The sequence below is a fragment of the Bartonella acomydis genome (genome assembly GCF_039543025.1).
GTDB classification, from domain to species: Bacteria; Pseudomonadota; Alphaproteobacteria; order Rhizobiales; family Rhizobiaceae; genus Bartonella; species Bartonella acomydis.
Map to the genome: position 1 here is coordinate 1 of NZ_BAABIY010000097.1, position 57,671 is coordinate 57,671.

The following is a 57,671-nucleotide window of genomic DNA, read 5'->3' on the forward strand; positions in this document are numbered from 1 at the left end:
TGGATGTCTCTCTGATAGTTCCGATTGCTATGGAAGAAAAGCTACGCTTTGCTATTCGTGAAGGTGGTCGTACTGTTGGTGCCGGTATCGTTTCTAAGATCATTGAGTAAATAATGCTTATTGAAGGAGCGCCTTTGTTGTGGAAGGCGCTTTGCATGACAGGGAAAATAAAAGAGCATGAACAGTCAAAATATCCGCATTCGCTTGAAAGCGTTTGACCACAGAATTCTTGATGCATCGACGCGTGAGATCGTGTCGACTGCTAAGCGTACTGGTGCAAATGTCCGTGGTCCTATTCCGCTTCCAACGCGGATTGAGAAATTTACGGTCAATCGTGGACCGCACATCGATAAGAAGAGCCGTGAGCAGTTTGAAATGCGTACACATAAGCGTCTTCTTGATATTGTTGATCCAACACCGCAAACAGTTGATGCTCTTATGAAGCTTGATCTTTCTGCTGGTGTGGATGTAGAGATTAAGCTCTGAGGTTTGAGGACAGAAGGAACAGACCCGATGCGTTCAGGTGTAATAGCACAGAAGCTGGGCATGACCCGTATTTATAATGAAGATGGTGAACATGTGCCGGTAACAGTACTTCGTTTGGAGAATTGTCAGGTTGTGGCTCAGCGTACAGTTGAAAAGAATGGTTATACTGCTGTTCAATTAGGTGTAGGCTTTGCAAAGGTTAAAAATACTTCAAAAGCTCTTCGTGGGCATTTTGCTAAGGCTTCTGTTGAGCCAAAAGCTAAAATAGCAGAATTTCGTGTGAGTCCAGATAATCTTCTTGATGTTGGTACTGAGATTACAGTGGAACATTTTGTTCCAGGACAAAGAGTTGATGTAACGGGGACGAGTATTGGTAAAGGTTTTGCTGGTGTTATGAAGCGTCATAATTTTGGCGGACATCGTGCGTCACATGGTAACTCTATCACACATCGTGCACATGGTTCGACAGGGCAGTGTCAAGACCCAGGTAAAGTGTTTAAAGGTAAGAAAATGGCTGGTCATATGGGGCAGGTCCGTGTAACAACACAGAATATTGAGGTTATTTCTACAGATATTGAGCGTGGTTTGATTTTGGTGCGTGGAGCTGTTTCTGGTTGTAGAGGCGCTTGGATTTTGGTGCGAGATGCTGTAAAGAAGCCTCTTCCCGATAATGCGCCGAAGCCTGCTGGTATTCGTCGTCTTGCGAAGGAGAAAACGGAAATGGTTGCTCCAATGGTGGAAACCTCTGAAGTTGAGGGAGCCGAGTAATGGATCTTGTAATTAAAACCCTTGATGGGGATGAGGCTGGTAAGCTAGAGATTTCTGAGGCTATCTTTGGTCTTGTCCCACGTGAAGATATTTTACAACGTGTTGTTCGTTGGCAGCTGGCGCGTCGTCAACAGGGAACCCATCAATCACAAGGGCGCTCTGATGTATCACGAACAGGTGCAAAGATGTTTAAACAGAAAGGTACAGGGCGTGCTCGGCATTCATCTGCTCGTGCTCCGCAGTTTCGAGGAGGAGGTAAGGCGCATGGTCCGGTGGTTCGTAGTCATGCCCATGATCTTCCTAAAAAAATTCGTGCACTCGGATTGCGCCTTGCTTTGTCGGCTAAGTTAAAAGCAAAAGATATAATTATTGTTGATGAGATGCGTGTTCAGGATGTTAAAACCAAAGTGCTTGTTTCTTATTTTTCTAAGCTTGGGTTTGATAATGCTCTCTTAATCGATGGCAAAGAAATCGATATTCATTTTTCTCGGGCAGCATCTAATATTCCTAATATTGATATTTTACCAATTCAAGGGATTAATGTTTATGATATTTTGCGTCGCAGCAAACTTGTTTTATCAAAGGCAGCTGTCGAGGCTCTTGAGGAGCGTTTTAAATGACAGATCTTCGCCATTATGATATAATTATTAGTCCAGTTATTACTGAAAAGTCGACTATGATTTCTGAATATAATCAAGTTGCTTTTAATGTCGCGCCGAAAGCGACGAAGCCTGAAATTAAAGCTGCTGTTGAAGCGCTTTTTAGCGTTAAAGTACAAGCAGTTAACACGATAGTCCGTAAGGGTAAAGTGAAGCGTTTTAAAGGCATTGTTGGTCGGCAGAGTGATGTCAAGAAAGCGATCGTGACACTGGCTAGTGGTCAGTCTATCGACGTTTCTACAGGTCTTTAAAGAGGCTCGGAGATAAGGATAATGGCACTTAAGCAGTTTAATCCAACTACGCCAGGGCAGCGTCAGCTTGTTATTGTAGATCGTTCTTGTCTTTATAAGGGTAAGGCTGTAAAAACGCTGACTGAAGGTTTATCATCAAAAGGTGGGCGTAATAATCGTGGCCGTGTTACTGCTCGTTTTCAAGGTGGTGGTCATAAGCGTAGTTATAGATTTGTCGATTTTAAGCGTCTTAAGCGCGATGTTTCTGCAAAAGTTGAACGTTTGGAATATGATCCAAATCGTACTGCTTTCATTGCACTCATTCGCTATGAAGATGGGCAATTAAGTTATATTCTTGCTCCACAGCGTCTTGGTATTGGTGATTATATTATAGCTGGTTCGAATGTCGATGTTAAACCGGGTAATGCTATGCCGCTTGGTAATATGCCGGTTGGTACAATTATTCACAATGTTGAAATGAAACCTGGAAAAGGCGGTCAGATTGCACGTTCAGCTGGTACTTATGCGCAGTTGGTTGGACGTGATCAAGGAATGGCTATTCTTCGCCTTAATTCTGGAGAACAGCGTTTGGTGTCTAGTAGTTGTTTTGCAACTGTTGGTGCTGTTTCAAATCCTGATCATGGGAATATTAATGATGGTAAGGCTGGTCGGTCACGTTGGCGTGGTAAACGTCCACATGTTCGTGGTGTTGCTATGAACCCAGTTGATCATCCACATGGCGGTGGTGAAGGTCGTACATCAGGGGGGCGTCATCCAGTGTCTCCTTGGGGTAAGCCTACAAAGGGTAAGCGTACGCGCTCCAATAAAGCCACCGATAAGTTTATTATGCGTACGCGTCATCAGCGCAAGAAATGAGAAAGGTAGTCTGAAGTGGTTCGTTCAGTTTGGAAAGGTCCGTTTGTTGACGGCTATCTTCTTGGGAAAGCAGAAAAGGTCCGTGCGAGTGGGCGCAATGAAGTTATTAAAATATGGAGTCGTCGCTCTACTATTTTACCACAGTTTGTTGGTCTAACTTTTGGTGTTTACAACGGCAATAAGCATATTCCTGTTTCTGTTTCTGAAGAGATGGTTGGGCATAAGTTTGGTGAGTTTGCTCCCACTCGGACTTATTATGGGCATGGTGCAGATAAAAAAGCGAAGAGGAAATAGGTAATGGGAAAAGCTAAGGTTCCGCGCCAGCTTAAAGAAAATGAGGCAAAAGCGGTTGCTCGGACAATCCGTGTTAGTCCACAAAAGCTTAATTTAGTTGCTGCAATGATTCGCGGTAAGAGAGTTAATGTGGCGCTTGCTGATTTGACATTTTCACGTAAACGTATTGCTGGGACTGTGAAAAAAACTCTTGAATCAGCGATCGCAAATGCAGAGAATAACCACGATCTTGATATTGATTCGCTGGTTGTTGCAGAAGCCTATGTTGGTAAATCGGTGGTGATGAAGCGTTTTCATGTTCGCGGTCGTGGACGTGCTAGTCGAATTGAACGTCCGTTTTCGCATCTTACTATTATTGTTCGTGAAGTTACCGAAAAAGTGGAGGCCGCATAATGGGTCAAAAGATCAATCCAATAGGACTTCGTCTTGGAGTCAATCGGACTTGGGATTCCCGTTGGTATGCTGATAGTGGCGAATATGGGCGTCTTCTTCATGAAGATTTGAAGATTCGTCTGTATGTCTTGGAAGAATTGAAGCAGGCGGCTATTTCTAAAGTTGTCATTGAGCGTCCTCATAAAAAATGTCGTGTAACGATTCATTCTGCACGTCCTGGTTTGATTATTGGAAAAAAGGGTGCTGATATCGAAAAGCTTCGTCGTAAGCTCTCAGAAATGACCAATGCCGAGACTTCGCTGAATATTGTGGAGATTCGTAAGCCAGAAATTGATGCAACAATTATTGCGCAGTCAATTGCACAGCAGTTAGAGCGTCGTGTTGCTTTTCGTCGTGCCATGAAGCGTGCAGTTCAGTCAGCTATGCGTCTTGGGGCAGAAGGGATTCGTATTAACTGTTCTGGTCGTCTTGGTGGTGCTGAAATTGCGCGTATGGAATGGTATCGCGAAGGTCGTGTTCCACTTCATACCTTGCGTTCTGATGTTGATTACGGTACAGCAGAAGCTAAGACTGCTTATGGTATTTGTGGTGTTAAGGTTTGGGTCTTTAAAGGTGAGATTCTTGAGCATGATCCTATGGCTTCAGAACGTCGTGCTACAGAAGCTGATCATTCTGGTTCTTCATCGAATCGTCGCCGCGAAAATGCTTAGTTTTTGTGATTGAATAAAAGTTTGGAGTAGAGGACAATGTTGCAGCCAAAGCGCACAAAGTTCCGTAAACAGTTTAAGGGTCGTATTCACGGTGCTTCGAAGGGGGGTACAGATCTGAATTTCGGTACTTACGGTCTGAAAGCTGTTGAGCCGGAAAGAGTTACTGCACGCCAAATTGAAGCGGCGCGTCGTGCGATTACACGTTATATGAAACGTTCTGGTCGTGTATGGATTCGTATTTTTCCAGATCTTCCAGTAACATCTAAACCGACGGAAGTTCGTATGGGTAAGGGTAAAGGAAGTGTTGATTATTGGGCTGCACGTGTTGCGCCTGGGCGTGTCATGTTCGAACTTGATGGAGTTCCTGAGGATGTAGCGCGTGAAGCATTGAGACTCGGTGCTGCAAAGTTGCCTATTAAAACACGTTTCATCCAGCGGATTGCTGAATAAAGAGGTTAAGCGATGAGAGCCACAGAATTACGGGCGCAAACGCTCGACCAAATGAAAGATGAGTTGGCTAAGCTAAAGAAAGAGCAGTTTAATTTGCGCTTTCAAAAGGCTACAGGTCAATTGGAAAGGACTGCACGTGTTAAGCAAGTTCGTCGTGATATTGCGCGTGTTAAAACTGTTCTTCGTCAGAAGATAAACGAAAGTAAGGTTTAAGGAAATTAGAGATGCCTAAACGCATTTTGCAGGGTGTTGTCGTTAGTGACAAGAGTGATAAGACTGTGGTGGTGAAAGTGGAGCGTCGTTATTCTCATCCACTTCTCAAAAAGACCGTTCGGCAGTCTAAAAAATATAAGGCGCATGACGAAAACAACCAATTTAAGATTGGGGATCAAATTTCTATTCAGGAATCTAGACCAATTTCAAAAGATAAGCGTTGGATTGTTGTTAACGGCAGTACAGCGTAGTTCGTCAAGTTTATTGTTGTAAAGTTTAGCAGTGGTTTTATTCCCGTTGGTGGATTTGAAAGCAATAGCTTTATCGTTATTTGGCAGGCAAATCCGGATGTGTTAAGGGCACGACCGGGTGAAATGTTAAGAGAAGGTGGCCAGTCATGATTCAGATGCAAACAAACCTCTACGTTGCCGATAATTCTGGTGCTCGTCGTGTCATGTGCATCAAAGTGTTAGGCGGTTCAAAGCGAAAATATGCTTCGGTCGGTGACATTATTGTTGTTTCGGTCAAGGATGCTATTCCTCGTGGCCGTGTTAAAAAGGGTGATGTGATGAAAGCTGTGGTGGTTCGGACTGCTAAAGATATTCGTCGCGCAGACGGTAGTGTCATTCGTTTTGATAGCAATGCTGCCGTTTTGGTGGATAATAAAAAAGAGCCGATCGGTACACGTATCTTTGGACCAGTTCCCCGCGAACTTCGTGGTAGGAATCATATGAAGATTATCTCGCTCGCTCCTGAAGTGTTATAAGGAGTGAATGTTATGCAGAAGATCCGAAAAGGTGATAAAGTTGTTGTTTTATCCGGTAAGGATAAAGGATGTAGTGGTGAAGTCATTAAGGTGAGTCCAAAGGAGAATAAGGCTTTTGTTCGTGGTGTTAATATGATTAAACGTCATCAGCGCCAGACACAAAAGCAAGAAGCAGGAATTGTTTCTACAGAAGCTCCGATTCATTTATCTAATTTGGCGATTGCTGATCCTAAAGATGGTAAGCCTACGCGTGTGGGTTTTCGTATGAATGCAGATGGTAATAAGGTTCGTTTTGCCAAGCGTTCGGGAGAGTTGATTAATGGCTGAAGAAAAACAAACACCGCGTATGAAGGCGCATTATTTTGAGGTGGTTCGTAAAGTACTTCAAGATAAGTTTTCTTATAAAAATGCAATGCAAATTCCACGGGTTGACAAGATTGTAGTTAATATGGGTATTGGTGAGGCAACTGCTGATTCCAAAAAACCATCTTTTGCTGCTGAGGATTTGGCGCTGATAACAGGTCAGAAGGCTGTTGTTACGCGTGCGCGCAATTCTATTGCAACTTTTAAAGTTCGTGAAGGAATGCCTCTTGGGGCTAAAGTTACATTGCGTAAAGACCGTATGTTTGAGTTTTTAGATCGTCTTGTTACGATTGCGCTTCCGCGGGTTCGTGACTTTCGTGGTTTGAACCCAAAAAGCTTTGATGGTCGTGGCAATTTTGCTATGGGTATTAAAGAGCACATTGTGTTTCCAGAAATCAACTATGACAAAGTTGATCAAATTTGGGGCATGGATATTATCGTTTGTACGACAGCGAAAACGGATGATGAGGCACGTGAATTATTGCGCGCTTTTAATTTCCCGTTTCGTTCGTAACGGCAAACGTAGCGAGGTAAGATTATGGCCAAAGTAAGTGCCGTTGAAAAAAATAAGTATCGTGAGGTGATGGTAAAGCGTTATGCTGCACGTCGTGCGCGTTTGAAAGCCATTGTTATGGATCAGAAGATTTCTCTTGAAGAGCGTTTTAAAGCTTCTGTTCAGTTGGCAGAGCTACCACGTAATTCTGCTAAGGTTCGTGTTCGTAATCGTTGTGAAGTTTCAGGGCGTCCGCGGGCTTATTACCGTAAATTAAAAATGTCGCGGATTGCATTGCGTGAACTTGGTTCTATCGGACATATTCCGGGTATTGTTAAGTCTAGCTGGTGAGAGGAGAATTTCAATGTCTATGTCAGATCCTCTTGGTGATATGTTAACGCGTATTCGTAATGCACTCGGTCGTAAGAAAGGCAAAGTGGTTACGCCTGCTTCTAAACTTCGGGCACGCGTTCTTGATGTTCTTCAGTCTGAAGGTTATATTCGTGGATATAATCAAGTCGATTTAGGTGATGGAAAATCTGAAATTGAAATCGAGTTGAAATATTTTGAAGGGTTAGCTGCTATTCGTGATATTTCACGTGTTTCAAAACCTGGTCGTCGTGTATATGTTTCTGCTAAATCGCTTCCTCAAGTGGCAAATGGTCTCGGTATTTCTATTTTATCAACTCCTAAGGGAGTTATGGCAGACCATCAGGCACGTGAACAGAATGTTGGTGGAGAGCTCCTTTGTCGTGTTTTCTAAGTATGTTCAAGAAAACAGAAGAAAAGTAGGTTAGAACAATGTCTCGTATTGGAAAAAAGCCCATTTTAATTCCTTCTGGGGTTACTGCAACTGTTGAAGGTCAGCTGGTTAAAGCAAAAGGTCCAAAAGGTGAACTCAGTTACATTGTGAATGATGAAGTTTTGGTGAAATTGGAGAATAATTCTATATCAGTTTCTCCACGGGATCAATCAAAGGATGCTCGCTCTAAATGGGGGTTGTCGCGTTCAATGATTGAAAATATTTTTTGTGGTGTAAAAGATGGCTTTGAAAAGAGGTTAGAAATTAATGGGGTTGGTTATCGTGCTGCTTTGCAGGGTAAGGATGTGCAATTATCATTAGGTTTTTCCCATGATGTGGTTTATAAAGTACCATCGGGTGTTACTGTAACGGTTCCTAAGTCGACAGAGATTGTTATTTCCGGAATTGATAAGCAGCAAGTTGGGCAAGTCGCAGCAGAAATTCGCGAATATCGTAGACCTGAACCTTATAAGGGTAAAGGTGTTAAGCATGCAGATGAGCACATCTTCCGTAAAGAAGGTAAGAAGAAATAAGGATTTTGTATTATGGCTTCATCTAAGGACATTCTCCAGCGTCGTGCACGGCGCGTTCGTCGTAGAATTAAGGCGGTTTCTAGTGATCGTCCGCGGCTTAGCGTTTACCGTTCAAATCAGAATATTTATGCTCAAATTATTGATGATTTGCGGGGGAGTACGCTTGTTTCAGCATCTACCCTTGAGAGTGATTTAAGAAAATCATTAAAAAGTGGTGCTGATAAAGAAGCAGCTTTAGCTGTTGGTAAGTTAATTGCTGAACGTGCAAAAAGAGCTGGTGTTAATGAGGTGGTTTTTGATCGTGGGGCATATGTTTACCATGGTAGAGTAAAGGCTTTGGCCGAAGCTGCTCGTGAGGGTGGTTTGAACTTCTAAAGTGCCCTGTTTAGGAATTTGAATAAGGGAACTTTAGATCTTTTCGTGTAAGTTTCTCTAGTTTTATGGTGAAACTTTATTGGCGTGCTTCCGGAAAAGAAAAAGGAATGAGGAATGGCACAAAAAGAACGTAGTGAACGAGATGAACGTGATAGTGAGTTTGTCGATAGGCTTGTTCATATCAATCGTGTTGCTAAAGTTGTTAAGGGTGGTCGGCGTTTTGGTTTTGCTGCTCTTGTTGTTGTTGGAGATCAAAAAGGTCGTGTGGGCTTTGGTCATGGTAAAGCACGTGAAGTGCCAGAGGCTGTTCGTAAGGCTACAGAAGCTGCAAAGCGTGCAATGATTTATGTTCCACTTCGGTCTGGACGTACATTGCATCATGATCTTGAAGGTCGTCATGGGGCTGGTCGAGTTTTATTGCGTTCAGCTTCTGCTGGTACAGGTATTATTGCCGGTGGACCAATGCGTGCAATTTTTGAAACTCTCGGAATGCAGGATGTTGTTGCAAAATCATTAGGGTCTTCCAATCCTTATAACATGGTGCGTGCAACGTTTGATGCGTTAAAACGTCAAATGCATCCTAGGGATATTGCTGCTCAGCGTGGTATAAAATACTCAACTTTGCAGGCGCGTCGTCGGCATTTAGTTGATGCAGAAGGATAGTTTCTGAGATTGTCAGAAAAGGAATTTAAAAATGGTTCAGAAAAAATCTCAGAGTGGTAAAACTGTGACGGTAGAGCAAATTGGAAGTCCGATTCGGAACTCACAGATTCAGCGTGCAACTTTGATAGGACTTGGATTAAATAAAATGCGTAGGCGGCGTGTTTTAGAAGATACACTTTGTGTGCGCGGTATGATTGCGAAGGTTCGCCATCTTGTTCGCGTTATAGATGAAGATTAAAGGTTGCGGGAGTATAAAATATGAAACTCAATGAACTACGTGATCGCGAAGGCGCAACAAGAAATTATAAACGTGTTGGGCGTGGTATAGGTTCTGGTATTGGTAAAACTGGTGGTCGTGGTGTCAAAGGACAAAGATCGCGTTCGGGTGTTTCGCTTAATGGTTTTGAAGGTGGGCAAATGCCTATCTATCGTCGTTTGCCAAAACGTGGATTTAGGAACGTTTTTTCCAAGACTTATAATGAAGTTTCGCTGGCACGTATTCAGTTAGCAGTTGATGCCGGTAAGTTGAATATTGAAAAGCCTGTTGATATTATTGCTCTGAAAGAAGCTGCTATTATTCGCCGTGCGAGAGATGGAGTGCGTCTTCTTTCTGATGGTGAATTAAAAGCTAAGATTATAGTTCATGTTTCAGGCGCTTCAAAAGCTGCTCGTATGAAGATTGAAAAAGCAGGAGGACAGGTTATTTTTTCTGAAGCTGTTCGATAAGTTTTTTTGATATAAATGATATTTTAAGGGAGATCATTTAAAGATATCTTTTATAGAGGGTTATTTGCGTTTTTTATCTCTTTATGTATAACGGTATGAGTTTTTAAAGTTGTATTTCTTGTAATTTTTAGAACTGGAGTGTGAACTGGAGACGTTTTATGGCATCAGCGGCAGAGCAATTTGCTTCTAATATAAATTTTGGTACTTTTTCACGTGCGACCGAATTAAAAAAACGCATTTGGTTTACTCTAGCTGCGCTTCTTGTCTATCGTTTTGGTACTTATATCTCTCTTCCTGGTATTAATATTGATTCTCTGCGGCAAACATTTGAACATCATGCATCTGGTGTTTTGGGATTATTTAATATGTTTGCTGGAGGTGCTGTGGGGCGTATGGCAATTTTTGCATTGGGAATTATGCCTTATATATCGGCATCAATTATTGTGCAATTGCTCACTTCCGTTATTCCTTCGTTGGAAACTCTTAAAAAAGAGGGTGAGCTAGGTCGTAAGGTTATTAATCAGTATACCCGATATGTAACAGTCGTGTTGGCTATTCTTCAAGCCTTTGGTATTGCGGTTGCGCTTGAAACTGGTATAGGAACAGGGCTTCAGATTGTTATAGAACCAGGGCTTATGTTCCGTATTTCTTCTGTGATTACACTTGTCGGTGGAACGATGTTTCTCATGTGGCTTGGAGAGCAAATTACTTCGCGTGGTGTTGGTAATGGTGTCTCTCTTATTATTTTTACAGGAATTGTAGCTAATCTTCCTTCCACTTTTGCTCAGCTTTTAACTGCTCATAGTCAAGCCGATTTATCGACCTTTTTATTGATAACTATTGTTTTTATTGCGGTTTTTGTTATAGCTGTTATTGTTTTTGTAGAACGTGCGCAGCGAAGAATTCTTATTCAGTACCCAAAACGTCAAGTAGGAAATCAGATGTTTCAGGGTGATATGTCACATCTTCCTTTAAAGTTGAATACGGCTGGTGTTATTCCGCCGATTTTTGCTTCATCTTTATTGTTATTGCCTGCAACTATTAATAATTTTTCTGACAAAATGCCCCACTGGATGCAATCCATTTCTTATTCCCTTAGTCATGGGCAGCCACTTTATATGATTGTTTATGCGTTTTTAATGGCGTTTTTTTGCTTTTTTTATACGGCTATTGTTTTTAACCCAAGTGATACGGCAGATCAGTTAAAAAAGCATTCTGGTTTTATTCCGGGTATTCGTCCTGGTGAACGTACTGCTGAATATATTGATTATGTTTTAACACGCATTACTGTCGTGGGAGCAATTTATATTGTTTTGGTTTGTTTGCTTCCTGAATTTATGGTATCCGCTTTGCAGGTTCCTTTCTATCTTGGGGGGACGTCTTTGTTGATTGTTGTTACGGTTACACTTGATACAGTTGCTCAAATTCAAGGACATCTTATTGCACACCAATATGAAGGATTGATTAAAAAGTCAAAACTTCGTGGAGGTAAAAGGAATCGATGAGAATTATTCTTTTAGGAGCTCCTGGAGCTGGGAAAGGTACACAAGCTAAAATGTTAACTGAGATATATAATATTCCTCAGTTATCAACAGGTGATATGTTACGTGAAGTTATCTCCAGAGAGACAGAAATTGGGAAACAAGCTAAAGCTATTATGAGCTCTGGTGCTTTGGTGTCTGATAGTATTGTTAATCAAATCGTATCGGATCGTATTGACGAAAATGATTGTGTCAACGGTTTTATTTTGGATGGCTATCCACGGACTGTGGGGCAGGCAGAAGTGTTACAACAGATTCTACAGTCGAAAAATATGCAGCTTGATGCTGTTATTGAGCTGAGTGTTGATGAAAATGCCTTGATTGAGCGTATGAACAGACGCGTTGAGGAAACGATAGCTACAGGAGGACAGGTTCGTGCAGACGATAATCCGACTGCTTTTGTGAAACGATTGATAGAATATCGTGAGAAAACAATTCCTTTATCGAAATTTTATTCAGAAAGAGGGTTATTGAAGGTGGTTGATGGAATGATGGATATTGTTGAAGTTTCACGTGTGATCAAGGATTTTTTTCAATAAGAAAATTTTTTAGAAATAAATGAAAACTCTTGACTTTGTGAGTAAAATCTATCAAAAGCAAATTTAATTTATTTCAGTAAAATAATTAAATTCGGGGTATTTCTATGCCGGATTATTTTTTTCTGTAAGATATACCGGGTATTTTATGATTAATTGTCAACAGAATTAAGGAGAGTATGCGTGGCTCGTATTGCTGGCGTCAATATCCCGACAAATAAGCGTGTAATTGTTGCGCTTCAATATATTCACGGGATTGGACCAAAATTTGCTCAAGAAATTACTAAAAAGGTTGGCATTCCTTTAGGGCGTCGTGTGCATGAGCTTTCGGATGCGGAAGTATTGCAAATTCGTGAAGCGATAGATCAAGGCTATCAAGTTGAGGGAGATCTTCGCCGTGAGGTTGCCATGAATGTTAAGCGCTTGATGGATCTTGGTTGTTACCGTGGTTTGCGTCATCGTCGTTCTTTGCCTGTTCGTGGGCAACGTACGCATACAAATGCACGTACCCGTAAGGGACCAGCTAAAGCAATTGCTGGTAAGAAAAAATAAAATTTTTTATTTAGAATAAAGAATTTTGTTTTTTATGTTGTGTTTTTTGTTAATTTTTTTAACAAGAGCAAAGAGGGTGGAGCTGCTGGTATTACGGCAGTGAAGAGATCGTTGAAAGGAAGATCATGGCCAAGGAAGCCACGCGTGTTCGCCGTCGCGAGCGTAAAAATATTTCATCAGGTGTTGTGCATATCAATTCAACATTTAACAATACAATGATTACAATCACGGATGCTCAAGGAAATACAATCGCTTGGTCATCTGCTGGGGCTCAAGGATTTAAAGGATCTCGGAAGTCTACGCCTTTTGCTGCTCAGGTTGCTGCAGAGGATTGTGCTAGAAAAGCGCAAGAACATGGTATGCGTTCGTTAGAAGTTGAGGTTTGTGGTCCTGGATCAGGTCGTGAATCTGCTTTGCGTGCATTGCAATCTGTTGGTTTTGTCATTACTTCTATCCGTGATGTAACACCAATTCCTCATAATGGATGTCGTCCGCGAAAAAGGCGGCGTGTTTGATTGGGTATTGTTTTATTATTGTCAGAGGCTTCTCTGATGTTCACATTAGCCGTTACGATTGAATGGTAGCGGAAGTAAAGAACGGGAATAAAAATATGATCCAGAAAAACTGGCAGGAACTGATTAAACCCAATAAGGTTGAGTTTTGTGCACATGATAATCCGAATGTTTTGAGTGTAATAGCTGAACCTCTTGAGCGTGGTTTTGGTTTAACATTGGGTAATGCTCTTCGTCGTGTGTTGTTGTCATCACTTCGTGGCGCTGCAATTACTGCGGTGCAGATTGATGGTGTGTTGCACGAATTTTCATCAATTCCAGGAGTTCGTGAAGATGTTACAGATATTATTCTTAATATCAAAGAAATTGCGCTTCGTATGGAAGATGAGGGCCCTAAGCGGGTTGTTATTTCTAAAGAGGGCCCTGGTGTTGTGAGAGCTGGAGATATCAATACTGTTGGAGATATGGAGATTCTCAATCCAGAGCATATTATCTGTACTCTTGATGAAGATGCTGAGATTCGTATGGAATTTATAGTCAATACAGGAAAGGGTTATGTTCCATCTGATCGCAATTGTGTTGATGATGGACGCATAGGTCTTATCCCGGTTGATAGTCTTTATTCACCAATTCGTAAAGTCTCTTATAAGGTGGAAAATACTCGTGAGGGGCAAGTTCTGGATTATGATAAATTAACTCTTACAGTTGAGACCAATGGTGCTGTTAATGGAGAGGATGCTGTTGCTTTTGCAGCGCGTATTCTTCAAGATCAATTGTCGTTGTTTGTTAATTTTGAAGAACCTCAGAAAGAAACTATTGAAGAGCCTGATTCAGAGCTTGCTTTTAATCCTGCGCTTCTTAAAAAAGTGGATGAGTTAGAACTTTCAGTTCGTTCAGCAAATTGTCTTAAGAATGATAATATTGTTTATATTGGTGATCTTATCCAGAAGACAGAAGCTGAAATGCTTCGAACACCAAACTTTGGGCGCAAGTCTTTAAATGAGATTAAGGAAGTTTTGGCATGTATGGGATTGCATCTTGGTATGGAAGTTTCTGCATGGCCACCTGAGAACATTGATGATCTTGCGAAACGTTATGAAGATCAGTATTAAAATTTAAGGAGAAGGTTTATGCGCCATAGTAAGTCAGGCCGTAAATTGAATCGCACTGCGAGTCACCGTAAAGCGATGTTTGCTAATATGGCGGTTTCGCTGATTGAGCATGAGCAAATTGTGACAACGCTTCCAAAGGCTAAAGAAATTCGTCCTATCGTTGAAAAATTAGTTACACTTGGTAAGCGTGGAGGTTTGCACGCGCGTCGACAAGCAATTTCGGCACTTCGTGATGTGGGAAAAGTTACAAAATTGTTTGATACACTTGCCCCGCGTTATGCATCGCGCAATGGTGGGTATTTGCGTATTATGAAAGCGGGGTTTCGTACCGGTGATAATGCTCCTATGGCTGTGATAGAGTTTGTTGATCGTGATGTTGAGGCAAAGGGTGCTGTGGATCGTTTGCGTGCAGAGGATGTTGCAAATCAAAAAGAGGCTTCTTCATATAAATAAGGCGTTTTCTTTCCGTTGAATTTTAAAAAGCTGCCTTTCTACGGTGGCTTTTTTTGTGAACACTTTGTTATTTTTCTCTCTCAAAGGATTAATCTAAAGAGATGATTATAGAATGTTGAATTGTTTAATTTTTATAATATTTATATCTAGAATAGGTTGTTTTTCTTCTTCATTATAAATATTAGTAATCAATATTAATAGAAATCCTAAACTTATGGAGGATGAGAGAACTTCTTATTCTATTAATATTAAAAAGTGGATTATTTTTTTAGGAGTGCGTGATGAGGTTTTCTTTTTTGATGGGGCTTTTTTTTGCTATTATGCTACAAATATCGTTTCATAGTGCATATGCTCAAATTCCGCAAACACAAAAAGAAATTACTCTTTCATTTGCTCCTTTAGTTAAAAAGACTATTCCATCTGTTGTCAATATTTATGCGGCTCGACAAATCAGGACACGTTCACCTTTTGCTGGTGATCCATTTTTTGAGCAATTTTTTAGTCGGTTTCAAAATAATTTGCCGGTACGTAAACAATCTTCATTAGGATCTGGAGTGATTGTTGATGCGCGTGGTTTAATCGTTACAAATTACCATGTCATTAAAGATGCAAATAAAATTAAAGTTGCTCTTTCTGATGGGCGGGAATTTGAAAGTAAGATTATGTTAAAGGACGAAGCAACGGATATTGCGGTGCTTGAAATTGATGCAAAAGGTGCTCAGTTTCCCGTTCTTTCTTTGGGAGATTCTGATGCAGTTGAAGTTGGTGATCTTGTTTTAGCAATAGGTAATCCTTTTGGTGTTGGTCAAACTGTTACAAGTGGTATTGTTTCAGCGCAAGCGCGTACACGTGTTGGTATTTCTGATTTTGACTTTTTTATTCAAACAGATGCAGCCATTAATCCTGGGAATTCTGGTGGCGCTTTAATTGATATGAAAGGGCAGTTAATTGGGATTAATACGGCTATTTATTCGCGTTCAGGGGGCTCTGTAGGAATTGGTTTTGCCATTCCAGCAAATCTTGTAAAAGTAATGCTTGATACGGTCAGGCGTGGCGGGAAGTATTTTATACCACCTTATATTGGTGCATCTTTTCAAAATGTTACGCCTGATATTGCTGGTGGTTTAGGTCTAGAGCATCCTTATGGCGCTCTCGTCGTTGAAATTGCCAAAGATAGTCCTGCTGCAAAGGCTGGTTTGAAAGTAGGCGATGTCATTTTGAGTGTGCAAGGGGTGCGCGTTGAGAGCCCAGATGGCCTTGGATATCGTTTGATGACATCTGGCGTTGGGCGCAGCCTTGTTTTAGAATATTTACGAAGTGGAAAAATTTTAAATACACAAATAACTGTTTCATCAATACCAGCATCTGCATTTTCAAAATCTGAAAAGATTACGGGTGATGGGCCTCTTTCTGGTGCTGAAGTATTAGATTTAACACCACAAAATAGTCGGCATTTTCACCTTCCTATATCAGTAAAAGGTGTTGTGATTACTAATCTTGATGAGGCGAGCAATGCTGCTGGAATTTTTCGTCCAGGAGATATTTTGCGTGTTGTTAATGGACATCATATTCAAACGGTGAGTCAGTTAAAGAAAATTCTTGGGCAAAATCGCCCCAATATGTGGCAATTGGAGTATGAACGTGATGGAATGTATATCCGCCAGTTTATTCGTTGAGGTTTTTTTTGAATAAAGATTTTTTTACTTTGTCTTCTGATCTTCAGATTCATAAAAATCGCCCGCTTGCAGAAAAAATGCGTCCTCGTTCTCTTAATGATGTCATAGGACAAAATCATTTGCTGGGAGAAAAGGGGATAGTTTCACGTATGCTGGCAACGAGCTCTATGAATTCAATGATTTTTTGGGGGCCTCCAGGGACAGGAAAAACAACGGTTGCGCGTTTATTAGCGCTTGAAACAAATTTTGCTTTTGAACAAGTTTCTGCTATTTTTACAGGGGTTTCTGAGCTTAAAAAAATTTTTGAAGTTGCTCAGGCACGTTTTATGTCTGGATGTCAAACTCTTCTCTTTGTTGATGAAATTCATCGGTTCAATCGTGCGCAGCAGGATAGTTTTCTTCCCGTTATGGAAGATGGTACTATCATTCTTATAGGAGCAACAACGGAAAATCCTTCTTTTGAACTTAATGCGGCTCTTCTTTCTCGTGCTCGTGTTTTGCCGTTTCTTTCCCATGATAATGAAAGTCTGAGCATTCTTTTAAAACGTGCTGAGGAAATGCAAGGAAAACGTCTTCCTGTGAGTGATGAGGCGAGGGATGTTTTAATAGAAATGTCTGATGGTGATGCACGGGCAGCGTTAACATTGGCAGAAGAAGTTTGGTGTGTTGCACGAGAGGGGGAAATATTTGATACTGTTACTTTGCAAGAAATTATTCAGCGTCGTGCACCGATTTATGATAAGGGGCAAGAGGGACATTATAATCTTATTTCGGCATTGCATAAATCGGTTCGTGGTTCTGATCCTGATGCTGCACTTTATTATTTAGCGCGTATGTTTGATGCCGGTGAAGATCCTCTCTATATTGGGAGAAGATTGGTGCGTATGGCTGTTGAAGATGTTGGTTTGGCAGATCCACAAGCTCTTGTTATTTGTAATGCAGCAAAAGATGCTTACGATTATTTAGGCTCTCCAGAGGGAGAACTCGCTTTGGCGCAAGCATGTCTTTATGTTGCAACTGCACCGAAATCAAATGCAACATATCTTGCCTATAAAGCAGCTATGCATTGTGCACGCAAAAACGGTTCTTTGCCTCCTCCTCGGTACATTCTTAATGCGCCTACAAAATTTATGAAGGAAGAAGGGTATGGGTATGGCTATCGTTATGACCATGATGAACCAGATGCTTTTTCAGGGCAGGAATATTTTCCTGAAAAACTAGGGCGTCAGAGCTATTATCAACCCGTTGAGCGTGGTTTTGAACGGGAAATTGCAAAACGTCTTGAGTGGTGGCAGCAATTGCGCAAAAAACGAGCCAATCAAAAATGAACTTTTCATTGAGATAAGTTTGTTATTGGTTCTGATTAATTGTTCATGCGTAATGTGATTGTAATTCTTTTAACAGTTTCGGCTACGCTTTAAATGCTTTTTATTTTTTATAGAGAGAAAAGTTTTCTTTTTGCTATAAAAATTTATATATGTTTAAAGTACAGATTTAAGAAATACTTTCTCTCGCCTTCATTTATAGATTGTCTTGTATTTATGATTTTTGTTATGTGTGAGGTATAGCAATTTTGATGAAACATGCGTTTTAGGTTTATCAAGAACGAGAAATTAATGATGAGATATGTTTTTTTAAATGTTTTAAAAAATATAAGAAAGTTTGCTTTTTAGAGAAGCGTGTTGAAATTTAAATTGTTTCTTTTTTAGAGGAGAGATATAAATATGCTGAATTTCTCTTCTGCTAGGTATTTTGTCGGAGTGTATTTTATGTCATAACATAAAGAAATAGCAAATTTCTTTAGTCGTGATCATGGGATGTTGTGGACATAAGGTGAAGGTGGTAAAGGAAATAGTCTGTGAAAATCTAAACTCAAGGCTTTAGGTAAGTTCAAATAACAGTGTACACTGAGTGTTGGATTATTGTGAATCGATCAAGGATATAGTCGTGGATAAAACAAAAGCTCTCGATGCTGCTCTTTCACAAATTGAACGTTCTTTTGGTAAAGGCTCCATTATGCGTCTTGGGCAAAAAGAGCAGGTTGTTGAAATTGAAACAATTTCAACGGGGTCATTATCCTTGGATATTGCTCTGGGTGTTGGTGGATTACCCAAGGGGCGTATTGTTGAGATTTATGGACCAGAAAGTTCTGGAAAAACAACATTGGCACTTCATGCTATTGCTGAAGCACAGAAAATTGGTGGGATTTGTGCTTTTATTGATGCTGAGCATGCTCTTGATCCTATTTATGCGCGAAAGCTCGGTGTTGATTTAGAAAATTTGTTTATTTCTCAGCCAGATACCGGTGAACAGGCATTGGAAATTACAGAAACATTGGTTCGTTCTGGTGCTGTTGATGTGCTTGTTGTTGATTCTGTAGCAGCTTTAACGCCGCGTGCAGAAATTGAAGGTGAAATGGGTGATGCGTTACCAGGATTGCAAGCACGCTTAATGAGTAAAGCTTTACGAAAACTCACGGCTTCTATTTTTCGCTCTAACTGTATGGTAATTTTTATTAATCAAATTCGCATGAAAATTGGTGTGATGTTTGGTTCTCCTGAAACGACAACAGGTGGAAATGCTTTAAAGTTTTATGCTTCTGTTCGTTTGGATATTCGCCGCATTGGCTCCATTAAAGATCGGGATATGATTGTTGGAAATCAGACGCGTGTTAAAGTGGTTAAAAATAAATTGGCGCCTCCTTTCAAACAAGTAGAGTTTGACATTATTTATGGGGAAGGTATTTCCAAAGTCGGTGAGTTGATTGATTTAGGAGTCAAAGTTGGTATTGTTGAAAAATCTGGTGCATGGTTTTCTTATAATTCCCAACGTTTAGGGCAGGGACGTGAGAATGCGAAGCAGTTTTTACGCCAACATCCAGAAATTGCTGCAGAAATCGAAACAGCTTTGCGTCAAAATGCTGGTTTGATTGCCATTGAGCTGTTAGAAAATGCAGGGGCAGATACGACAGAAAGTGATGAAGCAATTTGAGGCAATATTTATTTAAGCATAAGTGCTTTATTTAAGATTCTTTCTGTTTTAATTTGTGAGAATTTTTAAATATAAGATCGCTTATTTCTCAGTTTTTTTAATAAATATCCCACTCTTTGGTTAAATTGACTCCATGCACGGCAAGAGAATATTTAGTGAGGAGGAGTTTTGTTTTATGCTGTATTGAGCAGGTGTTTATATGAATAGTGTTAATCATATCCGGTCAACTTTCCTGAATTATTTTCATCTTAAGAGGCATAAAGTTGTTTCTTCTAGCCCGCTTGTTCCGCGTAATGATCCCACACTTATGTTTACAAATGCGGGAATGGTGCAGTTTAAAAATGTTTTTACAGGGCTTGAACAGCGTCCTTATAAACAGGCGACAACAGCACAAAAATGTGTCCGTGCGGGTGGAAAGCATAATGATCTTGACAATGTTGGCTATACGGCACGCCATCATACGTTTTTTGAGATGTTGGGTAATTTTTCTTTTGGTGATTATTTCAAAGAAGAAGCCATTTTTTTATCGTGGGACCTTTTAACAAAGGAATTTTTTCTGCCCAAAGATAAATTGTTGGTGACCGTTTATCAGAGTGATGATGTTGCTGCTGAACTGTGGCGTAAAATTTCAGGACTTCCAGACGAAAAAATTGTCCGTATTGCGACGGCTGATAATTTTTGGTCAATGGGAGAAACGGGTCCTTGTGGTCCTTGTTCGGAGATTTTTTATGATCATGGTGATGAAATATGGGGAGGACCTCCTGGAAGTACGAATGAGGATGGTGATCGCTTTATTGAGATTTGGAATCTTGTTTTCATGCAATATGAGCAGCTTAGCAAGCAAGAGCGTGTTGAATTACCTCATCCTTCTATCGATACAGGTATGGGATTAGAGCGTATTGCTGCTATTTTACAGGGTGTGCATGATAATTATGACATTGATCTTTTTTGCGCGTTGATTGCTGCATCAGAGGAAATTACAGGGATTGAGGCAAAGGGTGATTTTATTGTCAGTCATCGTGTTATTGCTGATCATCTTCGCTCATGCGCATTTTTGATTGCGGATGGCGTTCTTCCTTCTAATGAGGGAAGAGGGTATGTTTTACGTCGCATTATGCGTCGTGCTATGCGTCATGCACATCTTCTTGGTGCTAAAGAGCCCTTAATGTGGCGACTTTTTCCTGCTCTCATTCGCGAAATGGGACAAGCTTATCCTGAATTGGTGCGGGCTGAAGCTTTGATTGTAGAAACTTTAAAATTAGAAGAAATACGTTTTCGTAAAACACTTGAACGAGGGCTTGGTTTGTTAAATGAAGCAAGTATCCATCTTAAAGAAGGGGAGCATTTAAATGGTGAAGTTGCTTTCAAGCTTTATGATACCTATGGTTTTCCAATTGATTTGACGCAGGATGTTCTTCGGCGTCGTGGAATATCTGTTGATGTTGATGCCTTTGACAAAGCAATGGAACGCCAGAAAGAGGAAGCACGTGCCAATTGGTCTGGTTCTGGTGAAGCTCTAACGGAGACAGTTTGGTTTTCTGTTCGTGAGAAGTTTGGAGCTACAGAATTTTTGGGTTATGAAATAGAAAAAGCTGAGGGCATTATTACTGCTCTTGTGTATGATGGTAAAATCGTTGATGATGTTTCTGCTGGGCAGAAGGCTATTCTTGTGGTGAATCAGACACCCTTTTATGGTGAATCGGGTGGGCAGATAGGTGATAGTGGTATCATTTCGGGTGAAAATTTTATTTTTGAAGTGCATGATACCCAGAAAAGAGCTGATGGTGTTATTATTCATATTGGAGAGGTTAAATCTGGTCAGGCAAAGAGGTCTGATTGTGTGGAATTAATCATTGATAGTGTTCGTCGTAAAAAAATTCGCGCTAACCATTCTGCTACCCATTTATTGCACGAAGCTTTACGTCAGATATTGGGATCTCATGTTACCCAGAAGGGCTCTTTTGTGTCGCCGGAGCGGTTGCGTTTTGATTTTTCTCATCCCAAATCCGTTTCTTTGGAAGAATTAAAAAAAATAGAAGATTTAGCAAATGACATTGTTTTGCAAAATAGTGCGATAACAACACGCCTTATGATGGTGGATGATGCAATTTTTGAAGGAGCGATAGCACTCTTTGGGGAAAAATATGGTGATGAAGTGCGTGTTGTTTCTATGGGGGATCCGCTTGAAAAAGGAGAAGCCAAAAGGCATTGGTCCATTGAGCTTTGTGGAGGGACACATGCGAAAAGAACGGGGGATATTGGTTTGATTCATATTGTTTCTGAAAGTTCTGTAGCCTCTGGAGTGCGTCGTATTGAAGCTTTAACAGGCTCAGCAGCACGTCTTTATCTTAGCCGCCAAGATGCGCGCATCCGTGAAATTGCTGATCTTTTAAAAACTTCTTCTGCTGGACTGGAAGAACGGATTCAAAATTTACTTGAGGATCGTCGTAAGCTTGAAAAAGAGTTGAATGATGTACGCAAAAAAATAATGATGTGTGGTGGGGCGATACAGCGTGGCCAAGAAGATATTAGCATCATCAGTGGTATTTCTTTTATGGGACGTGTTGTGAGCAATATTGCTCCGCGGGATCTTAAGGGGTTAGTTGATTCTGGTAAGAAACAGATTGGATCTGGGGTTGTAGCTTTTATCAGTATTTCAGAGGATGGCAAGGGAAGTGCTGTTGTTGGCGTTACGGATGATTTAACGGATAAATTGAATGCTGTTGAGCTTGTTCGTATTCTTTCATCTGTTCTTGGTGGGAAAGGTGGTGGAGGGCGTTCTGATATGGCGCAAGCGGGTGGTCCTGAGGGTAGCAAGGCTGATGAAGCACTTGCGGCATTAAAAGTAGCTCTTGAAAGATAATTTCTGATTTATGGTGTTTCTCGTTGGGATTTTTGTGGGGGTTTTCGTATATTCGATAGTTTTTTTGCGTAAAGATAGAAAGGTGATTTTATGATGCCATAGCTTCATGTAAGGGGATAACCTTTTTATCCTCTTCTTCACTTCCTGGTTGATTAATCGTTAAACCACTTGTTTTTAAGAGTTCATAGAAACGGCCACCTTTATCGATTAATTCTTGAAAACTTCCTTTTTCAATTAAATGGCCCTGTTCTAGAAAAAGTACAATATCGGCATTGCGTATTGTTGAAAGGCGGTGTGCAATAATAAAAGTAGTACGGTTATGACTGATGCACTCAAGAGCATCTTTCACGCGTGCCTCTGTTTCAACATCAAGAGCACTGGTTGCTTCGTCTAGAATAAGAATAGGAGAATTTTTTAAAACAGCACGCGCGATTGCTACTCTTTGCTTTTCTCCACCTGATAATTGAGAACCTTGTTCGCCAACCATTGTGTTATAACGATCGGTTTTTTTGAGAATAAAATCATGAGCAGCTGCTATTTTTGCTGCTTCATAAAGCTCTCCATTTGTTGCATTTTCTCTTCCTATTGAGATGTTATCGTGAATGCTACGGTTGAAAAGACCTGCATCTTGAAACACTGTTGCTAAAGACTTTCGTAAGGATTCACGATTAACAGAGCTTATATTTATTCCGTCAATGGAGATATATCCGAATGTTGGGTCGTACACACGCTGCAAGAGATTGATTAATGTTGTTTTACCAGCGCCTGTTGGTCCTACAATCGCAACAGTTTGTCCTGTTTTAACTTCAAAGGAAATGTCAAAAATGCCCTGAGAAGAATTTGGAAATTTGTAAGTCACGTGGTGAAATTGTATTGCACCTTTAACATTTTGGAGTGAAGGAAGATTTTCAGGCTCTTTGATCTGGAAGGTTGAGTCTTCCATTGCAAAGAATTCCTGTAGTTTTGCTTGTGAGGATACGGTTAGATTAATAAAACTGCTCATTTGATCCAGACGACCGATCATTAATTGTGCGAATCCAACAAAAGCAACAACTTCACCTACACGTAATTGACCTTTTGCTACAAAAAAAGCGCCAAGAAGAAGAACACAAACTATTGAAATGGTTGAGGCCATTCGATTTAAGCCACTGGCAAGAGCCCACCAATTGAGAACAGGATTTTGTGCTTTAAGAAGATCATTTGTGTGCTGAAGCAATGTGGAAGTTTCTTCCTTTATTAGGTTATAACTTTGTACAACGGAAACATTAGAGATTGAATCTGTGATATGTTTAAAAAGGTTGTGATGATAGCATTCTACAGCGGCTTGTCCGTCTTTTGTTTTTCGCATGACTAAACGTGCAATCAATACATAGATGATGGCAAGCACTACCAAGACTGTTGAAAGGCGCCAATTCATGTTAAAAGCTATGGGAATAAGAACGAATAAGGCAAGAAGAGTTGAGAGATGTTGACGCATAAAATCAAGCCATATTGTTGCCATAGCGTCTACAGCACGCAAAAGTGTATGAAGAGCGTTAGAGGTCCCACGCTGTTGATGCCAGGTTAAAGGCATAGCGATAATACGTTGAAAGGATTCCGTTAAAACAGTTAGGCGACGTCTATGGGCCAAACGGTCAGCACTGCGTGCAACAAGAATATAAGCAATAATATGAAAAAAACCAAAACATATCCAAATTGTAAGGGTAAGAATAATAGCTTTTTTCTCTGCAATAGCATCAATGACGCGCCCAAATAAAATAGGTTCGGCAATGGTGATAAGAGCCAATATAACATTCGCACTACAGATTAAAAAAGATGCATTTTTTTCTTTGTTTAGATAAGTGAGGACGCGCACATAGGTTTTAAATAAAAGCACAGGCGGTTATCTCCACTCGCTATTGCATTATAACTTTTATAATCGCTTACATTTAGGTTAATAAAATGTAAAGGTTAAGAAAAGGCAATTTTAGATACTCATTGTAATATGGTGTGATAAAACCAATTTTCTAGAATACGTTTTTTGCGTTTATAGAGATAAAGTATAAAACGGATCAATAAAATTATTAAGTTAGGGAATTTGTATGGCAGGTGTAGAAATAAAAAAGGTTAAGGCAGACGAGAGCGGCATGCGCTTAGATCGCTGGTTTAAAGTGCATTATCCAGGAATTGGATTTGGGCATTTACAAAAATTGTTGCGTTCTGGACAGATACGAATTGATGGAGGGCGTGTGAAAGCTGATACACGTATTTTCACAGGCCAAACTGTGCGTGTACCGCCTTTACTTGTTGAAGATAAGGAAAGCTTTCCAGTAACGGATAAAACAATTCGGGGACAGGATGATGAAACCATTTTAAAAAAAATGCTGCTCTATGAAGATCCAAAGATTTTTGTTTTTAACAAACCAGCAGGTCTTGCTGTACAAGGTGGATCTGGTTTAACACGCCATATGGATAGTATGCTTGAGGTATGGCGTAATAAAAAAGGTGAAAAACCACGTTTGGTTCATCGTCTTGATCGTGAAACATCAGGTGTGCTTATTGTTGCGCGGTCAAGAGGGGTCGCGCAAGCTTTAACGGCTGCTTTTAGAACACGCGAAACCAAAAAGACTTATTGGGCTTTGGTTCGCGGTGTGCCTAAAAAAAAGCAAGATAAAATTTCAACGTGGATGGTTAAGGAAGTGACTGCCCAAGGTGATAAAATGCGGGTTTGTGAACATGGGGTGTCAGATTCTTATCATGCGATTTCTTATTATCGCATTTTAGATACTCGAGGGAGAGCTCTCTCATGGCTTGAAATGGAACCTTATACGGGGAGAACACATCAGCTGCGTGTACATGCTGCTCATATGAATCATCCTATCATTGGTGATGCAAAATATTTTTTTTCCGATAATAATTGGACGTTGCCAGGGGGAATTCAAAATCGCCTTCATCTTCATGCACGCCGAATTCGTATTCCTCATCCTTCAGGAGGGATATTAGATATCGTTGCTCCTTTGCCACTTCATATGCTACAAAGCTTTAATCTTTTGGCTTTTAATGAGAATGATGGTGATACAGAATAAGTTTTTTATTCTGTTATGACGTACAGCACTATCGTTTAGGGTGATGATATCAAATAGAAATTACGATGGGGAATATATGAGACGAATGATGAGGGTGCTTTTGCAGCTGAAAGATGTGCAGATGAGTAAAACAGTATTAAGTTAGATTAGAATTGGTAAGAACTTTTTCTTTCTTTAGGATAGGGAAAGAAAAAAACTTAAACCTTAAGCAGATATATAGAGCTTTGAAAAAATATTTTTTTGATGTCAGAGGCGAAACAATATGCGTGAAATTTTGAATCATTTTGATAGTCCCTTGAATAAAAATAGTTCTGTTCAGAAAACTCAAAATCTTTCATGCCAACCATTACCAAAACGATTTTATAAGGAAGTGAAAATCGTTTGTGAGGAGGAGGGGGTTTCTCTGTTGTTGGATGGATGTCCGGTTAAGACACCAGCAAAGCGCCATTTTCTTGTACCAACGAAAGTCTTTGCTAAATTTGTTGCGCAAGAATTTGAGAGCCAAAAGCAAGTTATTGATCCAGCAAAGATGCCTATGACGCGTCTTGTTAACACAGTTATTGATGGCATTGCTGATGATATGCAAGTTGTTTTTGAAGATTTGTTGCGTTTTGTCACCTGTGATATGATCTTTTATCGTGCACAAACACCAAAAGAGTTGGTAAATCGGCAATGTGAACAGTGGAATCCCTTATTGGATTGGGCAGAAGAAAAACTTGGAGCGCGTTTTCATGTAACAGAGGGACTTATGTATGTAGAGCAATCACGTGAAGCACTTCAAGCGGTAAGCAATTATCTACGTAAAGTGGAGTCTCCTTATATGCTTGCTGCACTTCATACAATGACAACTTTAACGGGATCAGCTCTTATTGCGCTTGCTGTTATGGCAGAAAAAATAAATGCAGAATACGCCTGGTCTGTTGCCCATTTAGATGAAGATTGGATGATAGAGCAATGGGGCGTGGATGAAGAAGCAATGGCGCATCGTGCTCATAAAAAAATCGAATTCGATGCTGCTGCTACAGTCATGACAGCTTGTTTGTAAGAATAAGTTTACTCGCACCTTTTTCTCAATTATAGTATTTTTGTAATTTTCTGAGGATTGACTTTTATTTTTTCAAGTCCAGGAAATGCTTCACTGGTGATGTTTAAGATTGCCTCATCATTTCCACGGATGAAATACCACTTATTATTGTCAAAAAGGGCAATAATCTCAGTTTGAATAGAGCACTTTTTCCCAGCATTTGTTTTTGTGACAAACTCTACAGGTATAACGAAATAGGGGATACCATTATCAAGTTTCCCTTCACGTTTTTGCTTTTGGTCAATGTGGATACTCTCAATTTTATAATTTTTTGCCAATCGTTCTATTTGGCTTTTCATGATATGTTGGAATTGTGACTTACTGAATTTTTTTTTGGCTGTTAAGCTGTTGATAATTTGCGGAGGAATAGCGTTTAAAATAGCATTTGCATCGGCATTTTGAATCGCTTTGCTGTAAGCAAAAGCTGCTTGTTCAAGAGTTATCAGTTTTTGATTTGTAATCGTAGAAGCTTGAGTTATCGATAGATTAGAGGCAATGCATAAAAGAATGGAAAATAGAGAACAAATTCGCAGCATTAGAAACCTTGTGAATTAATTGGAATGGATTCTATCAGAATTATAAAGGAAAAGTATGCTTGCAAAAAGCCACTTATGCTTTTTAATAAGATATATATCCACAAAAATGGAGGCTTTAACTCCATTTAAACATCAAAAAGAATAAACTTATAATTCTTTAAACAGAATAGTACATATCAAATTCGACAGGATGGGGTGTTGTTTCATAACGTAAAACTTCTTGCATTTTTATTTGAATGAAAGAATTAATTTGATCATCATCAAAAACGTCTCCAGCTTTCAGAAAACTACGATCTTTATCGAGTGCTTCAAGCGCTTCGCGCAGATTTCCTGAGACTGTAGGGATTTCTTTAAGCTCTTTTAAAGGAAGATCATAAAGATCTTTATCCATAGCGTGTCCAGGGTGAATTTTATTTTTGATTCCATCAAGGCCAGCCATTAAGAGTGCTGCAAATGCTAAGTAGGGATTTGCTGTTGGGTCTGGAAAACGTACTTCTACCCGCTTTGAGTTTGGCGAATGGCTCATTGGAATACGACAAGATGCAGAACGATTGCGTGCAGAATAAGCAAGCAGGACGGGAGCTTCATAACCAGGTACTAAACGCTTATAGGAGTTTGTGGATGGATTTGTGAAGGCATTGATTGCTTTTGCATGCTTAATGATGCCACCGATAAAAAATAAGCAGGTTTCAGATAGTCCGGCATACTCATTGCCTGCAAAGATTGGTTTGCCATCTTTCCAGATGGACATATGAACATGCATGCCGGAACCATTGTCACCAAAAATAGGTTTTGGCATGAAAGTTGCTGTTTTTCCATAGCTATTTGCTATTTGATGCACAACATATTTAAAAATTTGCATCTTATCTGCTTCACGAACAAGCGTATCAAAACGAATACCCAATTCATGCTGTCCTGCTGCTACTTCGTGATGATGTTTTTCAACACGGACTCCCATATCTTTGAGCGCCGTGAGCATTTCAGAGCGCATATCTTGGCAAGAATCAACAGGAGGAACGGGAAGATACCCCCCTTTCATTCGTGGACGATGGCCAAGATTGCCCATCTCATATTCCGTATCATCATTGGATGGAAGTTCACTTGAATCCAGTTTAAATCCTGTATTGTAAGGATCTGTTTTATAACGTACATCATCAAAGATAAAAAACTCTGCTTCTGGACCTATATTGATTGTATCCCCTATATTTAAAGATTTCATATAAACTTCAGCTCTCTTGGCGATAGAACGAGGATCTCTACGGTAAAACTCCCCAGAAACAGGATCGAGTACGTCACAGAATATAACTAAGGTAGATTGCGCGAAAAAAGGATCAATATGTGCTGTTTCTGGATCGGGCATTAAAACCATGTCAGATTCATTAATTGTTTTCCATCCGGAAATTGAAGAACCATCAAACATAACTCCATCGCTAAATGTATCTTCACTGATTTCTGCGATATCCATTGTGACATGGTGCAACTTTCCTCGCGGATCGGTAAAGCGTAGATCAACAAAACGGATTTCGTTGTCTGCAATCTGTTTGATAATATCTGAGGCAGTTGTCATATTCAATTTCCTTATATGGTATCGAGATGTATAAACGAGATGTATAAAAAAGCGATAAAAATTTTGTCGTTATTTGTTAAAGGGCATCAATTCCAGATTCATCAGTACCTATACGAATGGCATCATCAATGGAAAAAATAAATATTTTTCCATCTCCGATATGTTTTGTTTGAGCTGCTTTACGTATCGTGTTAACGGCTTGTTCCAGTCTTTCATCTGAAACAACAATCTCAATTTTTACTTTAGGTAAAAAATCAACGACATATTTAGCACCACGATAGAGTTCTGTATGTTCTTTTTGGCGACCAAAACCTTTCGCTTCTGTTACTGTAATACCATCTAAGCCAATTTTTTGAAGCGCTTCTTTCACTTCATCAAGTTTGAAGGGTTTTATGATGGCTTCAATTTTTTTCATGCTGAAATTATCTCCAACTTATTTTGTCTTTTTAGACTGCATCACATTATATTGGCAACTGTGAGATGTCCAACAGATAGTTTGTACACAAAAAGTCGCATATTATTTCATTTAAGATATTTTGTGGAGAAAGTTTTTTACCATAATACTAAGTGAAGTGCTATTGCTCCTGTGAAACATATCTTTAAAGCTCGTAGAAAATAAAAATAATACAATAAGAGATGTTTGGTGTTTTCAAACTCTATCTCATTTTCATTTTATAATAGGAATATCTTTGAAAATTGGAATGATATCAAGATCAACGCTGTAAAATTTCTTTTAGAAATTTTCCCGTATAGGAAGCTGGAACATGAATGATATCTTCAGGACGACCAATTGCAACAATTTCACCACCACGATCTCCACCTTCTGGTCCTAGGTCAATAATCCAGTCAGCGGTTTTTATAACTTCAAGATTATGTTCAATGATGAGAACTGTATTGCCTTGCTCGACAAGTTCATGGAGCACTTCAAGGAGTTTAGAAATATCGTGGAAATGTAAACCTGTGGTTGGTTCGTCTAAAATGTAGAGTGTACGTCCTGTTGTTTTACGTGAGAGCTCTTTAGCGAGTTTTACGCGTTGGGCTTCACCACCAGAAAGCGTTGTAGCTTGTTGCCCTACTTTGATATAGCCAAGCCCGACTTTCATGAGTGTTTTTAATTTGTTATGAATGTTGGGAACAGCTTGGAAAAATTCTTCAGCCTTTTCGATGGTCATATCCAAAATATCGGCGATGGATTGCCCTTTAAATTTTACTTCTAGTGTTTCTCGATTATAGCGTTTTCCTTGGCAAACATCGCAAGTAACATAAACATCAGGTAAAAAATGCATTTCAATTTTAATAACTCCATCACCTTGACAGGCTTCGCAACGCCCTCCCTTAACATTAAAAGAAAAACGTCCTGCTTGATAACCGCGCGCTTTTGATTCTGGAAGTTCGGCAAACCATTCGCGAATTGGAGTGAAAGTACCTGTATAAGTTGCAGGATTAGAGCGTGGAGTGCGTCCAATAGGTGATTGATTGATATCAATGACCTTATCGAGAAATCCTAATCCTTCAATTTTGTCATAGGTTGCGGGGCTGTGATGAGAGCCCATGATATGATGTGAGGCAGCTTTGAAAAGCGTTTCAATAAGAAATGTTGATTTTCCTCCACCTGAAACGCCAGTGATGCACGTGAAAGTTCCAAGAGGGATGTTCGCACTGATATTTTTGAGGTTATTTCCACGGGCTCCTATGATTTTAAGTATTTTTGATTTTGATATTTTGCGCCGTTGAGGAGGCACTTTAATAGCCATTTTTCCTGAAAGATATTGGCCTGTAAGAGAGGATGGATTTTCTATAATTTCTTGTGGGCTACCTTGTGCTATGATTTCTCCACCATGAACACCTGCAGCAGGCCCCATATCAACCACATGGTCTGCTGTGCGAATAGCATCTTCATCATGTTCAACAACAATAACTGTATTGCCAAGATCACGCAGATGGTGCAGCATCTTCAAAAGGCGTTCATTATCGCGTTGATGTAAACCAATGGAGGGTTCATCTAAGATATAAAGAACACCTGTTAGACCAGAACCAATCTGCGATGCTAACCGAATACGTTGGCTTTCTCCCCCTGAAAGGGTGCCTGAATTTCGAGATAAGGTAAGATATTCAAGTCCTACATGGTTTAAAAAAGCGAGGCGTTCACGGATTTCTTTTAAAATACGCATTGCTATATTGCGTTGTTTTTCCGTGAGATATTGATGAATATTGGCGAACCAATCATCGGCTTTTAGGATAGAAAGCTCTGATATCTGCCCAATATGCATACCGTGAATTTTTACAGCTAGTGCTTCTGGTTTTAAACGGTAACCACGACAAGCGGGACAGGGAGAAGAAGACATATAACGCTCAATTTCTTCACGTAACCATGCAGAATCCGCTTCTTTCCATCGTCGCTCCATATTGGGGATAATTCCTTCAAAATATTGAGTTTTTTTCTGCGAGCTAGAATCGTTTCTGTAAATAAAGGAGTTTTCTTTTCCTTGTGTACCGTAAAGAATGGCATGTTGTGCTTTATTGGAGAGATCACACCATTTATCTGTGTGCTTAAATCCGTAAATTTTTCCTAGTACTTCTAAGGCTTGGCTGTAGTATGGTGAGGATGATTTAGACCAAGGTGCAATGGCTCCATCTTTTAAGGTAAGATTTTTATTGGGGACAATTTTTATTGGGTCTATTGCCTTTTTGATGCCAAGTCCATCGCAAAGAGGGCAAGCGCCAAAAGGGTTATTGAATGAAAAAAGTCGTGGTTCAATTTCAGGAATAGAAAATCCAGAGATTGGGCAAGCAAATCTTTCTGAAAAAATAAGTCGCTTGTGCGTTTCATTTTTTGATTTATGAGCAGACTCCTTTGTGGCTTCTTTTTGTGCCAAAGGCTGATCTGCTATTTCCACAACAGCAATCCCATTTGCAAGCTGTAAACAGGTTTCTATACTATCCGCTAAACGAGAGGCAATGTCATTGTTGATAACAATACGGTCTACCACCACATCTATGTCATGTTTATATTTTTTATCAAGAGGAGGAATGTCAGGAATTTCATAGAATTTTCCATCCACTTTCGTGCGCTGAAAGCCTTTTTTTAAGAGCTCGCTTAGCTCTTTTTTATATTCTCCTTTTCGCCCTCGCACCAGAGGAGCCATAATAAAAATTCGTGTACCTTCTGGTAAAGACATAATTTGATCAACCATTTGGCTTACTGTCTGACTTTCAATGGGGCGTCCTGTAGCAGGGGAATAAGGAATACCAATACGTGCAAAGAGGAGACGCATATAGTCGTGGATTTCAGTGACAGTGCCAACTGTTGAACGTGGGTTGCGGCTGGTGGTTTTTTGTTCAATGGAGATAGCTGGAGAAAGGCCATCTATGCGGTCAACATCTGGTTTTTGCATCACTTCCAGAAATTGGCGGGCATAAGCAGAAAGGCTTTCAACATAACGACGTTGACCTTCGGCATAAATGGTATCAAAAGCTAAAGAAGACTTTCCTGAGCCAGAAAGCCCTGTGATAACAATGAGTTTATCACGAGGTAGATCGAGATCAATATTTTTAAGGTTGTGCTCACGCGCACCGCGAATAGAGATGTATTTTTGAAGAGCCATATTTTATCCTTGGCGTATGTGACACAAACTGAGCAATCTAAAATAGCATAAAACTGTTTTTCAGAATTACAATGTTTTTCATGACTTTAACGCAGATAAAGAGTATAAGTTATGTGAAAATAAATTGGAAAAAACAGCTTTTTATTTTTTGATAATGAAATAAACTATGCGTTGTTAGCATCTTTTGTTATAATTATACGATACGATATTTTGGAAAGGGTAGCAAAATCCATATTGAAGGCCAATTGCAGATATGCAAAGGACAAGGTCAAGACGATAGTGACCTCATACAACAAAAATTGTTTGCGAATTAAAATTGTGGAGTTTATGCGATGGCTGGTAGCCTTAATAAAGTTATTTTGATTGGTAATCTTGGCGCAGATCCTGAGATACGCCGTTTGAATTCTGGTGACCAAGTAGCAAATTTACGTATTGCTACCTCAGAAAGTTGGCGTGATCGTAATACAAATGAACGTAAAGAACGAACGGAGTGGCATAATATCGTTATTTTTAATGAAAACCTTGTCAAAGTTGTAGAGCAATATTTAAAAAAAGGCAGCAAAATCTACATTGAAGGTCAGTTGCAAACACGAAAATGGCAAGATCAAAATGGCAATGACCGTTATACAACAGAGATTGTCTTGCAAAAATACCGTGGTGAATTACAAATGCTTGATGGACGGGGAGGAGCTGGTGGAGAGCAAATGCAAGGAGCAAATCAGGCAGGGAGCAGTTATGGCAGTGGTGGTTTTGGCGATAGTGGTTTTCATCAAAAAAATGCTTTTGGTCAAAATAATAGCCAGTCAGAAGAAAGCTTTTCACATAAATTAGATGATGAAGTACCTTTTTAATAGCTTTTAAGCTGCTGTATTATTATCGTGTTTTTTGTTTCTTTTAAGATTTTTAAAGTTTAGGAAATTCTAAATCTTGAGTATTTTATCTATGATTTTAACGATAAGTAAATAACACGTTGAAAATTATTGTTAAATTTCTTTTCTGTTGTGGGAGAGAAATTAGCATTTTTTTGCATTTTTCGATATAAACAAAGCAAAGTGATTCTTTTTTGAAAGTCTTGAAGCTGTGACCGATCTTACTCCACACCCAGAACGTGATGTGCTGACCGGTATTGAACCAATCAGTATTATTGATGAAATGCAACGCTCCTATCTCGATTATGCGATGAGCGTGATTGTTTCGCGTGCTCTTCCTGATGTACGTGATGGTCTTAAACCTGTTCATCGGCGTATTCTTCATGCTATGAATGAAATGGGGCTTTCTTTCAATAAGCCTTATCGTAAGTCTGCTGGGGTTGTTGGTGAGGTTATGGGAAAGTTCCATCCCCATGGTGATGCTTCAATTTATGATGCTTTGGTGCGTATGGCACAGGATTTTTCTTTGCGCAATCCGTTGATTGATGGTCAGGGGAACTTCGGTTCTGTTGATGGTGATCCACCAGCAGCAATGCGTTATACAGAATGTCGTTTAGAAAAAGTTTCAGAGCAGCTGTTAGCTGATATTGATAAAGAGACGGTTGATTTTCAGGATAATTATGATGGGCGTGAGCGTGAACCAGTCGTTTTACCAGCACGTTTTCCTAATCTTTTGGTTAATGGATCAGGTGGTATTGCTGTGGGAATGGCAACCAATATTCCGCCCCATAATCTTGGTGAAGTCGTTGATGGTTGTATCGCCCTGATTGATGATCCGGGTATCACTCTTGATAAGATCATTAAAATCATTCCAGGTCCTGATTTTCCCACGGGTGGTATTATTCTTGGTCATTCCGGTATTCGTTCAGCTTATGAAACAGGGCGTGGTTCAGTTATTATGCGCGCTAAAGTTGATATTGAAGAAATTCGCAATGGCCGACAAGCAATTATTGTGAGTGAAATTCCTTATCAAGTGAATAAAGCAACGATGATTGAGAAAATGGCTGAATTGGTGCGTGATAAACGCATTGAAGGAATAGCTGATTTGCGTGATGAATCTGATCGTGATGGATATCGTGTTGTTATTGAGCTGAAAAAAGATGTTGTGGCAGAAATCGTTTTAAATCAATTGTATCGTTATACACCACTGCAAACTTCCTTTGGTTGTAATATGGTAGCATTGAATGGGGGAAAACCCGAACAGATGACGTTGCTTGATATGCTTCGTGCATTTGTTTCTTTCCGTGAAGAGGTTGTCAGCCGGAGAACAAAATATCTTTTGCGTAAAGCACGGGAACGTGCGCATGTTTTGGTTGGTCTTGCTCTTGCTGTTGCTAATATTGATGAAATTATAGCACTTATTCGTCAAGCACCTGATCCACAAACAGCGCGAATACAATTAATGGAGCGGCGCTGGCCAGCTGCGGATGTAGCTCCTTTAATTAAACTTATTGATGATCCCCGTCATATTATTCACGAGGATAATACTTATAATCTCTCTGAAGAGCAGGCGCGTGCTATTTTGGAATTGCGCTTGCAAAGGTTGACAGCACTTGGACGTGATGAAATTGCTGATGAATTGAATAAAATTGGTGTGGATATTACCGATTATCTTGATATTTTGGCTTCGCATTCACGTATCATGGGTATTGTTAAGGATGAGCTAAAAGCTCTTCGTGAGGAATTTGCAACGCCTCGACGCACTATATTTGGTTTTGGTAGTGCTGAGATGGAGAGCGAAGATCTGATTGCGCCAGAGGATATGGTAGTAACGGTGAGCCATAGTGGCTATATTAAGCGCGTACCTCTCAATACGTACCGTGCACAACGCCGTGGTGGTAAGGGGCGTTCTGGTATGTCTACAAAAGATGAAGATTTTGTAACGCGTTTGTTTATAGCGAATACGCATACACCGGTTCTTTTCTTTTCGTCGCGTGGAATTGTCTATAAGGAGAAGGTCTGGCGTTTGCCACTTGGTACACCCCAATCGCGTGGGCGAGCTCTGATTAATCTTCTGCCCTTACAGCAAGGTGAGCGCATAACGACGATTATGCCTTTACCAGAGGATGAATCAAGTTGGAGCGCGTTGGATGTTATGTTCGCAACGACGCGCGGAACTGTGCGTCGTAATAAATTATCAGATTTTGTTCAGGTTAATCGTAATGGTAAAATTGCCATGAAACTTGATGAAGAAGGAGATGAGATTCTTTCTGTTGAAACTTGTACAGAACATGATGATGTTGTGCTCACGACTGCTAATGGACAATGTATTCGTTTTCCAGTCACTGATGTTCGTGTTTTTGTAGGGCGTAATTCAGTGGGGGTTCGTGGTATTAATCTGGCTAATGGTGATAAAGTCATTTCGATGACGCTTTTAGAACATGTTGAAGCTACGCCAATTGAACGTTCTGCTTATATCAAACGTGTGATTAATGAACGGCGTGCTGATGGTGCTGATACAGAGGATATTGTAACTCTTGACGAAGAAGAGGCGGCGGGGATAGAGACAGAGTTGACAGAGGAGCGCTATATGGAACTTCAGGCACGCGAACAGATGCTGTTAACTGTGAGTGAGTTTGGTTATGGAAAACGGTCTTCTTCCTATGAATTTCGGATTTCTGGGCGTGGTGGAAAAGGAATTCGTGCGACAGATCCATCTAAAACCGCTGAAATTGGTAAGTTAGTAGCGTCTTTTCCAGTGAAAGCACAAGATCAAATTATGTTAGTATCAGATGGTGGACAGCTTATTCGTGTTCCTGTTGATGGTATTCGTATAGCGGGTCGTTCGACTAAGGGGGTAACAATTTTCAATACAGCTGAAGGTGAAAAAGTCGTATCAGTTGAGCGCATTTCTGAATCTGAAGATGATGATGGCCAAGTAGATGATAAGAGATGATAACGCCGAAGAATATTCTGATACGATTAGTGTGAGTGAAGAAAAGGAATTTTAAAAGGTACACAGTGGAATGGTGAGAATTGCTCTTTATGCGGGGTCTTTCGATCCTTTTACAAATGGTCATCTTGATATTTTACAGGGCAGCTTCACTTTAGCTGATAAGGTCGTTGTTGCTATAGGAATACAGGCTAAAAAAAAACCACTTTTTAGTTTTGAAGAGCGTGTTGATTTAATTACTGAGGTGGGACAAAATTTGTTAAATATAGGTCCTGATCGGTTGCGAGTTATTTCATTTGATTCCCTTTTGATTGATAAGGCTCGTGAAGTTGGTGCTTCATTTCTTATTCGTGGTTTACGTGATGGAACTGACCTTGATTATGAAATGCAAATGGCTGGGATGAATGGTCTTATGGCTCCTGAATTGCAAACTGTTTTTTTGCCAGCAAGTGTTTCTGGACGAGTGATCGCCTCTACATTGGTGCGCCAGATCGCCTCTATGGGAGGTGATGTGGCTCCTTTTGTACCTGCAAATATTGCTGAAGCTTTGCGCTTAAAATTTCACTCTTCCGGAGAGAATGATTATGTATCTTAGAATTTTTTCTATTTTAACATGTCTTTTTTGTTTTTTTTCATTTTGTGCTGTAGCAAATGATCCTCATACAGTTGATGATTTTAATGTTCTTATTTTATCTCTCAAAAATGGTGATGTAGTTATTCGTCTTCGTCCTGATTTGGCACCAAAGCATGTGGCACAAATCAAGAATTTAACAAAAGAAGGTGCTTACAACAATGTTGTATTCCACCGTGTTATTCCAGGCTTTATGGCACAGACTGGTGATGTGAAATTTGGAAAAAAAGGCAGTGTGGATTTTGATCCTAAGCATGTTGGTATGGGAGGGTCTCATTATCCAAATATACCGGCAGAGTTTTCAAAACAGCCATTTAAGCGTGGTACTGTTGGGATGGCACGTTCAGAAGATCCAAATTCCGCTAATTCTCAATTCTTCATTTGTTTTGATGATGCTACTTTTTTAAATGGTCAATATACTGTTGTTGGAGAAGTTATAAAGGGAATGGATGTTGTTGACAAAATTAAAAAAGGCATCACAAGTAATAATGGATCTGTAACAAATCCTGATGTTATTCATGCTGCCACTTTGCAAGCTAATAGATGAATCAAAGGAGTCTAGCCGTATGGCCGAAATTAAAGATTTAGAAAATACCTTAATTCTTGAAACAACCAAGGGGAAAGTTGTTGTTGAGCTTTTGATTGATTTGGCTCCTGGTCATGTTGCTCGTATTAAGGAACTCGTGCGTGAGGGCGCTTATGATAATGTCATTTTTCACCGTGTTATTGATGGTTTTATGGCGCAAACTGGTGATGTGCAATTTGGAAAAAAAGATGGTGAAAAGTTTAATTTATCACGTGCGGGTATGGGTGGTTCAGAAAAGCCTAATTTGATAGCAGAGTTTTCTAATCTTTCACATAAGCGTGGTACAGTTTCTATGGCACGTAGTCATAATCCAGATTCTGCTAATTCACAATTTTTTATTTGCTTTGCCGATGCTCCTTGGCTTGATCGTCAATATTCTATATGGGGGCAGGTTATTGAAGGTATGGAAAATGTTGATCAAATTAAGCGCGGTGAGCCTGTTGTAGATCCTGATGTAATTATCAAAGCTGTAATTGCTGCGGATATAAAATAAGATAATTATATCCGTTTAAATTGTTGTAAGATTACTAAGCGAATGCATTTCTTTCTCATTGTTGTTTGGGGGTGATGAAGAGTAGTAGTTCTTATTCTTCATAAGAGAATTCAGTTTTTATATGTCTTTTTTTGCATTAAATTTTTGAGTACAAGAGTTTGCATTGGGGAGTTTTTCTGTATGAAATAGCTATTTTACTTAGTCGTTTTCAGAAATCAATAGAAGAAGATTTTTGTGTTGATGCTTTTTGAGAGTTTTTGATGAAGGGAGAAATAATTTACAGGTGTTAAGGTCATATGTGGACATGAAAGTTTTTATCTACGAAAGTGAAATGTTTTAGAGGTTATCAGTGTATTCAGAAATTTCTTCTATTGATATCAAATTCTCTACGCACTGCTTGTCATGTAACTATATGAAGACAAGTTTTTTGTTGAGAAAATAGTCTTACAGTTCATTGGAGCTGTGGTGAGTGAAGGAAGATATCCTTAAGGCATTTGTATTATTAGCTACTCTCTATTTTTGTAAAACGAGATTATCATTTTGATTGTAGTTATCGATTGATAATAAAATGTTCTTTATCTTATTTCATTTTTTTATGCTAGTGACAAGAATTAGCGAATCGAGAATTAATCCATAAAAAAGTTTGTGTTGCTGGTGGTAAGAGGGATGTAGCTTTTCTTTCTATCGCGGTATGGATTTATGGAAGCGAAAAGACGAGTGTGATGATAAAGACATTTCATTATAGAAAAATTGCTCAAGATGGCTATGCACGTCGTGGCGAAATTATAACGGGGCGTGGGTGTGTTCGCACACCTGCATTTATGCCAGTTGGGACGGCAGGAACCGTTAAAGCCATGTATATGGAGCAGATACGTGCTCTTGGAGCTGATATCATTTTGGGCAATACTTATCATTTAATGTTGCGTCCAGGAGCCGAACGTGTTGCACGTTTGGGAGGCTTACATGAATTTTCACGTTGGTCTGGGCCGATCTTAACTGATTCTGGTGGATTTCAAGTTATGTCGCTCGCTGGAATCTGTAAAATTACCGAACAAGGTGTGCTTTTTCGTTCTTATATTAATGGAGCCTATTATGAAATGAGTCCAGAGCGTTCTATCGAAATTCAAGGGCTTCTTAATGCAGATATCCAGATGCAACTGGATCAATGTATTGCTTTACCAGCAAGTGAAAAAGAAATCGAATCGGCTATGGAACTTTCATTGCGGTGGGCGCAGCGTTGTAAAACAGCTTTTAGTAATCAGCCAGAAAAAGCACTGTTTGGTATTGTTCAAGGTGGCGATAATATGAGATTACGTGAACGTTCTGCCCAAGCATTAAAAGAGATGGATTTGAAAGGCTATGCTATTGGAGGACTTGCGGTTGGTGAACCACAAAGTGTTATGACCGCTGTTTTAGATGCAACTTGTCCGATTTTGCCAGAGGATAAACCCCGTTATCTCATGGGGGTAGGAACACCTGATGATATTTTACAAAGTGTTGCGCGTGGTATTGATATGTTTGATTGTGTTATGCCAACGCGTGCAGGACGTCATGGTTTAGCTTTTACGCGTTTTGGAAGAATTAATTTGCGCAATGCACGTTATGCAGAAGATCCTTATCCTCTTGATCCACAGTCTCTTTGTCCTGCGGCAAATGATTATAGTTGTGCTTATTTGCATCATTTGATCAAATCGGATGAGTCTCTTGGTGGTATGTTGTTGACTTGGAATAATCTTTTTTATTACCAGCAACTTATGCAAGGAATCCGTGATGCTATTGAAGAGGGGTGTTATGCTGATTTTTGTGCTGAAACCCGTGCTTTATGGGCGCAAGGACGTTAAAGATTGACTATTATACATGGTGTTTATCTTTTCTACATTGCTTCATTTATTTTGCATTAAAATGTTTTGCTAAAATGATGAAGTGAGAAACGTTTTTAAAAAATATAAAATTACGTTGCTATAAAAGATCGATACATAGCTTATATCAAGTAGATATTCTCTTTGTAATTGCCAGACAAAACAGAAACTGTTACTCCGGTACGCGCTACCTGATCCGGAGGAAAACAGTTTGTTTCTGTTTCTGATGATTGTTTAGAGCAACAATGTTAATGAGGTGTTAGCGAACCCTTAAAAAAGGATAAAAATTGCATTTTTATAAGATATTTTTGTATTATTTTTGTAAAAAATGACGTTTTTAAAAAAGCTCCCTTTTTTGAGGGAAGGGATGGAGGTAATTGTGACTGAATTAAAAGTTAAAAAATGCAAATGATGAATATACTAAACTATGAGACTTATTTTTTCGTAACAATATTCTCGTAGTTGAAAACTTATTTTGTTTAGGAAATATTGCTGTTGCTCTATTATTAAAAAACAAATTCTATTTATCAATATACATTCAAATATGCCATGATGAAAGAGACATAAAGCTGTTGTTTTTTCAAGCTTTTGTTTTTGTTATTGTGGAGAATTTTAAAATGAAACGTTGGAAATTTTTAAGAGAGGGGTGTAAGAAGATTTTCAGTTCATTTGTGACATGTTACGGATATTTATGATTGAATCATCACGCTACAGAAATGATGACAATGAGGAATTTTCATAGAAAAAATATTCTTGCATCAGAGATTGATTCTTGTACACGGCGTTTGGCAATTTTAGCTCTTGCGGTAGGCAGTTTTGCTATTGGCACTGCAGAGTTTGTTGCTATGGGACTACAGCCGGAGATGGCACGAAGCTCTTATGTTGATATTCCTACAGCTGGCCAATATGTTTCTGCTTATGCATTGGGTGTTGTGATTGGAGCACCTCTTTTGGCTGTTGCAACCGCTAAATTTTCACGCAAATCTGTTTTGATAGGGTTGATGTTTTGTTATGCATTGGCAAATATTGCCAGCGCACTTTTTTCTAACTTTAGCATATTGGTAGCGTTGCGCTTTCTTAGTGGTCTTCCCCATGGCATTTATTTTGGACTTGCAACTATGGTTGCAGCTTCAATGGTGGAAATGCATGAACGTTCTAAAGCTGTTGGCTATGTTATGCTTGGTTTAACCATCGCAACGGTTTTAGGAGCACCAAGTGCAACTTGGATTGGTCAGCTTGTTGGTTGGCAAATTGCCTTTATCCTTGTAGGTGCTATTGCTTTATTATGTTGTTTGCTTATTTGGAAGTTGTTGCCCTCTACTGCAAATATTTCAAAAACAAGTCCTTTACGTGAACTTTGTGCATTAAAGCAAAAACAAGTGTGGTTTCTTTTGATGATGGTTTCGATTGGAGCCTCAGGATTATTTTCTGTCTTCACTTATATTAAGTCAACATTAATGCATATTTCTAGTATTTCACTTGATTGTATACCATTTATTATGCCGTTAGTTGGATTGGGGATGGTGGTAGGAAATCTTTTAGGACCTAAATTTGCTGTAAAAATTGGCATTTCACCATTGATATTTTTTTCTATGCTTTGGAGCACATTTGTTTTTTTTCTTTTTTTCTTTTTTTCCCATGCTCCGCTAACGGCAGCATTGGGATGTTTTTTTGTTGGTACTTCTTTTGCAGCGATGCCTTCTATACAAACGAAAATCATGGATGTTGCTCTTCATGGAAAAATTTTGGCAGGAGCATTAATGCAATCTGCTTTTAATATTGCCAACGCTCTTGGAGCAGAATCTGGAGCGTGGGTTTTAAAATTGGGTTATAGTTATGAATATACTGCTGTTGTTGGGGGAGTGTTAACCCTCTGTGGATTAACGGTTTTTTGTTTCTCATGGTATATGGAAAAGCATAATTGATATTTTTCTTTACTTGTTGGGAGGAAATGTTTTTTTTCTGTTTATTCTGCTCTTTGATTGTCCGGTTGGATTTCTAGATATGCTATAGGAAACACGTAGAGCAAATGGAATACCAAAATAAAATAAAAGACCGATGAGTGCTGCAAGAAGCGTTTTTGCTGCGAGAACCATTCCTACTATTCCTCCAGGATTAAAGAGACCAGCAAGATTAGTAATTGTTCCTGCAAGTGCGGCGCTTAATGCGGCTGAAAATAGTTGGACAGAGGTAAGAGATTCGCTGGCACGTAAAGCATCTTCATCGTTTGCGCACTGTAATATTCGTTTAAGCAAATGTGGCCATGCTATGCCAGCGCTAATCCCAATAGCAAGTAATGAAGAGCAAATGATAAAGATATGTTCAGATGTAGAAGTTTCTGTTGGAATGAGCCATAAAAGAATACTTATACCTAAAAGACTTAAGATAGGGGAATATATAATGAGTCTACGAACTTTTTTTGTGGATACACCGGCACTGAATAGAGAACCACATGTCCACCCTAAACTCATAAGTGATGCTATATAACCAGCAATGAGTGGCGACTGTCCATGAAGTTCTTGAAGAAAAAGTGGAAAATAAAGCTCTACACTATACACGACTATAGTCATAATAAGTATCAATGCGTAGACAGAAAAAAATTCAGAAGAGAAGGAAAAGGAGTTACGCGGTAACATAGGATGAAGCGTAAACGATTCGATTTTTGCTAGAGCAAAGAGAAGTCCAAATCCGATTACTAGTCCACTGATCTTTATAACCGTTGTGTCCATAGCACCTCCAACAGAAATGATAAGAAGCGACAAACTCAGTATGAAAAGTTGTGTGAGAGGAAGTGGCGATGTTACAATATCATTTTTATTTTCTTTTGGTAAGACTTGAAAAGCTATGAGCGAAAAGATTACTGCTAATGCTCCAATGCTCCAAAAAGACGCTCTCCATACACCATAATATATGGAAATACCACCGATAGCTGGTCCTAACAGGGTTGATATTCCCCACATTCCAGAGATAGTGCTTAAAGCGTACGACCATACCGATGGATTAAAGACAATACGTATCATAGAGTAGGACAGGGAGAGTAAAGAACCACTGCCAAACCCTTGGACAAAGCGTCCTATTAAAAATAATGGCATAGTTGAGGCAATGCCGCAGATAAAAGTCCCAACGGTAAAGATCAATCCAGAAATGATATAAGCTTTGCGAGGACCTGTTTTTCCTAATATTTTTGTTGCCAGTGAAGTACCAAGGAGAGATGCTATAATAAAAACAGTCGCTACCCAAGAATAATAAAATTCACCACTCATCTCACTCATAAGAGAGGGTAAAATGGTAACAACAATATAAACGTTTGTGGCGTGCAACATAACACCGCCTGTAAACGTCAAAAAACGAATACCATTCTTGCCCCATAAAAGCACAGACCAGCCTTGTTTTCCCACTGTTTCGCTATTCAGTAAAAAGTTGACATACTCCATTTATAAGGCAGTTATTTGAATTTGCCAAGAGAAGATTAAAAGCTCTCCTTTCGCAGAGCTTTGGAATCTAAATGAAACTATTATTTAATGACTCATTGCTTTTTTAAGATTTTCATCAATTTTATCAAGGAAGCCTGTTGTAGAAAGCCATTTTTGTTTAGGTCCAATCAAGAGAGCAAGATCTTTGGTCATAAAACCTTCTTCAACCGTTTGAATACAAACTTCTTCTAATATTGTAGCAAAATTTTTTAATTTATCATTATTATCAAGTTTGGCGCGGTGTGCTAACCCACGTGTCCATGCAAAGATAGACGCAATAGAATTTGTTGAGGTTTCTTCACTCTTTTGATATTGGCGATAATGGCGTGTTACTGTGCCGTGTGCAGCTTCTGCTTCGACAATTTTCCCGTCTGGTGTCATGAGAACAGAAGTCATGAGACCAAGAGAACCAAAGCCTTGAGCAACGATATCAGACTGAACATCACCATCATAGTTTTTACATGCCCAGACATAACCACCTGACCATTTAAGTGCAGAGGCAACCATGTCGTCAATGAGACGATGTTCGTAATATAATTTACGATTTTCAAAGTCAGCTTTAAATTCTGCATCAAATATTTCTTGAAAAATATCTTTAAAACGACCGTCATAAGCCTTCAGGATGGTATTTTTTGTTGAAAGATAAACTGGAAGATTCCGCTGTAGCCCGTAATGAAAAGATGCTCTAGCAAAGTCACGAATGGATTCATCAAGGTTATACATGGCCATGGCAACTCCTGCACTTGGGGCATCAAAAACATCGTGCTCGATAATTTGATTGTCATCACCGACGAATTTAATAGTTAATTTTCCTTTGCTAGGAAATTTAAAGTCGGTTGCTTTATATTGATCACCAAAAGCGTGACGTCCGATAATAATTGGTTTTGTCCAGTTCGGAACAAGGCGTGGAACGTTCTTGCAAATAATAGGTTCGCGAAAAATGACTCCGCCTAAAATATTACGAATCGTACCATTAGGGGATTTCCACATTTTCTTTAAGCTGAATTCTTTAACGCGTGCTTCATCAGGCGTAATGGTTGCACATTTTATACCAACCCCATATTTTTTGATAGCATTAGCAGAATCAACAGTTACCTGATCATTTGTTGCATCTCGATTCTCTACGGAAAGATCATAATATTTGAGATCAATGTCGAGATAAGGGTGAATTAATTTGTCTTTAATATATTTCCAAATGATACGAGTCATTTCATCCCCATCAATTTCAACAACGGGGTTTTCCACTTTGATCTTTGCCATTAGAAGTCCTTTTTCATTTAAGTTATACTATTTTATAACATTTTCAGGTTTGTGATGAAAAGTAAAAACAAGGAGGATAAGAGGTGTTCAATATGGACCTCATAAGATACCCATGTATAGGAGATGAATTTTATTGAGAAACTCTCTTTTTAGAAGAATATTTATTGCGAAGGTAGAGATTATGCATGTTGGGTTTGTAGAATATTTTTTTCATAACAGAGAATTTTAGAGTGCTTATATCATTTGAGTAAAATCCTTATACAAATTTTACATTGATCACTTAAAATGTTTTTCAGATATGTTGAAAGAACTAGATATTTTTCTAGAGTTTTACCTTCTCTAAAAATTGGCAAAGAAACTTGTTCCTGTGTGATTATAGAAATGGAAGAAAAAACCATAAAGCTGTAAGATTTAGATAAAGATATAGCTCCACTCTTCAGAAAAAAAGCTAATGTTTGTCGCAAAAGCTGCACAAACAAATCTTTAGATTTATTTGGTTGTAAAATTATTGGTACATTCGTTAGAACTTTACGATAATTTTTCACAATAGGACTCAGTAGAATTAAAAAATTATTAGAAAAAATTGGCAAAAAAAAGCGCCCTATAGAGCCATGTTGCAAAATCCTATTCCCTTGCTTTTATTAACGAATCCCTAACCTCTTAAAAAATACATAAAATCAATACATTATATATAAAAAGAGAAGTATGGTACGCCCAAGGGGAATCGAACCCCTGTTTCCGCCGTGAAAGGGCGGCGTCCTAACCGCTAGACGATGGGCGCAAGCCAATGATGAGGCTTATAAAGAGGATCTTTTTACTTCGCAAGCCCTCTGAGTGATTTTTTTGAAAAAATATGTTTTATTGAATTATTAGATAGCTTTATTTGAAAAACAAAAATAAATAACGATTTTTCTTTTTAATTCATTTTTATATAGCTGAATGTAAGAGATTTTTAGAAGAGAATTAAAGCTTACTACTTTTATGCTTTGTTTGTTAAGTTTTTTTTATGAAAAAGCTTTTATTTTGGCTAAGAAATAAAGCTATTCCTTTTATAAAATTTTTGTTGATAACAATCTGCATTTGTAGTTTTGGCAACTTCCCCTTGAGAGTGTCTATAATAATTAAATGTATGTATAAAATATTTTTTAATGTTAGGATAGCAAACGAGTTTTTGTTAAAAATTTAAAAGAGCTAGAACTTTTAAGCATATAAAATTTTGTTAAGATTATGAAGCACTTCTATTTTCATAAAAATGAGTGTTACGATTGTTTTTTTTAATAATTTTTCTTTATATTGCTGTTGTTTAAAAGTCTATAAAATGGATGCAGTGTTAGTGATTGGAAGTCTTTATGTATGCCATTACAATCTTCATTCTCTGAATTCAGCATTTTATAGAGGTTCTTAATGTTTAAAAAAGACAAACTTTCGTATTCTTAAGAATCTTGCTTAAATGAATGGTGTTGTTGTAGAATAGGAAGAATTTGTTTAAATAGAGTAGGGGGGCTTCTTTAGATTTTACTCAATTATTCGCAATATTTGCATTGGGTTGCAGATCGTTTCAATATTTTTCAGAGAAAACTTAAGGATAAGTAGTTAGATAATGGTAGAAGCTTTAAAAGTTGGCATTGCGGGTCTTGGTACGGTTGGTACTTCAGTTGTTCGAATTCTACGTGAAAAAGCTGATAGTTTGGCTTGCCAATGTGGGCGTTCGATCAAAATTGTTGCTGTTAGTGCGCGTGATAAAGGCCGTAATCGTGGGATTGATCTAAGTGATATAAAATGGTTTGATTCTCCTGTGGAAATGGCAGCTTCTGATGAAATTGACGTATTTGTTGAATTGATTGGTGGCGAATTAGATATCGTATATGCAGCTGTGAAAAAAGCGCTTGAGATGGGACATCATGTTGTTACTGCTAATAAAGCACTTCTCGCTCGGCATGGAGTGGAACTTGCTGTAAGTGCAGAAAAAAAAGGCTTGTTCCTCCATTTTGAAGCTGCCATTGCAGGGGGAATTCCTGTTATCAAAGCGATGAGAGAATCTCTCTCCTGCAATCAAATATCGCGTATTTACGGGATACTCAATGGAACTTGCAATTATATATTAACACGCATGTTTACGGAAGGTCTTTCATTTAAAGATTGTTTAGCAGATGCACAAAGGCTTGGGTATGCTGAAGCTGATCCAACTTTTGATATTGGGGGAAATGATACCGCTCATAAATTAGCTTTATTGACAAGTTTGGCATTTGGAACAGTAGTTTCGTTAGATGATGTTTATGTTGAGGGAATTAGCAATATTTCGCAGATTGATATCCGTGCGGCTGATGAACTGGGTTATCGGATTAAGCTTTTAGGGGTTGCATTAAAAACCGATACTGGAATCGAGCAACGTGTTCATCCAACAATGGTACCATCTTCATCAATGATTGCACAGATTCATGGTGTAACGAATGCCCTTTCTATTCAAAGTGATTTGTTAGGTGAATTATTGTTTTCAGGGCCTGGAGCTGGGGGAGAGGCAACAGCATCAGCAGTTATTGGTGATTTGGCTGATATAGCGAAAACACGTTCTAGTCTTCAGTATGCACCTGTTTTAAGAAATCCAGCATTGGAGCTTGCCCCCCACAAAAGAGCGCGTATTTCTCACCATGCGGGTGATTATTTTATTCGTTTGAATGTTCATGATCGCGCTGGTGTTTTTGCAGCAGTTGCAAAGCATATGGCTGATAATCACATTTCATTAGAGTCAATTGTGCAAAAGCCTTTTTTAGAAAGTCAGGTTGTGAAAACAATCATTTTAATAACCCATGAAACAACAGAAGTGAATGTACGACAAGCGCTCGCAGCAATTGAAAAAGATGGCCATCTTGTTGCTAAATCGCAATTTATTCGTATCGAACCTATAGCATAGTATTGATAATTTGTTTTGGAATGATAAGAAAAATTTGAATATTTTTTCTCTTGTGGAAAGTCCTTATCTTTGCCAAAAGCTTTCTTCTTAATATTGAGCAATAGATGCTAGTATTTTTTATTAGTGTTCTTTCAGTAGGATTTTTTATATGCTCGCAACTCAAAAGACTTTAAATGGACTTGATCGTATTTTAACGCTCGAATTGGTACGCGTAACTGAAAGTGCTGCTGTGGCAGCTGCACGCTGGCGTGGGCGTGGTGATGAAAAGGCTGCTGATCAAGCTGCTGTAGATGCAATGCGTCAAGAGCTTAATCGCTTGCCTATTGATGGTACAGTGGTAATTGGTGAAGGTGAACGTGATGAAGCTCCCATGCTTTATATCGGAGAAAAAGTGGGGCTTCAAAATGGACCAGCTATTGATATTGCACTGGATCCACTTGAAGGAACGACAATTTGTGCGAAAAATCTTGCTAATTCCTTAGCTGTGATTGCCATTGCTGAAAAGGGTAATCTCCTTTATGCTCCTGATGTCTATATGAAAAAAATTGCTATTGGTCCTGGTTACCCAAAGGGGATTGTTGATATAGATGCTTCTCCTGCTGACAATATTCATGCTCTTGCAAAGGCTAAAGGTGTGAGTGTTAATCAGATTACTGTTTGTATGATGGATCGACCTCGTCATACAAAACTGATTGAGGAAGTACGAGCAATGGGGGCATCAATTCGTTTAATTGGTGATGGGGATGTTGCGGCTGTTATTGATACAACGGATTCAGAAGAAACGGGTATTGATATCTATATGGGGATTGGTGGAGCTCCAGAGGGAGTGTTAGCAGCTGCAGCCTTACGCTGTATTGGAGGGCAAATGCAAGGATGTTTGCAGCTTGATACAGACGAAAAAATCGCACGTGCGGCTAAAATGGGGATTGATGACCCTCATAAAGTTTATACCATGGAAGAAATGGCAAAGGGTGATGTGTTGTTTTCTGCAACAGGTGTAACGGATGGCAATATGCTTTCTGGTGTTAAGTTTACTCGCCGTTATATCCAGACAGAAACTCTTGTGATGCGTTCACATACAGGTACAATCCGTAATATTAGAGCACAGCATAGAGACTATTCAAAATTTGGTAATCCCGTCTTTTCTGCCGCTCTTAAAAAATAAAAAGCATCTTATAAAAGTATATGCCTCCATGAAAGTTCTAAAAGGCATCTTCATGGAAGCATTGGTGATTTTTTAAGATATATTTTCTTGTTATGAGAGCTCTACAGAATGTACCCAACCATTTTTATCTTCTTTGTTGCCTTTTTGAACGTCAACAAGCTGAGTACGAAGTTGTTTTGTCACCTCACCAATCATTTCATTTCCGATAATGATCTCACCATCTTTGTATTTGAAACGACCAATTGATGTGATGACAGCTGCTGTACCACAAGCAAAGACTTCTTTAAGATGACCACTCCGTGCATCTTCTTTGAGTGTTTCAAAAGAATAAGGGCGCTCTTCTATCGTTAATCCCATTTGTTGAGCTAACTGTAAAATTGAGTGGCGTGTTATTCCAGGAAGGATGGTTCCATTAAGTGCAGGTGTTACAAGTGTATTATCTGCCATAATAAAACAAACATTCATACCACCAAGCTCTTCAATCCACTTATGTTCAACCATATCAAGAAAGAGTACTTGGCTACAATGGTTTTCGGTTGCAATTTTTTGTGCAAGTAAGCTAGCTGCATAGTTTCCGCCACATTTTGCAGCACCTGTACCACCAGGACCAGCACGGCTATAATCTGTTTCAAGCCATACATTGACAGGTTTTTCTTCTCCTTTGAAATAGGATTCAACAGGAGATGCTATGATACAAAAAATATATTCTTTAGAAGGGCGAACTCCCAAAAAATTTTCATTACCAAACATGAAAGGACGTATATAGAGGCTGGCATTGGGATTTCCAGAAATCCATTTCTGATCAATTTTTACCAATTGGTGAACAGCTTCTAGAAAAATATCCTTTGGCAATTCAGGCATGGCTAATCTTCTTGCTGATGCTATAAAACGTTCTGCATTAGCATCAGGGCGGAATAACAAAATACGTCCATCTTTTGCACGATATGCTTTTAGACCTTCAAAAATTTCTTGCGCATAATGCAACACAGCACTTGCAGGACTCATTTCTAAAGGTTTGTATTGAGAAATTACAGCGTTATGCCAACCTTTGTTTTCAGTCCATTGAATAATACACATGTGATCCGTAAAAATTTGGCCAAAACCAGGACTTTTTAGAAATTCTTCGCGTTTCTCATCTGACAGTGGTGATGGGTGTTGTTCTATTTTGAATGAAAGTGATGATGTAGGAGATTTCATAAGTAAAACCTTTGAGGATATGCTTGATTTCTAGATATTCTTTATTATAAACAATAATGAGGCGCTTTCATCACAACTTTATTCTTAGCAAATTAGTTATGTCAATGCCTTTGAGAGGTATTTTTATTACTGTTTTCATGCACTTTTTTCAATTCTATCAAATCATCAGGAACTTTTATACATATTTGTCGTTTTTCAAGATAACTGTCTGAATCATTTCATATATGCATATCTTATAACTTAAAGGCAGGGGAGTCGAGAAAAGGAATTTACTATGATTGATAGAAATTACCATACATACGAGGAACGTATGGCTGCAGAAAAAAAAGAACGTGAACAACGCAATTCGATTGCGAGAGGTATTCTTGCCATTCTTCTTGCACTCTTTATACTCTGGCTTATTTTTGGCTTTTGGGGATCTTTTTTTGCAAAATCTCCTGAACCCCTCTCTCACTATAATACAACAGAATCAAGCCAAACGATACCAAGTACGAGAACAGATTCCAATTCAACAATTCCAGTATCTTATAGCTATAAGGGGTAAGGATCATTTTCATCTCATGAACAAAATCCTTGAGAGAAAATCAATCCACCATTGGATTAAGGGGTAAAATTTTTAAAATCTATAAAAAAGAAAAATTTGAGAAAATGGATGTTAACTCATGAAGTTAATCAACAAATTAATTCTCATCAAAATAAATGAAGCAGTGGTTTTAACAGCCGCTGCTTATATATTTAGCGCGTGATGAAGCAACTACCTCCTGAATTTTTAATGCTTTCACAAAGATTTATAGCATCATTCCGGCTTTGCGTTTGAATACGAACACGATAATAGGTTCCTTTCCCTGGTATGAGAGCAGGCTGAATATTTAAAGGACGAGCACCGATAAGAGCTGCAAATCTCAATTGCATTTTCTTTAAAGAATTCTTAGCCAGTGCATGAGTTGGCTGGGATGCAAGTTGCACGTAATAACCTTCTGAATTTTGTGTAACCACTTGACTTGATAGTGTTGGATGAGACTTAGTATGTGTTTGTCGCTCTAAATTTCTCTCTGCATGTGTAGGAAGCGGTATAGTTTTTTCTTTCATATGAGGAGTAGAAGTGTTTTCCGCTATTATTGTGTCAATATCATTCGTGAAGTCATTTCTTGTTTCTTTGTTATTTATCTCAGACTCGTGTGAAGCAACAGGAGAAAAGTCTTCAAATTGATCTACAGGGGTTTGATCAGTCGTCTCTTTTGCTTCATCAGTGGTTTTTCTTTCTACGTGATCTTTTGCTGCTAATAAAATTGTACCATCTTGGTTTACAATAACGGTTTGTACTTCTCGCGTTGGAATGGTGTGATTGATGGCTTCAGTGACAGCATCTTCAACCTCAGCTTCAGCAAAAGAAGGAGATGAAGAACTTGTAGTTTCTTGTTGGTTTATTTCCGATAGTTTTTCAGGTTGTTCAGAGTTATCAATAAGAAATTGTTGTGTATTGTCTTGTTTTTCATTTTGTCCCGTTTCTTGTTTATAAATATCTAAATTATGTGCAACATCATTTTTTGTTTCAGCTGTTTCTTGTTTAAATTTAAAAGGCGTATTATCAGCATGGATAATGGGGACAGCTTCATTTTTTTGTGATGCTGTAAAAAAATGAGAATAACCAACAAAACCAATCGCTATTAAAATGAGAAGAACAGCACTTTTGGTAAGAGTTTTACCAATCATAAAACCTTTTGAATGAGAGGCGGTTGCATGTGCAGAGATTTCTTCTATGCCTCTGTGTGGTGGTTTCTCAGTCAAAGAAGAAGAATTATAATCCACATTGTCAGTAGGAAAATAGTTAGCGTTTTGAGTTTGTGAATTTGTATATGCGTCATCTCTTGGATTATGCGTGGTTTGATGAAAAATTTCATTGAAGATTTCATTTTTTTGCTGCTGCTGCGAAAAACGCTCTTCTGCAATGTGTCCGACGTTGAGTATATCAGCAAATTCTTCTTTCAAACCATCTGTTGGTACATCGTATTCTGGAGCTTCATAGGGAACTTCAGGAACCATAATGGGGCCGGTCTTTTCCACAATTTCCTCTGCAAATTTATAAGTATCGACTTTGGGAGGAGGAGTGCTGCGATGTGTATAGTTATGCGCAAAAAAACTATCGGTTTGTTTTATCGTGGGAGTTTCTGATGAGGCGTGCATATCATTCAAATTATTTTGATTATAGAGCACTTCTTTTTTATCATTTTGTCCAGAGATATTCTCTGTATTATTAATGTACTGGGCTTGAGTATCACGATATTCTTTTGAGGAGATGGCATGTGCTTTTTGTTGTAAAGATTCTTCCTCATAAAATGAGGGATAATTGCTTGTATGATGGTCTTGTGGAAAACCTTTTAAATCAGGCTGTTTACCTCTTTGTGTTGAAGAAAAATCTGATGGAAAACCTTTTGTTGTTTTATTTCTTCCAGTATCTTCTTTCTCTGAAATGAACTCAGAAGAAGAGAAAAACATATCTGAAGAAGGAAGGGAGGTGTCCGTATGATATTTATGAGTTTGATTTTCTTGATCAATTGAAACTTTAGTATCATAGAAGTTTTGATTGTTGTCATAATTTTGTTGTATATGCGCAGTATTTTCTTGCTGAGAGGTTGTTGGTAAAAAAGGGCTCATTTGTTCGGCGTCTTTTGGCAAGGTTGTTCTCTTAGCGTGTTTATCGGTTTCATCAAAAAAGAAATTTTCTGATTGTACATTAAGATCACTTTTTTCAAAAAAAGGATCAGGATGGGTTGATGTCGTTTTATTTTGCTGCGGTTGATTTTTGGGGATAGGTAAGGGGGAAAGTGAATCTAAAATTTGCTCTTCATCATGACACATCGGAGAAAGATGTTCTTCTTCAAGTAAAAAACCCTTTCTTTCTAAATTATTGAAAGAAGAAGTTGGTGTAATATCTAAGGTTTGATCAAGCGTGTGTGTGGGTGAATCCCATTGCTTCTTTTGGTCATCAAAGGGCAAATCATTCGTTAAATCATTTTCAAGTTGCGCTTCTAAAAAGGACAAATCAAAATCATCATAGGATGAAAATTTAGGGGATAAAGCTTTAGAGGAATGAGATATCGATTGATCAGTCTGTGTTGGAGATAGATCACTTTGGTTTTCGTATTGTTTGTGCGGGTTAAAAATCCGTGTAAGCCTTTCCAAAGGATCATGGTGTTCATGATCTTGTTTTCTTTCGTGCGGATTTTTGCGATCTTTATCGCTCATAGCTTCTCTCACATGATAAACTGCATTTGCGTGCAATAAATGGTTAATTTTGATTTTGTTATACTAAATTATAAATTTCCCCCTCCTATGATACAGATATACAAAAAAGTTTATCAATAAAGTACCTATTTTATGTATTTATAGAACTTTTTCAACGCATTTCTGTTGGTGCTTCTACTCCTACAATTGTAAGTCCTGATGTTAAAACATTTATAACAGCTTGTATTAATCCCAATCTGGCGAGTGAGAGTTCTTTATCATGAGGCTGAATAAAGCGTAAATTGAGATTATTACTGCCTTTATTCCAATGGGTATGAAAACTTGAGGCAAGTTCATAGAGATAAAACGCTAATCGATGGGGTTCTTTATGAACGACTGCTTGTTCAATAATACGTGGATATTCAGAAAGTTTGCGTATCAACAATATTTCGTGATCATCTGTTAATCTGTTAAGATGTGCTGTCATTGTATCATTTGAAAAGTTTTCAATATGAAGAGCCTCTTGCGCTTGACGAAAGACTGAGTGACAACGTGCACTTGCATATTGTACGTAAAAGATAGGATTATCTTTTGATTGTTCTGTTACTTTTGCAAAATCAAAGTCAAGGGGGGCTTCACATTTACGATACAGCATCATGAAACGCACTGGATCACGACCAACTTCTTCTACAACGTCGCGCAAAGTGACAAATGACCCTGCTCTTTTTGACATGCGTACAGGTTGACCGTTGCGGAAGAGTTTTACTAATTGGCATAAGAAAACACTCAATTTAGCTTTATCGCTAGAAATTGCTTTTGCCATCGCTTCTAGCCGTTTTACATAACCAGCGTGATCTGCACCTAGAATATAAATCATTTCGTCAAAATGGCGATTGAATTTATCACGAAAATAAGCAACATCAGCCGCAAAATAAGTGTAAGAACCATCAGACTTAATGAGGACACGGTCTTGATCATCACCAACATCTGTTGAACGAAATAAGGTTTTCTTGCTTGGCTCCCAATCCTCTACATTTTGTCCCTTTGGTGGTGGGAGTGTTCCTTTGTAAATATAACCATTTAAAGTGAGATCATTAATGGTATTCCGAATAGCACGTGCATTATCTGCATAAAGCATTCGCTCTGAAAAAAAGATATCATGATATATATTAAGAGCAGCTAAGTCTTCACGAATCATTGTCATCATTGCATGAATTGCACGTTCCTTCACGAGAGATAAAGCTTTTTCTTTATCCATAGTGAGAAGTTGATTACCAAATTCTTGAGCAAGTGCTTGTCCCAACGGTATCAAATATTCACCAGGATAAAGGCCTTCTGGAATTTTACTGATTTTTTCTCCAAGAGCTTCGCGATAGCGTAAGAGCACAGAGTGAGCGAGGATTTCGATTTGTTGACCAGCATCATTAATGTAATATTCTTTTGTAATGTTATAGCCGGCAAATTGCAGCAAATTAGAGAGAACATCTCCAACAACAGCACCTCGGCAATGTCCCACATGCATTGGCCCTGTTGGATTTGCTGATACATATTCAACATTGATGCGTTTTCCTTGCCCCATGGAGACACGGCCGTAAGAGAGGCCTAATTCAAGCATTGATTTTATAACATCTTGCCAAAATAGTTTGGTAAGTTTTATATTGATAAAACCAGGACCGGCAACATTAATATTCTCAATAGAGGAATCATTTTTGAGGAGATTTATGATTTTTTCTGCAAGGATACGAGGATTTAATCCAATAGACTTTGCAAGCACCATGGCAGCATTGGTGGATAAATGACCATGGGAAAAATCGCGTGGAGGATCAACGGTGATTTTTGATAAATCTAAATTTTCTCCATTTTTTCCTTTTATATCAGCTGATTCGAGTATTTTTTTAATTTTTTTCTCGAAATTTTTAAAGACATTCATATTTAATTTCCATCATGGTGTTATTGCAAAAGCAATTAAATGAAATTATCTGTGTGGTCAAATAAACGGTGATATTCACGCAGAGCATAATGATCGGTCATACCTGAGAGAAAGTCAGCAATGAGACGTGCTAATGCATGATCTCTTAAGTGTGCTGCTTTTTTGCACCAACTTTCAGGCATTGTATCCGGATTTTTATAATAACAGTCGAATAATTTTTGTACAATGCATTTTGCTGTACTGCGACGCTTGAGAACCTGATCATGATAATAAAGATTTTTAAACAGAAAGTCTTTTAGTTCTTTTTCGTAGATTGCCATTGTGGGTGAAAAGGCCACAATAGTTTGTGTTGCCCGGTGAATATCGTTGATGCCCGTTGGTTTTATTCGTGCTAAGTTCTTTTGTGATTGTTGTATAACATCTTCAACCATGCTTGTTATTTGTCTTCGCACAAGTGTGTAACCACGCCTTGTTTGATCAAGTTGTGGATATTCGTCTGTTATCTCTTTTAATATTGAGGCTGTCAGTGAAACTTCTTCGAACTGATCAAGTGTTAAAAATTGCGAACGCAGCCCATCATCAATATCATGGGCATTGTAAGCAATATCATCAGCAATAGCAGCACATTGTGCTTCTAGTCCAGCAAAATAGTTTAGTTCAAGATCCTGCTTTATATTGTATTCTAGGATGTCGATAGGAATATCTTTATTTTTCGCATAAGGACCTAAAAGAGGACCGTTATGTTTTACAAGTCCTTCGAGAGTTTCCCATGTGAGGTTAAGTCCATCAAAATTTGCATAGCGCTGTTCTAATTTTGTAACAATACGTAATGCTTGTGCATTATGGTCAAAGCCGCCATAGGGTGTCATTGCTTCATGAAGGGCATCTTCCCCAGCATGGCCAAAAGGTGTATGCCCAAAGTCGTGAACCAAGGCAATGGCTTCAGCAAGATCTTCATCAAGAAAGAGTGCACGGGCTAGTGTCCTAGCAATTTGAGAAACTTCTATTGAATGTGTCAGTCGTGTACGATAGTGGTCGCTTTCATCAGCAATAAACACTTGCGTTTTGTGTTTAAGGCGTCGGAATGCATTAGAATGAATAATACGATCTCTATCTCGTTGAAAAGGTGACCGCAGGGTATTGGCCTTCTCATAGAATAATCTACCACGGCTTGTTTGCGGGTTGGAACTATAGACCGCTCGAGATTGATAATTGATACTAATATTGCTTATATCCATTGCAAGCTGTCCATTCTCATCTTAAAATTGAGGTTGGCTTATACGAATAAACTTCTCTTTTAGTGGGGATACTCTTTCTTGATAGTTTAATGCAAGGATATATAGGAATGCGTGTGAATATTTCAGATATTGCTGCCAAGCGGATTGCGCAGATACTTTCGAGTGAATCCGATAAAATAGGGTTACGTATTTCCGTTGAGGGTGGTGGGTGCTCGGGATTTTCTTATAAATATAGTTTGGTTTCTGAAAAGCGTGAAGATGATCTCGTTCTTGAAAAAAATGGGGCAATTGTTTTTATTGATTCCCTTTCACTACCTTTCATGGAAGGGGCTGAAATTGATTTTGTTGATGATCTTATGGGACAGTCTTTTCAAATTCATAATCCAAATGCTGTTTCATTTTGTGGGTGTGGTGTGAGTTTTTCAATTTAAGAGTGATGGCTTTGCGATATTGTTTCTTGAAAAAATTATCACTTTGGTCAACAATGTAAAAATGGGTATTCTTACAAAAATATTGTGTCGGTGGTTGTGGTTGAGTGTGGTACTTAACTTATTGATTTGGACTAGCGCTGTCTTATCTGAAGAAGGGCGAGAGAAAGATCATCAACAAGAACAATCAACGCATTTTATTGTAAAGTCTCAAGATCATGAAAAAGAAAATGTTATTTCTCAAAGCCAACTTGTCTTAAAGGCTCGATTAAAAAACAGCAATGAAGATATTGTGAAAGGGCTCGTATGGCGGATTTATGCACCCATCTTAGGGATTGATAATAAATTACCACTCATTGCAACTTATGAAGGTGGAAGTGCACATTTTGATTTAGAGCCAGGAAGTTATCTTGTGTATGTTTCATTTGGTCATGCAAGTGCTGTGCAGCATGTGAATTTGGAAAGTGGACAAAATCTCATTAAGAAGTTTAATCTTGATGCTGGTGGTGTTATTTTAAACGCTACATTGTTAAATGGTATCATCAATGAAAAGGAATTACGTTTCACTCTTTATGAGGATGAAAAAGAAAATGATGAGACTGGTGTCATTTTATCTAATATTAAAGCTCAGTCCGTTGTGCGTTTGAAAGCTGGTCATTATCATGTTGCTTCCCATTATGGTTCTATTAATGCGACTGTTCGCTCCGATATCCAGGTAGATGCGGGGAAAATTACTGAAGTTACTCTTGAACATCAGGCGGCACAAATTGTCTTAAAGTTGGTTCGGCAAGAAGGAGGGCAAGCCCTCGCAGATACGAGTTGGTCTATAACGAATGATTCTGGTGATATCGTTTATGAGACTGTTGGCGCCTATGTTTCACTCGTGTTAGCTGAAGGGGAGTATATTGCCGTTGCTAAAAATCAAGATAAAATTTACCAGAAAGTTTTTTCTGTTGTTTCTGGTCGTGATGATGAGGTAAGCGTGGTAGCAAATGCGCAAAATATGCAACAAATTGATGAAGAAATGAATTAATAGAAGTTTACGCCATAAGGCAGAGATAGGTAGAGGGTTTTGGCAATAGAAATTTCAACAGTTGGTGTATTTTTTGCTGGTGCACTCTCTTTTTTATCACCATGTATTTTGCCATTAGTCCCTCCTTATTTGTGCTATATGGCAGGTATTGGGATTGATGATTTTCGCTCAGAAAAATATAATGGGAAAGAGTTTATACGTTGGGGGCTTTTATCTTCTGTTATTGCTTTTGTGCTTGGTTTTACAACCATTTTTATTGCTTTAGGTGCTAGTGCTAGCACAGTTGGTAAGTTTATCGGTTCTTATCGTGATTGGTTTGCAATTGCTGCGGGTATTGTTATTATCATTTTTGGTTTAAATTTTTTGGGTCTTTTCAAAATTGCTTTGTTATTTCGTGAAGCACGTTTTCAAATGCGGGGAACGCCAGCTGGTCCTTTAGGGGCTTACGTTATTGGGTTAGCTTTTGCATTTGGTTGGACACCATGTATTGGTCCAATTTTAGGACCTGTTATAACTCTTGCTGGAAC

The 57,671-nt window shown here is 38.8% G+C and carries 59 protein-coding genes and 1 tRNA gene (1 of these 60 running past the window's edge); 47 read left to right on the forward strand and 13 right to left on the reverse strand.

Translation table 11 applies throughout. The features are described from left to right. The 32 genes from ABD909_RS07985 to alaS form a co-directional block, all read left to right on the forward strand. Window positions 1-110, forward strand: a 110-nt coding sequence (locus ABD909_RS07985) for an EF-Tu C-terminal domain-related protein (RefSeq protein ID WP_482830035.1), incomplete at its 5' end; no start/stop codon positions are given. 67 nt (window positions 111-177) lie between these two features. Continuing rightward, the gene (rpsJ, locus tag ABD909_RS07990) at window positions 178-486 is read left to right on the forward strand and encodes a 30S ribosomal protein S10 (RefSeq protein WP_004855744.1); all 309 of its coding nucleotides are present in this window, start codon (window positions 178-180) and stop codon (window positions 484-486) included. 27 nt (window positions 487-513) lie between these two features. Beyond that, entirely contained in the window at window positions 514-1,254 is a 741-nt protein-coding gene (gene rplC, locus ABD909_RS07995; protein ID WP_345097396.1) for a 50S ribosomal protein L3, read from the forward strand. Beyond that, window positions 1,254-1,874 (forward strand): 50S ribosomal protein L4, encoded by a 621-nt coding sequence (gene rplD, locus ABD909_RS08000; protein WP_345097397.1) that lies wholly within the window; start codon window positions 1,254-1,256, stop codon window positions 1,872-1,874. Before rplC ends, rplD begins: the two co-directional genes overlap by 1 nt. After that, window positions 1,871-2,164 (forward strand): 50S ribosomal protein L23, encoded by a 294-nt coding sequence (locus ABD909_RS08005; protein ID WP_345097398.1) that lies wholly within the window; start codon window positions 1,871-1,873, stop codon window positions 2,162-2,164. The genes rplD and ABD909_RS08005 overlap by 4 nt, the downstream gene beginning before the upstream one ends. A 21-nt stretch (window positions 2,165-2,185) precedes the next feature. Then, complete coding sequence (gene rplB, locus ABD909_RS08010) at window positions 2,186-3,019, forward strand: 50S ribosomal protein L2 (RefSeq protein WP_345097399.1); 834 nt, start codon at window positions 2,186-2,188, stop codon at window positions 3,017-3,019. A gap of 15 nt (window positions 3,020-3,034) precedes the next feature. Continuing rightward, entirely contained in the window at window positions 3,035-3,313 is a 279-nt protein-coding gene (gene rpsS, locus ABD909_RS08015; protein ID WP_004855734.1) for a 30S ribosomal protein S19, read from the forward strand. A 3-nt stretch (window positions 3,314-3,316) separates the two neighbouring features. Further along, entirely contained in the window at window positions 3,317-3,706 is a 390-nt protein-coding gene (rplV, locus tag ABD909_RS08020; RefSeq protein WP_345097400.1) for a 50S ribosomal protein L22, read from the forward strand. Beyond that, window positions 3,706-4,416 (forward strand): 30S ribosomal protein S3, encoded by a 711-nt coding sequence (rpsC, locus tag ABD909_RS08025; protein WP_019218817.1) that lies wholly within the window; start codon window positions 3,706-3,708, stop codon window positions 4,414-4,416. The genes rplV and rpsC overlap by 1 nt, the downstream gene beginning before the upstream one ends. Window positions 4,417-4,452: 36 nt before the next feature. Next, window positions 4,453-4,866, forward strand: coding sequence for a 50S ribosomal protein L16 (gene rplP / locus ABD909_RS08030; RefSeq protein WP_345097401.1), 414 nt, complete (start codon window positions 4,453-4,455; stop codon window positions 4,864-4,866). Between the two features lie 12 nt (window positions 4,867-4,878). Next, the gene (rpmC, locus tag ABD909_RS08035; protein ID WP_345097402.1) at window positions 4,879-5,079 is read left to right on the forward strand and encodes a 50S ribosomal protein L29; all 201 of its coding nucleotides are present in this window, start codon (window positions 4,879-4,881) and stop codon (window positions 5,077-5,079) included. Between the two features lie 11 nt (window positions 5,080-5,090). Further along, on the forward strand, window positions 5,091-5,330 hold the full coding sequence (gene rpsQ, locus ABD909_RS08040; protein ID WP_345097403.1) for a 30S ribosomal protein S17: 240 nt from the start codon (window positions 5,091-5,093) through the stop codon (window positions 5,328-5,330). Window positions 5,331-5,476: 146 nt separating this feature from the next. Further along, complete coding sequence (rplN, locus tag ABD909_RS08045; RefSeq protein ID WP_345097404.1) at window positions 5,477-5,845, forward strand: 50S ribosomal protein L14; 369 nt, start codon at window positions 5,477-5,479, stop codon at window positions 5,843-5,845. A gap of 12 nt (window positions 5,846-5,857) precedes the next feature. Continuing rightward, window positions 5,858-6,172, forward strand: coding sequence for a 50S ribosomal protein L24 (gene rplX / locus ABD909_RS08050; RefSeq protein ID WP_345097405.1), 315 nt, complete (start codon window positions 5,858-5,860; stop codon window positions 6,170-6,172). Beyond that, the gene (gene rplE, locus ABD909_RS08055) at window positions 6,165-6,722 is read left to right on the forward strand and encodes a 50S ribosomal protein L5 (RefSeq protein ID WP_345097406.1); all 558 of its coding nucleotides are present in this window, start codon (window positions 6,165-6,167) and stop codon (window positions 6,720-6,722) included. The genes rplX and rplE overlap by 8 nt, the downstream gene beginning before the upstream one ends. Before the next feature lie 24 nt (window positions 6,723-6,746). Continuing rightward, window positions 6,747-7,052 (forward strand): 30S ribosomal protein S14, encoded by a 306-nt coding sequence (gene rpsN, locus ABD909_RS08060; RefSeq protein WP_345097407.1) that lies wholly within the window; start codon window positions 6,747-6,749, stop codon window positions 7,050-7,052. Between the two features lie 13 nt (window positions 7,053-7,065). Continuing rightward, a complete protein-coding gene (rpsH, locus tag ABD909_RS08065; RefSeq protein WP_345097408.1) occupies window positions 7,066-7,464 on the forward strand; it encodes a 30S ribosomal protein S8 in 399 nt (132 codons plus the stop codon). A 38-nt stretch (window positions 7,465-7,502) separates the two neighbouring features. Then, entirely contained in the window at window positions 7,503-8,036 is a 534-nt protein-coding gene (gene rplF, locus ABD909_RS08070; RefSeq protein ID WP_345097409.1) for a 50S ribosomal protein L6, read from the forward strand. 12 nt (window positions 8,037-8,048) lie between these two features. After that, window positions 8,049-8,411 carry a 50S ribosomal protein L18 gene (rplR, locus tag ABD909_RS08075; protein WP_345097410.1) on the forward strand — a complete coding sequence of 121 codons (363 nt, stop codon included), beginning with the start codon at window positions 8,049-8,051 and terminating at the stop codon, window positions 8,409-8,411. 114 nt (window positions 8,412-8,525) lie between these two features. Continuing rightward, window positions 8,526-9,074, forward strand: a complete 549-nt coding sequence (gene rpsE, locus ABD909_RS08080; RefSeq protein WP_345097411.1) for a 30S ribosomal protein S5 — start codon at window positions 8,526-8,528, stop codon at window positions 9,072-9,074. Window positions 9,075-9,105: 31 nt separating this feature from the next. Beyond that, window positions 9,106-9,312, forward strand: coding sequence for a 50S ribosomal protein L30 (rpmD, locus tag ABD909_RS08085; RefSeq protein WP_345097412.1), 207 nt, complete (start codon window positions 9,106-9,108; stop codon window positions 9,310-9,312). A 20-nt stretch (window positions 9,313-9,332) separates the two neighbouring features. Further along, a complete protein-coding gene (rplO, locus tag ABD909_RS08090) occupies window positions 9,333-9,800 on the forward strand; it encodes a 50S ribosomal protein L15 (RefSeq protein ID WP_345097413.1) in 468 nt (155 codons plus the stop codon). A gap of 158 nt (window positions 9,801-9,958) precedes the next feature. Next, entirely contained in the window at window positions 9,959-11,305 is a 1,347-nt protein-coding gene (secY, locus tag ABD909_RS08095) for a preprotein translocase subunit SecY (protein WP_345097502.1), read from the forward strand. Beyond that, complete coding sequence (locus ABD909_RS08100) at window positions 11,302-11,880, forward strand: adenylate kinase (protein WP_345097415.1); 579 nt, start codon at window positions 11,302-11,304, stop codon at window positions 11,878-11,880. The genes secY and ABD909_RS08100 overlap by 4 nt, the downstream gene beginning before the upstream one ends. A gap of 180 nt (window positions 11,881-12,060) precedes the next feature. After that, the gene (gene rpsM, locus ABD909_RS08105; protein ID WP_345097416.1) at window positions 12,061-12,429 is read left to right on the forward strand and encodes a 30S ribosomal protein S13; all 369 of its coding nucleotides are present in this window, start codon (window positions 12,061-12,063) and stop codon (window positions 12,427-12,429) included. 125 nt (window positions 12,430-12,554) lie between these two features. Continuing rightward, the gene (gene rpsK / locus ABD909_RS08110; protein WP_005865097.1) at window positions 12,555-12,944 is read left to right on the forward strand and encodes a 30S ribosomal protein S11; all 390 of its coding nucleotides are present in this window, start codon (window positions 12,555-12,557) and stop codon (window positions 12,942-12,944) included. A 95-nt stretch (window positions 12,945-13,039) separates the two neighbouring features. Then, window positions 13,040-14,053 (forward strand): DNA-directed RNA polymerase subunit alpha, encoded by a 1,014-nt coding sequence (locus tag ABD909_RS08115; protein WP_345097417.1) that lies wholly within the window; start codon window positions 13,040-13,042, stop codon window positions 14,051-14,053. A gap of 18 nt (window positions 14,054-14,071) precedes the next feature. Continuing rightward, window positions 14,072-14,506 (forward strand): 50S ribosomal protein L17, encoded by a 435-nt coding sequence (rplQ, locus tag ABD909_RS08120; protein WP_345097418.1) that lies wholly within the window; start codon window positions 14,072-14,074, stop codon window positions 14,504-14,506. A gap of 281 nt (window positions 14,507-14,787) precedes the next feature. Beyond that, window positions 14,788-16,182, forward strand: coding sequence for a DegQ family serine endoprotease (locus ABD909_RS08125; protein ID WP_345097419.1), 1,395 nt, complete (start codon window positions 14,788-14,790; stop codon window positions 16,180-16,182). A gap of 8 nt (window positions 16,183-16,190) precedes the next feature. Beyond that, complete coding sequence (locus ABD909_RS08130; RefSeq protein ID WP_345097420.1) at window positions 16,191-17,510, forward strand: replication-associated recombination protein A; 1,320 nt, start codon at window positions 16,191-16,193, stop codon at window positions 17,508-17,510. Window positions 17,511-18,129: 619 nt separating this feature from the next. Next, window positions 18,130-19,173: a recombinase RecA gene (gene recA / locus ABD909_RS08135; protein ID WP_345097422.1), complete on the forward strand. Its 1,044-nt coding sequence runs from the start codon at window positions 18,130-18,132 to the stop codon at window positions 19,171-19,173. Between the two features lie 199 nt (window positions 19,174-19,372). Continuing rightward, a complete protein-coding gene (alaS, locus tag ABD909_RS08140) occupies window positions 19,373-22,036 on the forward strand; it encodes an alanine--tRNA ligase (RefSeq protein WP_345097424.1) in 2,664 nt (887 codons plus the stop codon). An 88-nt stretch (window positions 22,037-22,124) separates the two neighbouring features. Here the strand turns inward: alaS and ABD909_RS08145 are convergent, their stop codons facing one another. Continuing rightward, a complete protein-coding gene (locus ABD909_RS08145; RefSeq protein ID WP_345097425.1) occupies window positions 22,125-23,912 on the reverse strand; it encodes a glucan ABC transporter ATP-binding protein/ permease in 1,788 nt (595 codons plus the stop codon). Window positions 23,913-24,117: 205 nt separating this feature from the next. On the opposite strand from ABD909_RS08145, the gene ABD909_RS08150 reads away from it, so the two are divergent. Both ABD909_RS08150 and ABD909_RS08155 read left to right on the forward strand, forming a co-directional pair. Beyond that, entirely contained in the window at window positions 24,118-25,101 is a 984-nt protein-coding gene (locus ABD909_RS08150; RefSeq protein WP_345097426.1) for an RluA family pseudouridine synthase, read from the forward strand. Window positions 25,102-25,363: 262 nt separating this feature from the next. Next, window positions 25,364-26,146 carry an ATP12 family chaperone protein gene (locus tag ABD909_RS08155; RefSeq protein ID WP_345097427.1) on the forward strand — a complete coding sequence of 261 codons (783 nt, stop codon included), beginning with the start codon at window positions 25,364-25,366 and terminating at the stop codon, window positions 26,144-26,146. A 29-nt stretch (window positions 26,147-26,175) separates the two neighbouring features. Here the strand turns inward: ABD909_RS08155 and ABD909_RS08160 are convergent, their stop codons facing one another. From ABD909_RS08160 to uvrA, 4 genes are all read right to left on the reverse strand, one after another. Continuing rightward, on the reverse strand, window positions 26,176-26,721 hold the full coding sequence (locus ABD909_RS08160) for a hypothetical protein (protein ID WP_345097428.1): 546 nt from the start codon (window positions 26,719-26,721) through the stop codon (window positions 26,176-26,178). 157 nt (window positions 26,722-26,878) lie between these two features. Further along, window positions 26,879-28,288 (reverse strand): type I glutamate--ammonia ligase, encoded by a 1,410-nt coding sequence (glnA, locus tag ABD909_RS08165; protein WP_345097429.1) that lies wholly within the window; start codon window positions 28,286-28,288, stop codon window positions 26,879-26,881. A 76-nt stretch (window positions 28,289-28,364) separates the two neighbouring features. Further along, entirely contained in the window at window positions 28,365-28,703 is a 339-nt protein-coding gene (locus tag ABD909_RS08170) for a P-II family nitrogen regulator (RefSeq protein ID WP_345097430.1), read from the reverse strand. Window positions 28,704-29,001: 298 nt separating this feature from the next. Beyond that, window positions 29,002-31,893, reverse strand: coding sequence for an excinuclease ABC subunit UvrA (gene uvrA / locus ABD909_RS08175; protein ID WP_345097431.1), 2,892 nt, complete (start codon window positions 31,891-31,893; stop codon window positions 29,002-29,004). Between the two features lie 332 nt (window positions 31,894-32,225). On the opposite strand from uvrA, the gene ssb reads away from it, so the two are divergent. The 7 genes from ssb to ABD909_RS08210 all read left to right on the forward strand — a co-directional run bounded on the left by ssb (window position 32,226) and on the right by ABD909_RS08210 (window position 41,209). After that, window positions 32,226-32,744 (forward strand): single-stranded DNA-binding protein, encoded by a 519-nt coding sequence (gene ssb, locus ABD909_RS08180; protein ID WP_345097432.1) that lies wholly within the window; start codon window positions 32,226-32,228, stop codon window positions 32,742-32,744. 229 nt (window positions 32,745-32,973) lie between these two features. Next, window positions 32,974-35,718 carry a DNA gyrase subunit A gene (gene gyrA / locus ABD909_RS08185; protein ID WP_345097433.1) on the forward strand — a complete coding sequence of 915 codons (2,745 nt, stop codon included), beginning with the start codon at window positions 32,974-32,976 and terminating at the stop codon, window positions 35,716-35,718. Window positions 35,719-35,791: 73 nt separating this feature from the next. Beyond that, window positions 35,792-36,310 (forward strand): pantetheine-phosphate adenylyltransferase, encoded by a 519-nt coding sequence (gene coaD, locus ABD909_RS08190; protein WP_345097503.1) that lies wholly within the window; start codon window positions 35,792-35,794, stop codon window positions 36,308-36,310. Continuing rightward, on the forward strand, window positions 36,300-36,893 hold the full coding sequence (locus ABD909_RS08195; RefSeq protein WP_345097434.1) for a peptidylprolyl isomerase: 594 nt from the start codon (window positions 36,300-36,302) through the stop codon (window positions 36,891-36,893). The genes coaD and ABD909_RS08195 overlap by 11 nt, the downstream gene beginning before the upstream one ends. 19 nt (window positions 36,894-36,912) lie before the next feature. Next, a complete protein-coding gene (locus tag ABD909_RS08200; RefSeq protein ID WP_345097435.1) occupies window positions 36,913-37,425 on the forward strand; it encodes a peptidylprolyl isomerase in 513 nt (170 codons plus the stop codon). Between the two features lie 722 nt (window positions 37,426-38,147). After that, window positions 38,148-39,266 carry a tRNA guanosine(34) transglycosylase Tgt gene (tgt, locus tag ABD909_RS08205; RefSeq protein WP_345097504.1) on the forward strand — a complete coding sequence of 373 codons (1,119 nt, stop codon included), beginning with the start codon at window positions 38,148-38,150 and terminating at the stop codon, window positions 39,264-39,266. 734 nt (window positions 39,267-40,000) lie between these two features. Next, a complete protein-coding gene (locus ABD909_RS08210; protein WP_345097505.1) occupies window positions 40,001-41,209 on the forward strand; it encodes an MFS transporter in 1,209 nt (402 codons plus the stop codon). 9 nt (window positions 41,210-41,218) lie between these two features. Here ABD909_RS08210 and ABD909_RS08215 read toward each other — a convergent pair whose 3' ends face one another. The 4 genes from ABD909_RS08215 to ABD909_RS08230 all read right to left on the reverse strand — a co-directional run bounded on the left by ABD909_RS08215 (window position 41,219) and on the right by ABD909_RS08230 (window position 44,798). Continuing rightward, on the reverse strand, window positions 41,219-42,682 hold the full coding sequence (locus ABD909_RS08215) for an MFS transporter (protein WP_345097506.1): 1,464 nt from the start codon (window positions 42,680-42,682) through the stop codon (window positions 41,219-41,221). 120 nt (window positions 42,683-42,802) lie between these two features. Beyond that, window positions 42,803-44,017: an NADP-dependent isocitrate dehydrogenase gene (locus tag ABD909_RS08220; protein WP_345097437.1), complete on the reverse strand. Its 1,215-nt coding sequence runs from the start codon at window positions 44,015-44,017 to the stop codon at window positions 42,803-42,805. A gap of 239 nt (window positions 44,018-44,256) precedes the next feature. Next, on the reverse strand, window positions 44,257-44,637 hold the full coding sequence (locus tag ABD909_RS08225; RefSeq protein WP_345097438.1) for a hypothetical protein: 381 nt from the start codon (window positions 44,635-44,637) through the stop codon (window positions 44,257-44,259). Between the two features lie 86 nt (window positions 44,638-44,723). Further along, window positions 44,724-44,798, reverse strand: a tRNA-Glu gene (locus ABD909_RS08230). 819 nt (window positions 44,799-45,617) lie between these two features. On the opposite strand from ABD909_RS08230, the gene ABD909_RS08235 reads away from it, so the two are divergent. Both ABD909_RS08235 and glpX read left to right on the forward strand, forming a co-directional pair. After that, a complete protein-coding gene (locus ABD909_RS08235) occupies window positions 45,618-46,928 on the forward strand; it encodes a homoserine dehydrogenase (protein ID WP_345097439.1) in 1,311 nt (436 codons plus the stop codon). A 148-nt stretch (window positions 46,929-47,076) separates the two neighbouring features. Next, entirely contained in the window at window positions 47,077-48,093 is a 1,017-nt protein-coding gene (gene glpX, locus ABD909_RS08240; protein WP_345097440.1) for a class II fructose-bisphosphatase, read from the forward strand. A 90-nt stretch (window positions 48,094-48,183) separates the two neighbouring features. Here the strand turns inward: glpX and ABD909_RS08245 are convergent, their stop codons facing one another. Beyond that, window positions 48,184-49,290, reverse strand: a complete 1,107-nt coding sequence (locus ABD909_RS08245) for a branched-chain amino acid aminotransferase (RefSeq protein WP_345097441.1) — start codon at window positions 49,288-49,290, stop codon at window positions 48,184-48,186. A gap of 274 nt (window positions 49,291-49,564) precedes the next feature. Between ABD909_RS08245 and ABD909_RS08250 the strand changes: the two genes are divergently transcribed. Further along, window positions 49,565-49,834 carry a hypothetical protein gene (locus ABD909_RS08250; RefSeq protein ID WP_345097442.1) on the forward strand — a complete coding sequence of 90 codons (270 nt, stop codon included), beginning with the start codon at window positions 49,565-49,567 and terminating at the stop codon, window positions 49,832-49,834. Window positions 49,835-50,025: 191 nt separating this feature from the next. Here ABD909_RS08250 and ABD909_RS08255 read toward each other — a convergent pair whose 3' ends face one another. From ABD909_RS08255 to ABD909_RS08265, 3 genes are all read right to left on the reverse strand, one after another. Beyond that, the gene (locus ABD909_RS08255) at window positions 50,026-52,536 is read right to left on the reverse strand and encodes an SPOR domain-containing protein (protein WP_345097443.1); all 2,511 of its coding nucleotides are present in this window, start codon (window positions 52,534-52,536) and stop codon (window positions 50,026-50,028) included. A gap of 151 nt (window positions 52,537-52,687) precedes the next feature. Continuing rightward, window positions 52,688-54,445, reverse strand: coding sequence for an arginine--tRNA ligase (argS, locus tag ABD909_RS08260; RefSeq protein WP_345097444.1), 1,758 nt, complete (start codon window positions 54,443-54,445; stop codon window positions 52,688-52,690). Between the two features lie 35 nt (window positions 54,446-54,480). After that, window positions 54,481-55,683, reverse strand: coding sequence for a deoxyguanosinetriphosphate triphosphohydrolase (locus tag ABD909_RS08265; protein ID WP_345097445.1), 1,203 nt, complete (start codon window positions 55,681-55,683; stop codon window positions 54,481-54,483). A gap of 107 nt (window positions 55,684-55,790) precedes the next feature. Between ABD909_RS08265 and ABD909_RS08270 the strand changes: the two genes are divergently transcribed. The 3 genes from ABD909_RS08270 to ABD909_RS08280 all read left to right on the forward strand — a co-directional run. Continuing rightward, window positions 55,791-56,114, forward strand: coding sequence for a HesB/IscA family protein (locus ABD909_RS08270; protein ID WP_345097446.1), 324 nt, complete (start codon window positions 55,791-55,793; stop codon window positions 56,112-56,114). Between the two features lie 61 nt (window positions 56,115-56,175). After that, the gene (locus ABD909_RS08275) at window positions 56,176-57,144 is read left to right on the forward strand and encodes a carboxypeptidase regulatory-like domain-containing protein (protein WP_345097507.1); all 969 of its coding nucleotides are present in this window, start codon (window positions 56,176-56,178) and stop codon (window positions 57,142-57,144) included. Window positions 57,145-57,183: 39 nt separating this feature from the next. After that, window positions 57,184-57,671, forward strand: partial view of a cytochrome c biogenesis CcdA family protein gene (locus ABD909_RS08280; RefSeq protein WP_345097447.1) — the 5' portion only. Its footprint extends 301 nt past the window's final position; 488 of the gene's 789 nt are visible here — the first part of the coding sequence; its start codon is at window positions 57,184-57,186; its stop codon lies off the right edge, out of view.

Bases quoted from the DNA above. Each gene is read 5' to 3' on its own strand.
- rpsJ (WP_004855744.1), top strand. From the start codon at position 178: ATGAACAGTCAAAATATCCGCATTCGCTTGAAAGCGTTTGACCACAGA.
- rplC (WP_345097396.1), top strand. From the start codon at position 514: ATGCGTTCAGGTGTAATAGCACAGAAGCTGGGCATGACCCGTATTTAT.
- rplD (WP_345097397.1), top strand. From the start codon at position 1,254: ATGGATCTTGTAATTAAAACCCTTGATGGGGATGAGGCTGGTAAGCTA.
- ABD909_RS08005 (WP_345097398.1), top strand. From the start codon at position 1,871: ATGACAGATCTTCGCCATTATGATATAATTATTAGTCCAGTTATTACT.
- rplB (WP_345097399.1), top strand. From the start codon at position 2,186: ATGGCACTTAAGCAGTTTAATCCAACTACGCCAGGGCAGCGTCAGCTT.
- rplV (WP_345097400.1), top strand. From the start codon at position 3,317: ATGGGAAAAGCTAAGGTTCCGCGCCAGCTTAAAGAAAATGAGGCAAAA.
- rpsC (WP_019218817.1), top strand. From the start codon at position 3,706: ATGGGTCAAAAGATCAATCCAATAGGACTTCGTCTTGGAGTCAATCGG.
- rplP (WP_345097401.1), top strand. From the start codon at position 4,453: ATGTTGCAGCCAAAGCGCACAAAGTTCCGTAAACAGTTTAAGGGTCGT.
- rpmC (WP_345097402.1), top strand. From the start codon at position 4,879: ATGAGAGCCACAGAATTACGGGCGCAAACGCTCGACCAAATGAAAGAT.
- rpsQ (WP_345097403.1), top strand. From the start codon at position 5,091: ATGCCTAAACGCATTTTGCAGGGTGTTGTCGTTAGTGACAAGAGTGAT.
- rplN (WP_345097404.1), top strand. From the start codon at position 5,477: ATGATTCAGATGCAAACAAACCTCTACGTTGCCGATAATTCTGGTGCT.
- rplX (WP_345097405.1), top strand. From the start codon at position 5,858: ATGCAGAAGATCCGAAAAGGTGATAAAGTTGTTGTTTTATCCGGTAAG.
- rplE (WP_345097406.1), top strand. From the start codon at position 6,165: ATGGCTGAAGAAAAACAAACACCGCGTATGAAGGCGCATTATTTTGAG.
- rpsN (WP_345097407.1), top strand. From the start codon at position 6,747: ATGGCCAAAGTAAGTGCCGTTGAAAAAAATAAGTATCGTGAGGTGATG.
- rpsH (WP_345097408.1), top strand. From the start codon at position 7,066: ATGTCTATGTCAGATCCTCTTGGTGATATGTTAACGCGTATTCGTAAT.
- rplF (WP_345097409.1), top strand. From the start codon at position 7,503: ATGTCTCGTATTGGAAAAAAGCCCATTTTAATTCCTTCTGGGGTTACT.
- rplR (WP_345097410.1), top strand. From the start codon at position 8,049: ATGGCTTCATCTAAGGACATTCTCCAGCGTCGTGCACGGCGCGTTCGT.
- rpsE (WP_345097411.1), top strand. From the start codon at position 8,526: ATGGCACAAAAAGAACGTAGTGAACGAGATGAACGTGATAGTGAGTTT.
- rpmD (WP_345097412.1), top strand. From the start codon at position 9,106: ATGGTTCAGAAAAAATCTCAGAGTGGTAAAACTGTGACGGTAGAGCAA.
- rplO (WP_345097413.1), top strand. From the start codon at position 9,333: ATGAAACTCAATGAACTACGTGATCGCGAAGGCGCAACAAGAAATTAT.
- secY (WP_345097502.1), top strand. From the start codon at position 9,959: ATGGCATCAGCGGCAGAGCAATTTGCTTCTAATATAAATTTTGGTACT.
- ABD909_RS08100 (WP_345097415.1), top strand. From the start codon at position 11,302: ATGAGAATTATTCTTTTAGGAGCTCCTGGAGCTGGGAAAGGTACACAA.
- rpsK (WP_005865097.1), top strand. From the start codon at position 12,555: ATGGCCAAGGAAGCCACGCGTGTTCGCCGTCGCGAGCGTAAAAATATT.
- ABD909_RS08115 (WP_345097417.1), top strand. From the start codon at position 13,040: ATGATCCAGAAAAACTGGCAGGAACTGATTAAACCCAATAAGGTTGAG.
- rplQ (WP_345097418.1), top strand. From the start codon at position 14,072: ATGCGCCATAGTAAGTCAGGCCGTAAATTGAATCGCACTGCGAGTCAC.
- ABD909_RS08125 (WP_345097419.1), top strand. From the start codon at position 14,788: ATGAGGTTTTCTTTTTTGATGGGGCTTTTTTTTGCTATTATGCTACAA.
- alaS (WP_345097424.1), top strand. From the start codon at position 19,373: ATGAATAGTGTTAATCATATCCGGTCAACTTTCCTGAATTATTTTCAT.
- ABD909_RS08150 (WP_345097426.1), top strand. From the start codon at position 24,118: ATGGCAGGTGTAGAAATAAAAAAGGTTAAGGCAGACGAGAGCGGCATG.
- ABD909_RS08155 (WP_345097427.1), top strand. From the start codon at position 25,364: ATGCGTGAAATTTTGAATCATTTTGATAGTCCCTTGAATAAAAATAGT.
- ABD909_RS08160 (WP_345097428.1), bottom strand. From the start codon at position 26,721: ATGCTGCGAATTTGTTCTCTATTTTCCATTCTTTTATGCATTGCCTCT.
- glnA (WP_345097429.1), bottom strand. From the start codon at position 28,288: ATGACAACTGCCTCAGATATTATCAAACAGATTGCAGACAACGAAATC.
- ABD909_RS08170 (WP_345097430.1), bottom strand. From the start codon at position 28,703: ATGAAAAAAATTGAAGCCATCATAAAACCCTTCAAACTTGATGAAGTG.
- uvrA (WP_345097431.1), bottom strand. From the start codon at position 31,893: ATGGCTCTTCAAAAATACATCTCTATTCGCGGTGCGCGTGAGCACAAC.
- ssb (WP_345097432.1), top strand. From the start codon at position 32,226: ATGGCTGGTAGCCTTAATAAAGTTATTTTGATTGGTAATCTTGGCGCA.
- ABD909_RS08195 (WP_345097434.1), top strand. From the start codon at position 36,300: ATGTATCTTAGAATTTTTTCTATTTTAACATGTCTTTTTTGTTTTTTT.
- ABD909_RS08200 (WP_345097435.1), top strand. From the start codon at position 36,913: ATGGCCGAAATTAAAGATTTAGAAAATACCTTAATTCTTGAAACAACC.
- tgt (WP_345097504.1), top strand. From the start codon at position 38,148: ATGATAAAGACATTTCATTATAGAAAAATTGCTCAAGATGGCTATGCA.
- ABD909_RS08210 (WP_345097505.1), top strand. From the start codon at position 40,001: ATGATGACAATGAGGAATTTTCATAGAAAAAATATTCTTGCATCAGAG.
- ABD909_RS08220 (WP_345097437.1), bottom strand. From the start codon at position 44,017: ATGGCAAAGATCAAAGTGGAAAACCCCGTTGTTGAAATTGATGGGGAT.
- ABD909_RS08235 (WP_345097439.1), top strand. From the start codon at position 45,618: ATGGTAGAAGCTTTAAAAGTTGGCATTGCGGGTCTTGGTACGGTTGGT.
- glpX (WP_345097440.1), top strand. From the start codon at position 47,077: ATGCTCGCAACTCAAAAGACTTTAAATGGACTTGATCGTATTTTAACG.
- ABD909_RS08245 (WP_345097441.1), bottom strand. From the start codon at position 49,290: ATGAAATCTCCTACATCATCACTTTCATTCAAAATAGAACAACACCCA.
- ABD909_RS08250 (WP_345097442.1), top strand. From the start codon at position 49,565: ATGATTGATAGAAATTACCATACATACGAGGAACGTATGGCTGCAGAA.
- ABD909_RS08255 (WP_345097443.1), bottom strand. From the start codon at position 52,536: ATGAGCGATAAAGATCGCAAAAATCCGCACGAAAGAAAACAAGATCAT.
- argS (WP_345097444.1), bottom strand. From the start codon at position 54,445: ATGAATGTCTTTAAAAATTTCGAGAAAAAAATTAAAAAAATACTCGAA.
- ABD909_RS08265 (WP_345097445.1), bottom strand. From the start codon at position 55,683: ATGGATATAAGCAATATTAGTATCAATTATCAATCTCGAGCGGTCTAT.
- ABD909_RS08270 (WP_345097446.1), top strand. From the start codon at position 55,791: ATGCGTGTGAATATTTCAGATATTGCTGCCAAGCGGATTGCGCAGATA.
- ABD909_RS08275 (WP_345097507.1), top strand. From the start codon at position 56,176: ATGGGTATTCTTACAAAAATATTGTGTCGGTGGTTGTGGTTGAGTGTG.